Below are 57,671 nucleotides of genomic sequence, written 5' to 3'. Positions count from 1 at the left end.
CACCCACATCCCCGCCGTCGTGACGTCGACGCCACCGGCCCCGGAGGGTTTCACCTGGTGGATCGACCCGAGCGGGTTCCGGGTGGCGATCCCGGCGAACTGGCGGCCCGGCGAGCTCTCGGCCGGGGGACTGTCCTTCACCGGCGGCAGGCGGGGCCGGACCGTCCTGGGCATCACCCCGCTCGACCGGCCGCCCCGCGACGTGGTGGCCTCGCTGGAGGACGCCGAGCGTGACGCCGGCCTGGAGGGTTACCGCCGCCTGCGCCTCCAGGAGCTGCCCGAGCCGCTCAGCGCCGTCTGGGAGTACACGTTCCGCGCCCCGGACGGCACCGTCATGCGGGCGCTGCGCCGGGTGACCAGCAGCGGCGGCCGGTCCTATGTGATCGAGTGGCGGACACCCCGCTCGTCGTGGGCGTCCGAACTGGACCGCTTCACCGTGGTCCTGGCCTCCTTCGGCCCCCGCTCCGGCGCCTGACCCCGGCGGGGAGCCGGCCGGGGTGAGGGTGACCGGCCGCTCACGCCCGGCGGGCGCGTCCACGTGCCTGGAGTCGCAGCGCCTCGCGGGTATGCAGGATCGGGGCGGGTAGCCCGTACCGGAAAAGAATCGACGTCAGCGCGAGTCGCGGACGGCCGTGGGGACCACCTCGGCGATCTTGTGGAGGAGGTCGTTCGCGGTGAAGGGCTTCTCGATGAAGGCGATGTCGCCGTCGAGCACGTGGGTGGTGCCGAGCAGGCCGTTGCTGTAGCCGGACATGTAGAGGACCGGCAGTTCGGGGTGCGTGTCGTGGATGATCTCGGCGAGCCGGCGGCCGGACATCTCGGGCATGATCACGTCGGTCAGGAGGGCGTCGCAGTCGTGCTGGCGGAAGAGGGTGAGGGCCTGCCGGCCGTCGGTGGCGGTGAGGACGTGGTAGCCGGCGCCGGCCAGGATCCGGGTGACCACCCGGGCCAGGGCGGGCTCGTCCTCGACCACCAGGACGGTCTGGCCGGATCCGGGCGGCGGATCGTCCTGGCGCGACGACGCGGGGGTGGCCGTGCCGGGGACCGTGACCATCGGCAGGTAGATGCGGAAGGTCGTGCCGACGCCGGGTTCGGAGTAGACGTTGAGGCTGCCGCCGGCCTCCGAGACGATGCCGTAGACGGTGGACAGGCCGAGTCCGGTGCCCTTGCCGCGCGGCTTGGTGGTGTAGAAGGGCTCGAAGATGTGCGCCGCCACGTCCGCGGTCATGCCCTCGCCGGTGTCGCTGACCAGCAGGCGGGCGTAGGTTCCGGCGGGCAGCGACGGCTGCATGTCGAGCTCGTCGCCGTCGATGGCGGCGGCGTTGGCCTCCAGTACCAGGGTCCCGCCGTCCGGCATCGCGTCCCGGGCGTTGATGGCCAGGTTGAGCAGCACCTGCTGGATCTGGCCGGGGTCGGCGTGCACCACGACCGGCTCGGCGGACGGCACGGTGATCAGGTTGATGTGCTCGCCGATGGTCCGCGCGAGCATGGCCTGGACCTCGGCGAGGGCCGCGTTGAGGTTGACGTCCCGCGGCTGGATGGTGTCGCCGCGGGTGAAGGTGAGCAGCTGGCGGGTCAGGTTGATGGCCCGGTCGGCGGCGCTGCGCACGTGCTTGAGGTCGGTCTCCAGCGTCTCGTTGCCGGCCGCCTCCTCGGTCGCGAAGTCGGTGTAGTTCACGATGATCGCCAGGATGTTGTTGAAGTCGTGCGCCACCCCGCCGGCCAGTTTGCCCAGGCTCTCCATGCGCTGCGCCTGGTGGGTGCGCTCCTCGACGACCCGGCGGCGCTCGGCGGCCTCCTTGACGGCGGTGATGTCCCGGGCCACCACCGAGATGCCGGTGGGCCGGCCGGCACGGTCCCGGATCGCCGCCACGCTCAGCGACGCCTCGATCGGTGTGCCGTCCTTGGCGAAGCGCCGCGTCTCGTAGGTGACGCCCCGCTCCCGCTGGTCGATGATCCGGTGCCGGATGTCCCGCTGCTCGACCGCGCCCTCCTCGTCGGCGAGAAGGGCCACGGACCGCCCGATGATCTCCGCGGCGGTGTAGCCGAAGAGCCGTTCGGCGCCGCCGTTCCACGCGGTGACGACGCCTTCCAGGGTCAGCCCGATGATCGCGTCGTCGGTGTGCTCGACGACCGCCTCCAGGGTGGCCCGGTGCGTGTCCGCCTCGTCGAGCAGCCGCTGCTGGTGCGGGCCGGTGTAGATCGCGCCGCGCAGTGGCGCCTGTCTCCGGCGGACCGTCCAGTAGTACACGCCGACCGCCGCGGTGGCCACGTTCCACCAGGCCAGCACCCAGAGCCAGCCGATCGCCACGGAGTGGTCACCTTGGCCCAGGTTGGCGAGCGCCAGGTACGCGTGCAGCCCGTGCCCGATCGCCGAGGTGAGGAAGATGAGCGCGGTGGCGACCGCGAGCCGGTTGGCCCGCAGTTGACCCGCCCGGGCCAGGGGCACCGCGATGGCCACCGCGATCGCCGCATAGGTGATCATGGTGCCCAGGTTTCCCAGCAGGAAGAGCTGTTCCGGCACGGTCGTCCTATCGGACACTGAACCGTCATGCTGAGGGACCGGCGGCTGCTGTGGGGGGGGATAGTGCGGGTAGGGATCACCGGGGTGGGCGCGCATCTGCCGGAGCGTGAGGTCGGCACCGCCGAGCTCCAGGACGGCATCGGGCGGCTGCCCCGCGGCCTGCTCGCCCGGCTCACCGGCATCGAGCGGCGGCGCATCGCGAGCGACGGCGAGTACGCCTCCACCCTCGGCCTGCACGCCGCCCGTGCCGCGCTGGAGGCCGCCGAGCTGGACCCGCTCGACATCGACCTGCTGCTGTTCGCCTCGGCCAGCCGGGACATGGTGGAGCCGGCCACCGCGCACATCCTCCAGGACACCCTCGGCAGCCGGGCGCACGCCCTGGACGTGACGAACGCCTGCAACAGCTTCGTCAACGGCATCGACCTGGCCCGGTCGATGATCCTGGCCGGGCGGGCCCGGCGGGCGCTGGTGGTGACCGGGGAGACGCCGAGCCGGGTGATGCGGCCGCGGGTGGCGGACATGGCGGAGGCGCGACGGTCGTTCGCCGGGTTCACGTTCGGTGACGCCGGGGCGGCCGTGGTGGTGGAGCCGGTGGATCGTGGCGGCATCCTGGACATCGACACCGAGACGTTCTCCGAGCACTGGACGGTCGGCGGCATCCCGGGCGGCGGGTCGCGGCACCCTCGGGGGGACGAGTACTCGTACTTCACCGGCGACGGGCACAAGCTACGCGGTGTGTTCGAGAAGATCGGGGCCAGCATCCTGGACCGGGTGCGGGCGCGGACCGGGTTCGAGTTCACCGACTACACGAAGATCCTGGTGCATCAGGTGACGCTGCCGTACCTTGAGCGGTTCGTCGAGGTGACCGGGGTGCCCCGGGATCGGCTGGAGGTCACCGTCACCTCGTTGGGGAACATGGCCAGCGCCACGCTCGGCGTCCAGTTAGACAGGATATTTCCGTATTTGTCGCCCGGTGACCGGGTGCTGTTCATGGGTCTCGGCGGCGGCGTCAGCATCATGACCATGGTCTGGGAACGCTCGTGACGCGCCTCTGGGTCGTGGTGCCCGCCTACAACGAGACGGCCCGGATCAGCGCCACCCTGTACGCCCTCGCCGCCCAGACCGACACGGACTTCACCCTGCTCGTGGTGGACAACGGCTCCACCGACACGACGGTCGAGGCGGTCCGGGCGTTCGCGCCGTGCGCCCCGTTCCCGGTGCACGTGATCGTCGAGCCGGAGAAGGGGGTCGGCTGCGCGGTCGACACCGGGTTCCGGCACGCCATCGGGGGCGGGGCGGTCCTGATCGCGCGTACCGACGCGGACTGCCTGCCCCGGCCCGGGTGGGTGGCGGCGGCCCGGGCCGCGCTGGACGGCGGCGCCGGGATGGCGTGCGGCCGGATCACCGCCCGGCGTGACGAGCACGGTCCGGCCGGGCGGGCGGTGTTCGCGCTGTTCGTGGCGCTGGCGGCGGCGTTCGGGCGGATCCGGCCGGCACACCGGGGGGACGGGAGCCTGGCGCCGTACCGGATGCACGCCGGGAACAACATGGCGATCACGGCGGCGCTCTACGAGGCGTGCGGGGGGATGCCGCGGCGGCCGTCGCCGACCGACCGGCTCTTCCTCAACCGGGTCCGCCGGACCACCTCATCGATCGTGCACAGCCGGTCGATGGTGGTGGAGAACTCGACCCGGCGGCTGCGCGCGTACGGAGTGCTGCGGACCGCCCGCTGGTACCTCGACCGGGGCAGCGGCCCGCTCTCCCCCGACCCCCGATGAGACCCGACCCCCGACGAGGACCGTGTTGAGGTGCCCTCTTGCTCGATGAGCTGAGCGCGGGCCTGCGGGCCGGCGACGACCGGCCCGCGCTCGCCGGCCGGCTGACCCGTGGCGATCTGGCCGTGCTGCGGGACCGGTACGCGACCGCCCTGCACGCGCGGGGCCTCACCGCGGGTGACACGCTCGGGATCGCGATCCGTCCCGGGCCGCGGGCGCTGGCCATGGTGCTGGCGGCCTACCGTCTCGGGGCCCGGGTGGCTCTGCTGGATCCGACGGCGGGGCCGGATGTGCTCCGGGCACGGTTGGCGCTCGCCCCGCCCGCGTTGATCATCGCGGATGCCGCGGCGCAAGCGGTAGCGGGCTGGGCGGCTCCGTTGGCGCGCCGGATCGGCTTGGCCCTGCCGGATTTTTCTGAGATGTCCGAAACCGTCACCGTGGGGCCCCGCGTACCCGGCAACGCTCCCTCGCTCGTTCTGAGAACGGGTCCCGTGCCGAGGCCCTACGACGGCGACGGCGACGCGGTCATCATCTTCACCTCGGGTACGACCAGCAGCCCCCGCGCCGTGGTGCACACCCGCTCCGGCCTCGACACCGGACTGCGCGCCGTACACGACCTGGTCCGGCCGCGCCCCGGGATCCCGGTGCTCGGCGGCACCTTCTTCGTCATGGTCCCGTCGCTCGCCGCCGGGGCGCCGGTCGCCGCGCCGGCCCGCCGTCCACGTACCCTCACGAAGCAGGTCACCGGCCTGAAACCGCAGGCCACCTACCTGACGCCACCACAGATCCGGGCCGCCCTCGACGCCGGCGTGCCGTTCACCGGCCGGGTCTACAGCGGCTCCGCCCCGGTCTCGGCGAACCTGCTCGCCCGGGTCCGCGCGGCCGGCGCCGACGAGGCGTGGGGTGTCTACGCGCTCACCGAGGTCTTCCCGGCGGCCGCCGTCCCGTCCGGCGAGAAGGCCGCCTACGACGGCGACGGCGACCTGGTCGGTGACCTGCTGCCCGGGGTGCGGGCCCGCCTCGACGACACCGGGCAGCTGCTGCTCGCCGGGGCCGGCGTCTGCGACCGTTACCTCGGCGCGGAGCCGCACGAGTGGGTCGCCACCGGGGATGTGGCGGCGGTGACGAGCCGCCGCGTCGTCCTGGCCGGGCGCTGCAAGGACATGATCCTGCGGCGGGCCGAGAACATCTATCCCGGCCTCTACGAGCCGGCCCTGCACGTGCCCGGTGTCGCCCTCGCGGTCCTGGTCGGCGTGCCCGCCGGCGACGGCGACGAACACGTGGTCGCGGTGGTCGAGACGGCGCCGGGCGCCAGCCGTCCCGCGGTCGAGGCCGCGCTGCGCGAGCCGCTCCGCCGGATGGGCGCGGCCCGCCCGGACCGCGTGCTCTTCGCGCCGGTCCCGCTCGCCGGCCGCTCCCGCAAACCCGACCGGGGCGCGGCCGCGTCGCTCGCCGCCGGCATTCCGCATCAGAGAAGACCTCCGGGGGTACGGGGATGAGCACCCGATTCCCGCCCGGCCTCGCCGTGGTCGTGCCCGCCTTCGACGAGGCCGCCACGATCGGTGTCGTGCTGGAGGCGCTCGCCGCCCAGACCGACCGGGACTTCCGGCTGATCGTGGTCGACAACGCGTCCACCGACGGCACCGCCGGGGTGGTCCACCGGTTCGCGGTGGGCGCGCCGTTCCCGGTGGAGGTGGTCACCGAACCGTCCCCCGGCGCCGGAACCGCGGCCGACACCGGTTTCCGGCACGCCATCGCCACCGGCGCGACACTGCTGGCCCGGACCGACGCCGACTGTCGCCCGGCCCCGGACTGGGTGGCGACCGCCCGCGCCCACCTGGCCGCCGGCGCCGAACTCGTCTGCGGGCGCAGCGTCCCCCGCCGCGACGAGAACCCCACCTGGGCGGAACGCCACGTCTTCCCGGCGGCGGTCCGGCTCGCCGCCCTCTACGGCCGCCACCGGAAGGCGCACCGGGATCCCGCGTACCGCACCCCGTACGTCCTGATCCACGGACACAACCTGGCCGTGACCGCCGACCTCTACCAGCGCTGCGGCGGCACCGCCCGGGAACGCCTGGAGGACGGGTCCGAGGACGTCACCATGCTCAACCGCGCCCGCCGCGAGACCAGCCGCATCGTCCGGGCCGAGGACCTGGTCGTCGAGGCCAGCCTGCGCCGGCTGCGCGCGTGGGGTGCCCGCCGCACCCTCCTCTGGTACTGGGACCGCCGCTGGCGCCCACCCACCTCGACGGAGGTCCACGTCCGGTGACCGATGCCGACCTCCCCTCCCCGCCGCCGCGGCCGGCCCCGGATCCGCCGGACACCCCCGACCTCCCACCGCCACCCGGTCACGGTCCGGCCGCGACCCCGCGGCGGGCCTCGGCGGCCGGTCAGCGGCGGGCGCGGCGCCGGGACCGGCAGGTCTACCTGCGCGCCCACCCGGTGCTGTTCACGCTGCTCGCGGCCACCCGGCGCCGGGCCGCGCTCCGGCTCGGCGGGACGGTGATCGCGCACTCCGCCACCGCCTACCTGGACGGTCTCACCCGCGTCCCGCTGGACCGGACCGCGGAGGGCACCACGGGCGGAGCGGCCGGGCGGCTGGCCGGCGGCGGCCTGCTGTTCGACCAGGAGGGCGACGACCACCGCGGTTCCCGCCGCTCCCTCGCCGAGTCGCTCGGCGCGGACGGGGTGGCCCGGCTGCGCCCGATCTGGCTCGCGGTCCTCGAACGCCGCCTGGCCCCACTCGCCGACGGCCGGCCGATCGACCTGGTGGACGTGGCCGCCGAGCTCTCCGGAACCACGGCGGCCGCCCTGCTCGGCGTCGACGTGGACGGCCGCGACCTCGCCGCGGCGGCCCGCGCGGCCGCCGCGGCCGCCGCCCGCGAACATCTGCCCGGCCTCACCCTCCCGCACCACCGCCGGGCCGCCCACCGCGCCGCGGCCCGCCTGAACGCCCTGCTGACCCCGGCTCCCGCTGGCCACATGCCGTCTTCCCACAGCCCGCCCGGCTCTTTACCCTCCGGCGACCCGAACGCCAGCGGCCCACCCGACTCCTCTCCCGCCGGCGACCCGAACGCCAGCGGCCCACCCAACTCCTCTCCCGCCGGCGATCCGAGTGCGAGCGGGCCGGCCGGGGACGGGCTGGCGGCGATGCTGGCGGTGGCCGCGATCAACACGACCGTCGCCGGGGTGCCGCGCGCGGTGGCCTGGTGCGCCGACGCCGATCTCTGGGCGTACGCCGAGTCCGCCCCCGAGGCCCTGACCGCCGAGCTGCTGCGGGTGACCGCGGCGACCCCGCTGCTGCCCCGGGTCGCGGCGGGCGGCGGTGTCGTCGGCGGGTGCCCGGTCGGTGCCGGTGACCGGCTGATCCTGGTGGCGCGGCACGCGGCCGGCGCACACCACCGCGACCCCGATCCCACCGACCCGGCGCCGGCCCGGATCGCCCAGCTGGTCTTCGGCGCCGGTCCGCACGCCTGCCCCGGTGCGCGCCTGGCCCGGCTCCAGCTGACCGACACCCTCACGGCGCTGGCCCGCTACCGCCCCGAGGTACGGGCGGCCCGCGCCGACCGCCGCAGCGCCCTGCCCGGCTGGTCCAGCCTGATCGTGGCGGCCCGATCCGCGAGGACCATCCGCTGGCCGGGATGACCGCCTACGGCCGGACCAAGGCGGCCGGGGAACGCCTGGCCCTGGCGGCGGGCGCGGTCGTCCTGCGGCCCCGGGCCGTCTACGGTCACGGCGACCCGCACCTGCTGCCGCGGCTGCGACGGGTGGTGCGCGGCGGGCAGGCGCTGCTCCCGGGCCCGGACGTCCCACTCAGCCTGACCGCGGTGGAGAACCTGGCCGACGCCTGCCTGGCCGCCACCGGCTGGCCCTCGGCGGCCTACAACATCGCGGACGCCGAGCCCTATCAGCGTGACCGGGTCGTCGAGGCGGTCTGCGGGGTCCGCGTCCGCCATCTGCCGATCCCCGTGGCGACCGCCGCCGCGACCATGGCGACCGCCCTGGCCCGCGTCACCCGGCGGCCGCCGGTGCTGACCCGCTACGCCGTGGAACAGCTGACCAGCGCGGTGATCCTGGACATCGGCCGGGCCCGAGCCCAGGGCTGGGCCCCGCGCCGCACACTGGCGGACTTCCTCAGCGAGGTGCACTGACCACGGCGCGTCAGTTGCGGCGGCCACGGCGCGTCAGTTGCGGCGGCCACGGCGCTTCAGTTGCGGCGGCCACGGCGGCCGAAGAGCAGGGCCAGCAGTCCACCGAGGACGAGGGCCGCGCCGCCGAAGCCGTACGCCGTCACGTCGGTGCCGGTCAGGGCGAGCTGGCCGTCGGGCGTACCCGCGGAAGGCGAAGGCGAGGCGACGGGCGAGGGCGGCGACGCCGGAATCCGGCCGGCCGGCTGCACCGCGGCGGGCGTGGGGGAGGTACGGCCGCGCGGGTGCGCGCCGTAGGGCTTGCCGTCATGCACCGCGGCCGGCGCGCAGGCCGCCGCGGACAGGTGCCCGAGCGTCACGTCCAGCACGTGCACCTGGCCGAGTTTGACCTGGACCCGGACGCTGGCCGCCTCGGCGCGTACCTGCCGTCCGTTGATCTGCTGCTTCAGGTCGCCGAGGGAGACCCGGACCTGGAGCGCCGCCGGGCTGCGCTCCTCGATCCCGCCGAGCAGATCGAGCGAGACCGCCGTGCCGGCGTCCTTGAGCACGTGCGCCGATTCGCCGGCCGCGGTCACCGAGAGCATCGCCGGCTTGTAGGTGACCTTGGAGTTGGCCCGGTCACCGCCCGCGATCACCTCGAGCCGGGGCTGGTTGATCACCTTGATCGAGATCTCCTGCGGAGTGCCGGCGAAGAGGCTCAGGTCGCTGAGCGCGGCGCCGGCCGCGGAGCGTACGCCGATCCGGCCCCTCCCCACCGGTACGAGATCCGTGGCGGTCTGGGTGGATCCGCTCGGCCCGACCCGCAGCAGCCCGGTCCGGCGCCGGTCGGCCTGCAGGGCCGGGACCGGTCCGGTGCCGTCCAGCAGCGAGAGCCCGCCGAGCATGACGGCCGACCTGGTCAGCGGCCCGGTCCGGCCGCACCGGTACCCCCGCTCCCAGGTCGCGTGGGCGGTGGCCTTGCCGAGTTTCACCGTGGCCAGCCCGGCCGCCTGGAACTGCGCCAGTTCGGCGGTGACCGGACCGTTCTGCCGCGACGGGGCCATGTGCTGCGCCCCGGTGCCGCCACCCGGGATGCCCAGCAGCTTGGCGTCGGCGTGCCGGCCTCCGGCGACCGTCTTGAACGGCCGGCCCGCGCTGTTCACGGTGCCGTCGGACACGGCGAGCCGGACGTCGGCGAGGGCGGGCAGGCCCTCCACCAGCGGGCCCGGGTCGAGCATCGTGATCTTGGCGAGCCCGGCCTCGGCCCGGGCGGTGAAGTCACCGATATGGCAGCCTTCGGCGGCGGGCGTCGCGGGGGTCGCGGCCGCCGGCGCCACGGGAAGGGCGAGCGCGGCCGCCACTCCGGCCGCGGCCGCGGTGAGGTGGGCGGGACGGGACGAGGAACGGGCGATCGGCATGAGATCTCTTCCGGCTGGGGGAGTTGTCGGATCTCTCATCGCCTGGGCGGGTTTGCGGGCTACGGGGCTTTAGCGCAGAAAGCACCATTCGCACGTACCGTCTTGTCCGAAATTTCGGGATACATGGTTGTTAACCCGTGTATCTCAACGATCGGTACGGTCCTCCGGATAGGTCGCTCCTCCGGTGGATTCCTCGGTGAACGGGCGCGCCCCACCCTCCGGCGGCCCGGCGACGGACTGCCCACCGGCCGCCAACTCGGGAAACCTGTGATCGAACGCGGGCCGCTCGGACCGGATCCGCGGCATCCGGTCGAAGTTGCGCAGCGGCGGCGGGCTCGACGTCGCCCACTCGAGCGAGTTCCCATGCCCCCACGGATCGTCGGCGGTCACCACCTCGCCCGCCCGGTACGACTTCCACACGTTGTAGATGAACGGCAGCGTGGCGGCCCCGAGCACGAACGAGCCCACCGTCGAGACCATGTTCAGCGTGGTGAAGCCGTCGCCGGGCAGATAGTCCGAATACCGCCGGGGCATGCCCTCGTTGCCGACCCAGTGCTGCACCAGGAAAGTGGTGTGGAAGCCGACGAAGGTGAGCCAGAAGTGCACCTTCCCCAGCTTCTCGTCGAGCATCCGGCCGAACATCTTCGGGAACCAGAAATAGATGCCGGAGAAGACCGCGAACACGATCGTCCCGAACAGCACGTAGTGGAAGTGCGCCACCACGAAATAGCTGTCGGTCACGTGGAAGTCGACCGGCGGCGACGCCAGCAGCACCCCGGTCAGGCCGCCGAGCAGGAACGTCACCATGAATCCCACGGCGAACAGCATCGGCGCCTCGAAGGTGAGCTGCCCGCGCCACATCGTCCCGATCCAGACGAAGAACTTCATCCCGGTCGGAATCGCGATCAGATAGCTGAGCAGGCTGAAGAACGGCAGCAGCACCTGACCGGTGGCGAACATGTGGTGCGCCCACACGCTCATCGACAGCATGGTGATCAGGATCGTGGCGGCGACCAGTGTCTTGTACCCGAACACCGGCTTGCGACTGAACACCGGAATGACCTCGGTGATGATCCCGAAGAACGGCAGCGCGATGATGTAGACCTCGGGATGGCCGAAGAACCAGAACAGGTGCTGCCACAGCAGCGGCCCGCCGGTCTCCACGTTGAAGACCTGGGCGCCCAGGATCCGGTCGGCGGCGAGCGCGAAGAGGGCCGCCGCCAGGAACGGGAAGACCAGCACCACCAGGACGCTCGTGAGCAGGATGTTCCACGTCATGATCGGCATCCGGAACATGGTCATCCCGGGCGCCCGCAGGCACAGGATCGTGGTGATCATGTTGACCGCGCCGAGGATGGTGCCGACACCGGAGATCGCCAGCCCGACCACCCACATGTTCCCGCCCACGCCCGGCGAGTGCGCCGCCGTGCTCAACGGGGTGTAGGCGGTCCACCCGAAGTCCGCGGCCCCGCCCGGCACCAGGAACCCGGCGAACGCGATCATCCCGCCGAAGAAATACAGCCAGTACGCGAACGAGTTGAGCCGCGGGAACGCCACATCCGGCGCCCCGATCTGGATCGGCACCACGAAGTTGGCGAAGGCGAACACGATCGGCGTCGCGAAGAACAGCAGCATGATCGTGCCGTGCATGGTGAACAGCTGGTTGTACTGTTCCGGCGACACGATCTGCATGCCCGGCCGGCCGAGCTCGGCACGCATCAGCAACGCCATCAGCCCGCCCAGCACGAACCACACCATGGCCGTCGCCATGTACATGATGCCGATCTGCTTGGCATCGGTGGTGCGGATCGTCCGGGCCAGCCAGGAACCCTTGACCTCACGTCGCACCGGCCACGGCCGCGCCTGCACGGTACGAGGGGAAACTGCGGTCATATGGATTGCCCTCCCTGGACCGTTCGTACTCCCCGGCGAGCTGGTTGCCAAGCCGCGCCACATCCATCAATACGGATCAACCCCTGGGCCGTGCATCATCCGCACAACCCGGCGGTCGCCGTCGCCCATGCGGCGTACCCATCGACCCCCAGTCCACACCCTTCCGCCGACTCCAGAAGCCGTTTCAACCCCGTCTCCACCCCTCCCAGCCAGCTGGGCTATCCCCCCGCTGACCCCGAGCGCTGCCTCAACAACCTTCAAACAGCGCTCGCAGCCGGCCGGGATGTTGAGGGTGGGTGTCACTCTGACGGCGAGGATGTGGATGCGCGGTTTCGGGGGCCGTCATGCAAATCATCGAGATCAGCGACTTCGCGGTACGGTCCGCAGTGGTCCGGCTGCGCCGAAACGGTTCGCCGATGTGTTTCGTCGTCTACCCGATGATCCACATGGCGGACCCGGCGTTCTTCGCGGCGGTGTCCCGCCGGCTGCGTACCGCGGACGTGATCGTCACCGAGGGCGTCGGCGGCGACAGCGGCTTCTCGCTGCTGGGCCGGGCACTGACGCTCAGTTACTCGGTGCTGCGGTTCAACCGGCGGGCCGGCCTGGTGCGGCAGAGGATCGACTACCAGTCGTCGAACGCCGCCATCGTGAACCCGGACGCGACGGCGACCGAGTTCGGTACCGCATGGCGGCGGGCCCCTCTCCAACAGCGGATGCTCATCTGGCTGCTGCTGCCGGCGGTCATGGCCGTGCGGTTGTTCGGCGGCACCCGAACCATCTGGTCACGGGCCCTGGAAGTGAACGACCTGCCCACCACATCCGACGAGCAGTGGGCCGAACAGTACCCACGCTTGCACGACGCCCTCCTCGGCGACCGCGACAAGATGCTGCTGGAGGCGCTCTACCGGCTGCACGAGGAACGCCACGCCGAACAGATCGAGGTGGCCGTCGTCTACGGCGCAGGCCACGTCCCGGCCATCGTCCACGGCCTGATCAGATACGGCTACCGCCCCCGCTCAGCGGACTGGCTCACCGTGAAGTCCCTCTCCTGACCCACCCCCAGATCTTGGACGCCCACCCACCGCCCCCGAGTGACAAACGTCCAAGAACCGCCGGGGCAAGCAGCAGACAAAGGCCCCACCCCCACGCTCCGCCGAATCTTGGACGCTCAACCACCACCATCAGGGGACAAACGTCCAAGATCGGCGGGCCAAGCAGCAAACGAAGGCCGCCACCCCCACACTCCCCCGGATCTTGGACGGCCGACCACCGCATCCGGCGGTGAAACGTCCACGATCCGCGAACCGCGGGTTAGAGGAGACTGAGGCGCCCCACCCGGACGCTCGCCCCGCAGTTTGAATGACCCGGCCACGCGACCGGGACCGCAAACACCCAAGAACTGCCGGTCAAGGGGTGGGTGGAAGAGTCCAGTCGGGTGGGTCGGCGGGATGCACATGCGGATCGTCGACGGCGAAGGTGCGGACCGGGCCCGGGGGCGTGTGCGGGCCTTCGAAGCGGACGGTGACCCGGCCCAGGCCGCTTCCCCACACCCAGCCCGCCCCGTGTACGTCGTGCCGCACATCCTGGCCGGGCCGCCAGACGGGTGCCGGGGCCGCCACTTCCCCCGGGGTGATGGTGTGGTCATCGGTGGCGGGGCCCGCATCGGTGGGGACCTCGGCCACACCAGAGAAGTGGGCGGGTGGAGAGCCGACGGAGGCTGGATCCGTCCCCGCCGCCGGACCGTCGGGCGCGGATGCCATCGAATCAGCGAGGCCGGTAGAGGAGGAATCAGAAAGCTCGCCGGGACGGGTCGCGGGTGAGCCGGCAACGAACTCACCAGACGGATCGGCGAGCGAGAGAGGAACGGGTCCGGCCACAGGCTGATCAACAGAGCTGGCAGCCGTGTGAGCGACAGACCCGAAAGCAGGATGCGCACCAGTCCCGGCAGCCACTTGAGCAGCGGAACCAGCGACAGGCTCATCGCCGTGCTGACCAGTGGAACCGGCTGCAGAGTGAGCAGAGCTGTCGGCACCAGGCTGAGCAGTGGACCCGGCGGCAGGCTCAACCGCGAAACCAGCAGGGTGAGCAGCCGAGCCGGGCGGGAGATCAGCAACGGAACCGGCGGCGGAATGCGCGGGCGAACCGGCAACGGGCCCGGCGGCGGAAGCGGCGGCGGCGTGAGCGGCGGGGCCGGGTGGGAGACGGGTAACGGGGCCGGCGGGTGGGGGGACGGGTGGGGTGGGGAGCATGGCGGCCGCGGAGAAGAGGTCGTCCTGGGCGAAGTCGGCCAGGGTGGAGACGCCTACGCCGAGGAGGCGGACGCCGCCTGAGGTGTTGACCTCGGCCAGGAGGCGGCGGGCCAGCTGGGCCAGCAGGCGACCGTCGTCGGTGGGCTGGTCTCGGGTGAAGGCTCGGGTCACCGTGGTGAAATCCGGGGAGCGGACCTTGATGTTGACGGTCCGGCCGGTCAGGCCGCTGCTGCGGAGGCGGCCGGCGACGCGGGCGGAGAGCAGGTCGAGTTCGCGGTTGAGCTGGGCCGGATCGGTGAGGTCGACGTCGAAGGTCTCCTCGGCGGAGACCGACTTGGCCTCGCGCTCGCTGATCACCGGGCGGCTGTCGTCGCCCCGGGCCAGGCGGTAGAGGCCCGTCCCGTGGGCGGTGCCGAACCAGTCGACCAGGTCGTCCAGCGCGACGGTGGCCAGGTCGCCGACGGTGCGGACGCCGGAGCGGTGCAGGCGCTGCTCGGTGGCCGGGCCGACGCCGCCGAGGCGGTTGACCGGCAGCGGGTGCAGGAAGGCCAGCTCGTCGCCGGGGACGACGACGGTCAGCCCGTCCGGCTTGTGCAGGTCGGAGCCGATCTTGGCGAGGAGCTTGCTGGAGGCGGCGCCGATCGAACCGGTGACGCCGCCGGTGGCCTCGGCGATCTCCGCTTTCAGCCGGAGGGCGAGCGTGGTCACCGCGGACGGGCTGAGGTCGTGGCCGGCGGCGGCCAAGTCGACATACGCCTCGTCGATGGACACCTGCTCGACCAGCGGGGACACGCCCTGGAGCAGACTCATGACGACGGTGCTGGTCTTCTTGTAGGCCGCGAACCGTGGCGACAGATACGCCGTGCCGGGTGGGCAGAGCCGCCGGGCCTGGGCCATCGGCATGGCGGAGCGGGCGCCGAAGGCCCGGGCCTCATACGACGCGGTGGACACCACGCCGCGCCCGGCCACGCCGCCGACGATCACCGGCCGCCCGCGCAGCGAGACCTTGTCGCGCTGCTCGACCGCGGCGAACATCGCGTCGAGGTCGACGTGCAGGATGCTCGGCTCCGCCCTCACGAACGCAGACTATGCGCCGGGTACGACATTCCCGCCGGGCCCCGGCGAAAAAGCCAGGCCCCGGGGAAGGTGGCGGAGAGTAGACGCCACCACGTGGGAGCGATCCCATAACTCGCGGGACCGAGCTTTACAGGTTCCGAAAAGCTGTGCCACGATACGGCTCGATTACGAATAGACGGACATTGTTGCAGCTAATGGGCACGAACCCGATCGACGACAGGCACGTGCTTCGATGTTTGCAGGTCTTCGGAGGGCCACTTCGACGAAGGAAGCGGGACGGTGACGGAGAGTCATACTGCGTTGGCACAGGACATCGCGGCCCTGGTCCGTGATGCCCAGCGGGGCCGTGCCGCCGCCCGTGACCAGCTGATCACCGGTCACCTCTCGCTGATCTACAACATCATCGGCCGGGCGCTGAACGGGCATCCGGACGTCGACGATCTGGTGCAGGACACCATGCTCCAGGCCATCAACGGGCTCGGCTCCCTCCGCGATCCCGACCGGTTCAGATCATGGCTGGTGGCGATCGCATACCGCCGGGTCCAAATGCATCTGCGCTCCCGCAAGATGACCCTGATGCGCCGCCACCCGGAGCCGGTGGACGTGCCGGACCCGGTCGGCGACTTCGCCGAGCGCACCACCGCCGAGCTGGTGGTGGCCGAGCAGCGGCGGGAACTGGCCGAGGCGACCCGCTGGCTGGAGGACCGTGACCGGGAGCTGCTCGGGCTGTGGTGGCAGGAGGCCCGCGGCGACCTGACCCGGGCCGAGCTGGCCGCCGCCCTGGAGCTGAACCCGAAGCACGCCGCGGTCAAGGTGCAGCGGATGAAGGCGCAGCTCGACCTCTCCCGCGGGGTGGTCCGCGCGCTGCGCGCCAAGCCGATCTGCCCGGAGTTGCAGCAGACGATCCGGTTCTGGGACGGCAACGCCGGCTCGGTGTGGCGCAAGCGCCTGGCCCGGCACGTACGGAACTGCCCGAAGTGCAGGGTTTACCAGAGCGGGATGGTCTCGCCGGAGCGGCTGCTGCTGGGCATCGCGGCGCTGCCCGTGCCGGTCGCGCTGTGGGCCGGGATCCAGGCCGCGGCGACGAGCGGTGCGGCGGTCGCGCCGGCCGCGCTGTCCGGTGTCTCGCTGGTCGCCCACGTGCAGTCGCTGGCCTCGCACAAGAGCCTGGCGGCGGCCGCGGTGGCGGCCACCGTCGCGGTCGGGGGCGGCCTGACCTACGCCGTGGTCTACGAGCCGGAGAAGCCCGCGGCCCTCGGTCCGGCGCTGACGATCACCCCGGCCCCGGGGACGGCCGGGGCGTCGCGGCCCGCCGCCCCGGCGAACTCGACAGCGCCGTCGGCCAGGGCCGGCGCCACCGTGCGGCCGGTCGCTGGGCTGGGCGTGCCGAAGGCGGACATCTACGTGGCGCCGGGCGGCTCGGACGACGGCGACGGCAGCCTGGCCCGCCCGTACGCCTCGATCGCGAAGGCCGTGGCGGCGGTGAAGCCGGGTCAGACGATCGCGTTGCGGGGCGGCACCCATCGCCCGACGAGTCCGATAACGATCAGCACGAGCGGCACCGCGGAGAAGCGGGTGACGATCAGCGGGTACGGCGGCGAGCGGGCCGTCATCGACGCCTCGGCGATCCCGGCCGACAAGTGGGCGATCACTCAGCAGTCGTCGTACTGGACGATGCGGGACCTGGAGATCACCGGCGCGCCGGACGCCGCCTACACCTGCCTGTCCTGTACGAACAACGTCTACCTGCGCCTGTCGGTGCACGACAACGCCGGCACCGGGATCATGCTGCGGGACCCCAAGACGGCCGCCAACCAGGTGCTGGACAGCGACTTCTACGCGAACCGGGGCTCCGGGCTGGCGGTGCAGTTCGGCGACGGCGACGGCAACCGGCTGCGCGGCAACCGGTCGTTCCGCAACGGCGGCGACGGGATCAACCTGGGGGCCTTCGACAGCCGGGTCTCGGTGCAGTACAACTGGTCGTACGCCAACGGGGCGAACGGTTTCGCGGTGGGTGGCGGCACCCCGGCGGTGAGCGCGGCGCACCAGGTCCGGCACAACGCCGCCTGGGGCAACGACGGCCACGGCTTCGTCGACGAGGGCAACACCGGGGCGATCGAGCTGGGCAACAACACGGCGTTCCGGAACACCGGGCTGGGTTTCGCGATGACCACCGCCCCGGCCGTGCTGCGCAACAACGCGGCGATCGGCAACGACCGGGGTGAGCAGGGGCTGTCGGGCACCGCCAAGCCGACCGGCAACAGCTGGCAGGTGTCCGGTTTCTCCGAGGCGACGTTCCGCTCGGTGGATCCGGCGGTCGCCGAGGGCGCCCGGACGGCGGCCGCCAAGCTGCCCGGCACCGACTATCTGAGCACCGGCAACGGCGTCGGGGCCTCGATGAGCGGCTCGTAAGAGGTGGCCGGCGGCGGCCGTGAGTCGATCACCGGCGAGGCCCGCTACCGGGGCGCGGCGGAGCGGGCGATGGGCTGGTTCATCGGGTCATACCCGCTGCTCGGTGGGTGGCGGCCGGGTTCACGCTGGTGGCCGACGGCGTGCTGGCGCAGAGCCAGGGCATCGCGATCGCGGCGGTCTCGGCCGAGGCGGGCGAGATCTACGTGAACCCGCGGCGGTCGCTGAGCGAGGAGGAGTGGCGCTTCGTGCTGGCGCACGAGCTGCTGCACGTCGCGTTGCGGCACGCCGACCGGGTGGGCGGCCGGGACCCGTACCTGTGGAACGTGGCCTGTGACTTCGTGATCAACGGCTGGCTCGTCGAGATGGGGGTCGGGGTGATGCCGGACGGGACGCTGCGCGGGCAGGGGGCCGGGGACATGCTGGGCGAGCCGCTGCCGTGGGCCGGCCGCCGGGCCGGTGGCGTGGACCTGGACGAGTACTGCCGCCGCGCGCTGCTGACCGGGTTCGCGTACCACAGTGCGACGTGCTGCGGATCCGGCGGCCGCACGCGTACCTCATGCCGCGCGGCGCCCGCCTGCCGTTCACCGCGAGGTCTTCAGCCTGTGCTGAGGCCACCGCTGAGGGCCGCGCTGAAGGCCGCGCTGAAGCCGGAGGGGATCCGGTAGTCCGGATAGGGCTCCTGCGAGGGTGCCCGGTCCGGGCCGCCGGCCGCGGTGGCCCGCAGCAGCAGCGAGGTGCCGTCGGCGCAGACGATCCGCACGCCGCGCGGCGCCTTCCCGCGTTCCCCACCGGGGCCGAGGTCGGCCAGCGCGACGAGCTGCCAGGAGCGGAAGGCGGCCGGGCGGGCGGCGTCGAGCAGCATCACGGCGAGCACCGCCACCCGGTCCGGCCGGCGGCCCGCGGGTGGCGGCAGCACGTCCGGCACCGGCAGATCGGTCTCCTGCGGCCAGATCGCACCCCAGAGGTACGCGAGCGCGCCGTCGCCGTACCGGATGCGGACGCCGGCCGGGGACGGGCCGCCGGGTGCGGTGCCCGCGCCGAAGCGTTCCACCGCCTCGATCTCCGGGTGGGCGGCGGCCCGGAACAGCGCCTCGATCACGTCGAGGACCTGGGCGAGCTGCAACGGTCTGCTCCGATCGTCAGGGCTTCGACCGGAGTCAACCGTCTTCCGGGGCGGCCCCGCCGCCCGTGTTGTGCGACGCGGGGTAGGTTTCGGTCATGGCTCGCGTACGCGCTGCACTGTATCTGGACTTCGACAACGTGTTCAGCGCCCTCATCAGGCAGGACCCGGATGTCGCCATCCAGTTCGCCGAGGAGCCGGGCGCCTGGCTGTCCCGGTTGACCACGTCGTTGACCGTGGACGGTCCACGCCGCTGGCTCATCCTGCGGTGCTACATGAATCCGGGCGGCTGGGTGCCGCATCCCGATCCGGCCGCCGGAATGCAGCGGCTCTACTACTCGCGCTTCCGGCCGTACTTCGTGAACGCCGGCTTCGAGGTGATCGACTGCCCGCGGCTGACCCACACGAAGAACGCGGCCGACATCCGGATGGTGGTCGACGCGGTGGACGCGCTCGGCGATCCGGTGCAGCACGACGAGTTCGTGATCGCGTCCGGCGACTCGGACATGACACCGCTGCTGGTGCGGCTGCGGCGGGCCGACCGGCGGACCACGATCGTCTCCCCGGCCGACGCCGCGCTCGCCTTCACCTCGGTGGCCGACCGGCTGATCACCAGCCAGGAGCTGCTGGAGCTGGTGCAGGGCGAGCCGGTGGAGAGCGAGGAGCAGCCGGTGGTGGTGACGGCGCCCGGCGAGCCCGAGCAGCCGGCCTCCTTCGACCAGTTCCGGGATCTGGTCACCTGGCGGTTCACGGCGGCGCCGGGCCCGCTCAACCTGGCCTCGCTCGCCCACGACCTGCGCCGCCAGCTCGGCACCGGGGTGGACGAGTCGAACTGGTTCGGGTTCGGCGGGTTCGTCCGGGCGCTGGAGAGCCTGCGGCTGCCGCACGCCAAGTTCTCCAACCACTTCGTGTGGGACGACAGCCGGCACGGGCCGCCGGAGACCGCGGGCGGGGCGGGTTCCGCGCCGGAGCCGGTGGTCCGGCTGAGCGCCCCGCTCGGCCTGCCGCGACTGCCGCGGGACATGTGGCCGCCGGTCTACCAGGCGCTGGCCGACTACGCGGCCGGCCACCATTTCAACCTGACCGAGGCGACCCGCTGGGCCCGGGACGCGCTGGCCGAGCAGGGCGTCGACGTGAGCCGGTCGGCGATCGCGTTCGTCACCCGGGGGACCGCGTTCGGCGGCGCCCCGCTCTACCGGACGCCGCCGCCGAACGCCGAGGAGGTCGCGACGGCGTTCGCGGACAACGTGCTGAACCGGGCCGAGGCGGCCGCTATCGCGCTGACCGAGGAGGAGTGCGCCGAGGTCCGCTCCTGGCTCGGAGCGCCCGACCCTAAGGCCTGAACAGGCGGGCCGCCGCCGCGTCCCACGCGGTGACCAGGTCGATCGTCTCCGGCTCGCGCAGCCACTGGATCTGGAGGCCGTCCATCAGGGCGACCACCTGGATGGCCAGCTCGCGCGGGGCGGGCACGTCGCCCTCGGCCAGGGCGGCGAACTGATCCAGTGTGCGCCGTTGCCGGGCCTTGAAGTAGCCGTGCGCCGGGTGGCCGGGGGCCAGCGACTCGGCCTCCAGCACCGCGAAGAGCCGGACGATCTCGGGCTGTTCGGCGTTGCGGCGGACCAGCGCCGAGCAGACCTCGGGCAGTGTGACGCGGCGCGGTTCCTCGGCCCAGAGCTGGTGCACGGGCAGGCCGAGCTTCCCGGCGAGGGAGCGGGCGTCCTCCTCGTCGCGGTATTCCAGGACGGCCACGAGCAGGCTGTCCTTGGACCCGACGTGGTGCAGCATGCCGGGCACGGTGAGGCCGCAGCCGTCGGCCACGTCCTGCATGGACAGCCCCCAGAAGCCGCGCTCGGCTATCAGCCTCGTGGTCATCTCGAGGATCTGCCGGCGCCGCTCGGCGGCCGGTAACCGGGCGCGGTCGCGCCGGAACTCTGGGGAGGTCTGCACTGCTCTTTCCTATCAGCAACCTCTTGCCGGACCGCCTCTGACCTGGCTATGTTACGGGTCAGTTAATACCTAGTAGGTACTCAGTAAGGCGGGCTGCGATGGACCTCAGCACCTCGGAACAGGCGGCGATCACCAGCGGCGGCGACTTCTGGCACACCTCGCCGGTCGAGTCGGCGGGCATCCCCGCGGTGACCGTCACCGATGGCCCGCACGGGGTGCGCATGCAGGCGACCGGTGGTGACCTGCTGGCCGGGGTGCCCGCCACCTGCTTCCCGCCGGCCGTGGCCAGCGCCTCCACCTGGGATCCGGAGCTGCTGCGCCGGATGGGCGAGGCGCTCGGCGACGAGTGCCGGGCGCAGGACGTGGCGGTGCTGCTCGGGCCGGGCGTCAACCTCAAGCGCACCCCGCTGGGCGGCCGCAACTTCGAGTACTTCTCCGAGGACCCGATCCTGACCGGGGTGCTGGCCACCGAGTGGGTGCGCGGCCTCCAGAGCCGGGGCGTCGGCGCGTCGCTGAAGCACTTCGCGGTGAACAGCCAGGAGACCGAGCGGATGCGGATCAGCGCCGACGTCGACGACCGCACGCTGCGGGAGATGTACCTGCGGGCCTTCCAGCGGGTGGTCACCCGGGCCCAGCCGTGGACCGTGATGTGCGCCTACAACCGGATCAACGGGGTGTACGCGAGCGAGCACCACTGGCTGCTCACCGAGGTGCTGCGCGGCGAGTGGGGCTTCGAGGGCCTGGTCGTGTCGGACTGGGGCGCCGTGGTGGACCGGGTGCGGGCGGTCGCGGCCGGGCTCGACCTGACCATGCCCGGGCCGGACGCGGACGGCGACGCCGCCCTGGTCGCGGCCGTCGAGTCCGGCGACCTCGACCCGGACCTTCTGCGGCAGAGCGCGGAGCGCGTACGGGAAATGGTCCTGAAGGCCGGGAGGCGACCGGCCGGCGGCTATGACGCCGAAGCGCACCACGCGCTGGCCCGGGAGATCGCCGGACGGGCGATCGTCCTGCTGAAGAACGACGGCGGTCTGCTGCCGCTCGGCTCTTCGTCAACCCTCGCGGTGATCGGCGAGTTCGCGCGCAGCCCGCGCTACCAGGGCGGCGGCAGCTCGCAGATCACGCCGACCCGGCTCGACGACGCGCTCACCGAGATCACCGCGGCGGCCGGTGGCGAGGTGCGGTTCGCGGCCGGCTACACCGTGCAGGGCGACGCGGACGAGGGCCTGCTGGCCGAGGCCGTGGCGGTCGCGAAGGCCGCCGACGTGGCGATCGTCTTCGTCGGCAGCGTCCACGAGACCGAGGGCGCCGACCGCACCTCGATCGACCTGCCGGACACGCAGGTGACGCTGATCGAGCGGGTGGCGGCGGCCAACCCGCGGACCGTCGTGGTGCTCTCCAACGGCGCGGTCCTCGCCACCCGGCCGTGGGACGGGAAGGTGCCCGCCCTGGTCGAGGGCTGGCTGCTCGGTCAGGCCGGCGGCAGCGCCATCGCCGACGTGCTGTTCGGGCGGGTCAACCCGTCCGGCCGGCTCGCCGAGACGATCCCGGTGAAGCTCGCCGACCACCCGTCCTACCTGGACTTCCCGGGCGAGCACGGCCACGTCCGGTACGGCGAGGGCCTGCACGTCGGGTACCGGGGCTTCGACGCGCGCGGGCAGGAGGTGGCCTACCCGTTCGGGTTCGGGCTGTCGTACACCACCTTCGGCTACGGCGCGGCGCGCGCCACCGCGACGGCGACCGGCGTCGAGGTCCGCGTCCCGGTGACCAACACCGGCGTGCGCGACGGGCGCGAGGTGGTGCAGGTGTACGTGAGCCTGCCCGGTTCCCGGGTGCGGCGGGCGCCGCGGGAGCTGAAGGCGTTCGCCAGCGTGCCGGTCGCGGCCGGGGACACCGCCGACGTCGTCCTGACCGTCGACCGCGACGACCTGGCCTACTGGGACATCCGGCTGGGCCGGTGGATCGTCGAGGGCGGCGAGTACCTGATCGAGGTGGGCGCCTCGTCCCGGGACGTGCGGGCGTCGGTGACCGTGCACGTGGCCGGCGACCCGGACCGGATGCCGCTGACCACCGAGTCCAGTGTCGGCGAGTGGTTCGCCGACCCGCGCGGGGCCGAGGTGCTGGGCGCGGCGTTCGCGGAGGCGGCGGGCGACGGCCCGATGTCGGCGATGACCGCCAACCCGGAGATGCTGATGATGCTGGCCAGCCTGCCGCTGGCGCGGCTGGCGGCGTTCCCGGGCAGCCCGCTGAGCGCCGGCGATCTGGAGAAGCTGGTGGCCGCGGCCAACTACTGACGTTCAGCCCGCGCGAGCAGCTCCTGGATCCGGGAGACCAGCTCGCGCGGGCTGAACGGCTTGGTCACGTAGTCGTCGGCCCCGGCGCCGAACCCGCCCTCCACGTCCTGCTCCTGGACCCGGGCGGTGATCATGATGATCACCGTGCCGGCGGTCGCCGGATCCGCCCGCAGCATCCGGCAGACGTCGATGCCGGAGAGCCCCGGCATCGACACGTCGAGCACGGCCAGCTCGGGATGCCGGGCCTGTGCCGTCTCCACGGCCGCCTGCCCGTCGCCGACCGAGAGCACCTCCAGCCCGGCCTGCTCCAGCTTGAAGGCCACCAGGTCACGGATGTCGGCGTCGTCCTCGGCCACCAGGACGGTCGTCACGCGGCTCCCCCGATCATCGATTTGCGCTCGCACGCTATACCGATAAAAGCTGGTATGTAGGTAGTTCTCGGAAGTTCGGTCTGCAACCTTCCCGCAACCCGGGTGCGACCGGCAATGCATCCCGTGGCCGGTGTGCTGTACCGAAGACAACCACCGCGCAACTCGAACGACTGGGAGGAACGATGAACGCCGTAATCGACGACGTACGGAGTGAAGCGCTCTTCGCCTCATACGTGCAGCGCTCCCAGGAGCCGACTCCGGAAGTGATCCGGACAGCCGTTTCCACCATGGTCGACCAACTCGGCGAGTCCGGCTGCGCCGAGATCGTCGCCCAGGAGTACGGCGAGCACCCGGACTGTGCCATCGGACGGATGGCCTGGGCCCGGGACGCCGTCCGGCTCGCTTTCGCCGGCTGAGTGCCGGACCCGTCGGCCGTACGCCGTACGCCTGACGGGTCTGGCGCGACCGGCCACCCGGCCGTAAGCTTCCCGGCATGCGCGCGAAATCGACCATGTGGTGGCCCGCCTGACCGGCGGCCCCTTTCCCGCGCTTGACCACCGCGGCCGCCTCTCCGAGGCGGCCGTTTCTCGTGGGCCGGTCCTCGGCCGGCGGTCCTCGACCGAAAGAGGACCCGATGCCCTTCGCCCTGCTCCACCGTGACGGCGCCGACCACGTCGAGGTGCTGACCGGGGACGTCGTCACCGTCCCCACGCTCGCCGACATCCCGCTGCATCCCGGCACACCGGTGCTCGCGGTGATCCCCTACCGGCAGATCGGCGAACGCGGTTTCGACTGCGTCGACGACGGCGCCCCGCTGGAGTGCCTGCTGGTCCGCTCGGCCGGCAGAGAACCCCTGGACGCGTTCCCGCCCGGGCCGCTGACCCTGCGCGACGGCGGCTTCGACCTGTCCGACGACGAGTACGGCCGGATCGTCGAGGAGGTGCTGCGCGACGAGATCGGGCACGGCGAGGGCGCCAACTTCGTCATCCACCGGGTCTACGAGGCCACGGTCGAGGGCGATCCGCTCGCCGCGGCGCGGGCCGCGTTCGGCCGGCTGCTCACCGGGGAGCAGGGCACCTACTGGACGTTCCTGGTCGACACCGGGGAGCGGATCCTGGTCGGCGCCACCCCGGAACGGCACGTCAGCGTCACCGACGGGGTCACCATGATGAACCCGATCAGCGGCACCTACCGCAACGACGGCGGCTACCCGGGCCTGCTCGACTTCCTGCGCGACCCGAAGGAGATCGAGGAGCTCTACATGGTCCTCGACGAGGAGCTCAAGATGATGGCCACGGTCGCCGAACACGGCGGCCAGGTGGCCGGCCCCTACCTCAAGGAGATGGCCCGCCTCACCCACACCGAGTACCTGCTGGCCGGGCACGGTTCGCTGGACGTCCGGGACGTGCTGCGGGAGACCATGTTCGCGCCGACCGTCACCGGCAGCCCGATCGAGAACGCCTGCCGGGTCATCGCCCGGCACGAGCGCCGCGGCCGCCGCTACTACGCCGGCGTGCTCGCCCTGCTCGACCACGACGAGCAGGGCCGGCAGACGCTGGACGCGCCGATCCTCATCCGCACCGCGGAGATCTCCCCCGACGGCTCGCTGCGCGTCCCGGTCGGGGCCACGCTGGTCCGCCATTCGACAGCGGCGGGCGAGGTGGCGGAGACCCACACCAAGGCGGCCGGCCTGCTCTCCGCGCTGGGCGCGGTCCCTTCACAACCCCTTCCGGTACGGGGTACGGCGCAGACAGCGGAGGTACGCGAACTGCTGGCCGCCCGCAACGACGAGCTGGCCCGGTTCTGGCTCGACTCCCGGGCGCCGGGCGCGCTGACCGTGCCGTCGCTGGCCGGCCGGCACGCGGTGATCGTCGACGCCGAGGACACGTTCACCGCCATGCTCGCCCACCAGCTCAAGGCCCTCGGCCTGCGGGTCACCCTGCTGCCGTGGACGTCGGTGACCACGCTGCCGGAGGGCGACCTGCTGGTGTTCGGTCCCGGGCCCGGCGACCCCTCGAACCTGGCCGACCCCAAGATGGCGGCCCTGCACCGGCTCGCCGGGGAGGCGCTCGAGGCGCGGCGGCCGCTGTTCGCGGTCTGTCTCGGGCAGCAGATCCTGGCCTCGCTGCTGGGACTGTCGCTGGCCCGGCGGGACTCGCCCTACCAGGGTCTGGCCCGGGAGGTCGACCTGTTCGGGACGGTCCGGCGGGTCGGCTTCTACTCCAGCTTCTCGGCGGTGTCGGACGAGCCGGTGGCGGCGTCGCCGTACGGGCCGGTCGAGCTGGCCGTCGACCCGTCGGACCGTACGGTGCACGCGCTGCGCGGCCCCGGCTTCGCGGGCGTCCAGTTCCACCCCGAGTCGGTCCTCAGCCGCGACGGCGTCGACGTGCTCCGCGAGCTTCTGCCACCGCTTCTGTCCGACGTGGTTAGCCCGGCCCTTCCCGGGTAGCGAAACAGTGTCGGTGGTCCAAGGAGATCGAGAGCCTCACCTTGGGCCACCGACCCCGTGCCCCGGCCCCCGCCCCTCACCGCCAATCCCCCTCACCCAGCGCACACAACCCCGCCCCCGTGCGCCACTGCCACCACCATCACCACGACCCACGCACACGACACCGCGACCGTGCGCGGCCACCGCCTCTCACCCGCCGGCCGGGCGGGTGAGAGGGGCCGTGGTGACAGACGGCTCGGCGGATGAGGAGCCGCAGCCAAGGACAGCACGGCGGGCGAGGGACACCGGCACGCCCGAGCGGTCCGGGGACGTGCAGGCCACGTCGAGGTGGGCGTTGCGACTGGTGGAGGCTTTGTGTGGAGGGCGACGCCGTGCGCGAGCGGGACGGACGGGGTACGAGGAGAACCAGGCGATCTGGGGCGCCATCACCACCCTCCTCGAATCGGCTACCTCTTCGAGGTGAAAGGCGGGCGGAGGTGATCCCCGCGGGTTTACCGGCGCCGGATGGACGGGTATCCGGCTGGCGTCGCCGACCTCCGGAGGGGAACCTTGGCCGAGCCGCACGTCACTCTCGACCCCCGCACGCTGAACCCGGTGGAGGAGAAACTGCGCGGTCCCCTGGAGGACCAGCTCAGTTCCGCTCTCCAGGCCGCGACCGTCAAGGTCCGCGAGCGGTACGCCGGGGAGAGCGTCGAACAGGTCACCAGCATGCTCCTGGAGCAGGCGAGGGCCGGCCTGCACCCGGACATCGCCGCCGGCTTCCACCCCGACCACGAGCAGTTACGCCACGTGGCCGAGGTGATCGTCACCCAGTCCCGGTGACCGTGCCGCTGGTCAGGACGTCATGATCTCCGCGGCCGGCGGGGCCTTGACATCGACCGGGACGCCGTAGTCGTAGAACCGCGTGGCGGACTTCGCCGCCGTCTGCGCCGCGGCACCCGTCGGGGTGAAGCGGTAGTCCGCGAGCCGGCCGTCGTCGTCGAAGCTCGCCTCGAACGGCATCGTCGCATCGGCCGGCCGGGAAGCGGTTCCCGGGTCCCCGCCCATCGCCTGGGCTACCTTCACCCTCCTTTCCGGCGGCGGTGCTCTCGAGGACGTATTCGAAGGCGTTGTTCCGGGGATCGATCAGGCCGGTCATGGTTCCCTTCCCGCCCAGGCCCGAACTCATCCGGAAGGTGGTCTTCTCCAGCTCGCTCGCGGCCGCGAGCACCGCCGCCAGCAGCACGCCGGCACCGGCCCGTCGCATCATGCGCTCGTCCATCGAATCCTCCCCCAGTGCGGCCCGGCCGGGCCGAGGAGAGGTCACTTTGATCGACGACCAGCAATCTAGGACCTCAGGTTGAAGATCAGGTCGACGACCAGGGCCGTCCAGCCGGTCTGGTGCCAGGCGCCCAGGCCGGCCCCGTTGTCGCCGTTGAAGTACTCCGGGAAGGCGATCAGGTCCTTCCAGTCCGGGTGCGTCTGGAACAGCTCGGTGGCGCCGTAGATCGGCCGGCGGCCCTCGGCGTCCGGCACGAACAGCCCGATCAGGCGGCGGGACAGGTCGTCGGCGATCTCGGTGAGCCCGGCCTTGCACTGCGAGCCGGTCGGGTACTCCGCCTTCAGGTCCTCGCCGTAGAACTCGGCGAACTCCCGCAGTGCCTGGACCAGGAGGTAGTTGACCGGCATCCACACCGGACCGCGCCAGTTGGAGTTGCCGCCGAACAGGCCGCTGGTGCTCTCGGCCGGCTCGTAGCCGACGGTGAAGTCGGAGCCGCCCAGCGACACCGTGAACGGCTTCTCCAGGTGGGCGCGGGACAGGGTGCGCAGCCCGTACGGGGAAAGGAACTCCGCGGGATCGAGCAGGCGCGCGAGAATGCGCAGCAGCTGGTCCTGACCCACCATGCTGAGCAGGCGCTGCCGGCGCCGGTCGGCGCCGCCGAGGCGCCGGGCGCTGATCACGTCACCGAACTCTCCCTGGTGATGCAGCATCCACCGGACCCGTGAGTTGATCTCCGGGAGCCGGTCGAGGGTCTCCGAGGTGAGCCGGGTGGTGGCGGCCAGCGGCAGCAGGCCGACGATCGAGCGGGCCTTGAGCGGCACCCGGTGGCCGTCCGGCAGGCGCAGCACGTCGTAGAAGAAGCTGTCCTCCTCGTCCCACAGCCCCTGCCGGTACGCCGCCTCCGCGATGTACGTGAAGTGCTCGAAGAACTTGGTGGCCATGTCCTCGTAGGCCGGGTCGTGCAGGGCCAGGATGATCGACATGTCGAGCAGGTTGAGCGCGTACATGGCCATCCAGCCGGTGCCGTCGGACTGCTCCAGCACCCCGGCGACCGGCAGCGCGGCCGACCGGTCGAACGGCCCGACGTTGTCCAGGCCGAGGAAGCCGCCCTCGAAGACGTTGTTGCCGCCGACGTCCTTGCGGTTGACCCACCAGGTGAAGTTGAGCAGCAGCTTGTGCATCACGCGGGACAGGAAGCCGAAGTCCCGCCCACCGTCGATCTTGAAGACCTGCAACGCGGCCCAGGCGTGCACCGGCGGGTTCACGTCCGAGAACGACCACTCGTACGCCGGGATCTGCCCGTTCGGGTGCATGTACCACTCGCGGAGCAGCAGCAGGAGCTGCGACTTGGCGAAACCCGGGTCGACTCGGGCGATGCTGACACAGTGGAACGCCAGGTCCCAGGCGGCGTACCAGGGGTACTCCCACGGGTCCGGCATGCTGATGACGTCGAAGCTGTTCATGTGCCACCAGCCGTTGTTGCGCCCGTGGCGCCGGCCCGGTGGCGGTGGGGCGTTGCCCGGGTCGCCGTGCAGCCACTGCTTGACGTCGAAGTGGTAGAACTGCTTGCCCCACATCAGGCCGGCGACGGCCTGCCGGGCCACGTCCTTCTCGTCGCGGGTGGCCGCCTCCGGCAGCACCTCGGCGAAGAACTCGTCGGCCTCGGTCATCCGGTCGCGCATCACCGCGGTCCAGCCGTCGCCGAGGTCGGCCGGCGGCAGCGCCCGGTCGCTCTGGGTGAGCCGGAGCCGGATGGTACGGCTCTCCCCCGCCCCCAGCGTCACCCGGTAGTGCAGTGCCCCCTTGGTGCCGGTCCCGGCCGGGTTCACCGTCGGCATGTCGAGCGTCAGGTGGTCGTTGATGCCGTCCTTGGGGAACGGGCTGCGCCCCGGCAGCCCCCACAGCCGCTGCGCGTTCGTCTCGTTGTCGCACATCAGCGGGCGGGGTGTGCCCTGCCCGTCGAGGGTGATGTGGCCGAGTGAGCGGTGCCGCCCGGACAGCCGCCCCGGCGTACCGATGATCTCCGGGACCGGACGGTTGGGCAGCCCCCACGACCACGTGTTGCGGAACCACAGGGTGGGCAGCACGTGCAGGGTGGCCGGTTCCGGGCCACGGTTGGCGACGGTGACCGCGATGCAGACGTCGTGGGTGCCGGCCTTGGCGTAGTCGACGGTGACCGCCCAGAACCGGTCCTCGTCGAAGATCCCGGTGTCGACCAGCTCGTACTCACTCTCGTCGCGCGACCGCTGCCCGTTCACCCGGACCAGCTCGTCGTACGGGAACTCGGCCTGCGGGTAGTGGTAGCGCCAGCGCATCCACGAGTGGGTGGGTGTGGAGTCCTGGTACCACCAGTAGTCCTTGGCGTCCTCGCCGTGGTTGCCGCCGTCCCCGCCGAGGCCGAACATCCGCTCCTTCAGGATCGGGTCGCGGCCGTTCCACAGGGCGAGCGCGAAGGCGAACGTCTGCCGGTCGTCGCAGAGCCCGGCCATGCCGTCCTCGTTCCACCGGTACGCCCGGGAGCGCGCGTGGTCGTGCGGGAAGTAGTCCCACGCCGTACCGTGCTCGCTGTAGTCCTCGCGAACCGTGCCCCAGGCGCGTTCGGCGAGGTACGGCCCCCACGCGCGCCACGGCTGCTCACCGGAATCGGCCTGTGCGAGGCGTACCCGCTCCGACACGTCCGTCCCCACCCCCATCATCCGAAGTCATTCTTCGGAGTCGATCACACTGAGACTGTCACGCTCATATGTCAAACGTGTAAGGCCCGGGACGCCGGCACCAGAGGTCCCCCGGATCCGCACCCGACGAGCAACTCCGGCACCGGATTCTTCCTAAACGTGCGACGAGAACTCTGGGCTGGACTCACCTGGACCGGTGTGATGGTGCTCTGTGTCGCCCTGCGCGTGACGCTCGGGGCGACGGACACCTCCTACCTGGTGACCATCGCGCCGTACATGCTGGTCAGCGCCGGCACGCCGATCGCCGTGCTGGTCGGCACGCTCCGGCACCGGCCACCGCACCGGGCCGGCTGGTTCCTGCTGGCCGCGGCCCAGGCGGTGTACGCCGTCGCGGACGGGATGACGGTCCGCGACGACTGGCTCGGCAGCTTCCTCGAGCCCACCCCGGCCGACCTCGTGTACTTCGCCTCCTACCTGCTGCTCTCCGCCGCCGTGCTGGTGTTCATCCGGCGCCGCACCCCCGGCTGGGACATCCCGAGCGGCATCGACGCCCTGGTCGTGTCGATCAGCGCCGGCCTGCTCACCTGGATCTACGTGCTCCAGCCGCTGACCTCCGACTCGGCGCTGCCGCTCAACGCGAAACTGACGCAGTCGGCGTACCCGGTCCTCGATCTGATGGTGTTGATCCTGGCGGTCCGCCTGGTGATGGGCACCGGCACCCGCGGGCCCGTGCTCTGGCTCCTCCTCAGCAGCCTCACCCTGATGTTCTCCGTCGACACGGCGTACGCGGTGGAGGGCATCGCCGACGGCGGCGCGGTCGACGAGGCGTACCTCGACGCCATGTGGATGATCTCGCTCGGGCTGCTCGGCACGGCCGCCCTGCATCCCGGCATCCGACGATTCGACCAGCGCAGCGACACCGCCCTGCCGGACGCGTCGCCGGCCCGGCTCGGCGTCCTCGCCGTCGCCGTGCTGATGGCGCCGGGCGTCCAGTTCATTCAGTGGCTGCGCGGCGAGCCGGTCAGTGTGCCGCTGATCAGCGCGGCCTGCGCGGTCATGTTCCTGCTCGTGCTCGCCCGGATGTACGGCCTGGTCACGGCGCAGCGGCGGGCCGCCGTCACGGACAGCCTGACCGGCCTGCACACCCGCCGGCACTTCACCCAGGCGCTGGCCGTCGAGTGCCGCCGGGCCACCCGCGCCGGCCACGGCGTCGGCCTGCTGATCATCGACGTCGACCACTTCAAGAAGGTCAACGACGGGTACGGGCATCCGGCCGGCGACCAGGTCCTGCGCGAGGTGGCCCGGCGCCTGGCCGCCGGCAGCCGGGCCGGCGGCGTGATCGCCCGCTACGGCGGTGAGGAGTTCGTGGTGCTGGCCCCGCACACCGGGCCCGGCGAGCTCTACGCCCTCGCCGAGCGTCTCCGCGAGGAGATGGCCGGCCTCCCCGTCGACATCGGCGGCGACCTGCTGTCGGTGACCGTCTCGATCGGTGCCGCCGTCGCCGTCGGCCCCGACCCGGAGGCGCTGCTGCACGACGCCGACGAGGCCCTGTACGCCGCCAAGGCGGCCGGCCGAAACCGCGCCATCCTGTCGCCCGCCGGTTAAGGTCGGCGACGTGCCAGCTTCCGATTACGTCACCGGCCTGCGCGCCAAGACCGGCCCCGGCCTGATCATGTTCCCGTCGGTGACCGCCGTGGTCTTCGACGACCGCGGCCAGATCCTCCTGCACCAGCGCAGCGACAACGCGAGCTGGACACTGATCGCCGGGATGATGGACCCCGGCGAGCAGCCGGCCGACACGGTGATCCGGGAGGTGGAGGAGGAGACGTCGGTCCGGGTGAGGATCGACCGGCTGGCCGGGGTGGCGCTGCACGAGGTCACCTACCCCAACGGCGACCACTGCCAGATGGTCAACACCTGGTTCCGCTGCCGTGCGGTCTCCGGCGTCGCCCGGGTCAACGACACCGAGTCCCTGGCCGTCGGCTGGTTCCCGCTGGACGCGCTCCCGGATCTCAACCCCTACGCGCTGCACCGCATCCGTACGTCCCTGGCCGAGGACGGCCCCGCCTGGTTCGCCCCACCCGGCGACACCATGATCCCCGGCTGGTGACCCGGCCGGGTCAGGGGGCCAGCCAGCCGGGGCGGATCAGGCCGGCCTCGTAGGCGTAGACCACCAGCTGGGCGCGATCCCGCGCGCCGAGCTTGATCATCGTGCGGCTGACGTGGGTCTTCGCGGTCGCCGGGCTGATCACCAGGCGGGCCGCGATCTCGTCGTTGGAGAGCCCCTCCGCGACCAGCACCATCACCTCCCGCTCCCGGTCGGTGAGCTGGTCCAGCTCACGCGGCGGCTCCGGCGGGCGCCCCCGGGCCGCGGCCGCGGTGAACGAGCCGATCACCCGCCGGGTCACGCTCGGCGACAGCAGCGCGTCACCGGCCGCGACCGCCCGCACCCCGCGCAGCAGATCCACCGGCTCGGTGTCCTTCACCAGGAACCCGGACGCCCCGGTCCGCAACGCCTCGAAGACGTATTCGTCCAGCTCGAAGGTGGTCAGGATGACGACCTTCGTGCCGGCGAGGGCCGGGTCCGACGCGATCCTGCGGGTGGCCTCCAGGCCGTCCACCCCGGGCATGCGGATATCCATCAGTACGACGTCCGGCCGCGCGGCCCGCACCACCTCGACCGCCCGCAGCCCGTCCGCCGCCTCCCCGACCACGTCGATGTCCGGCTCCGCGTCGAGCAGCGCCCGGAACCCGGCCCGCACCAGCGCCTGATCATCCGCGAGCACCACCGAGATCACCGCTCCACCCCCGGCCCGTTCTCGGACAGCGCCGGCTCGGGTGGGACGCCGCCGGGGCCGGTGGGGAGGACCGCGGTGACCAGGAAGCCGCCGCCGGAGGACGGCCTCGCGGTGAGGGTCCCGCCGAGGCTGTGGGCGCGGGCCTGCATCCCGGCGATGCCGCCGGCGGCCGGGTCCTCGGTTTGCGGTGCGGCAGCGGCCGCCCGGCCGGTGTTGGTGATCGACAGCATCAGCGACCCGAGGGTGTAGCGGATCTCGACCAGGACGGTCGGCTCCGGGCCGGCGTGGCGGCGCACGTTGGTGAGGGCCTCCTGGACGATCCGGTACGCCGCGCGGTCCACCTCGGCGGGCAGCTCACGCTCCTCGCCGTCGACACGGGTCCGCACCGGAAAGCCGGCGCCGGCGGTCAGGTCGGCGAGGCGGCTCAGGCCGAGGGCCGGTTGCCGGGGCGCCTCCTCACCCTCGGTACGCAGGACGCCGAGCACCGACCGCACCTCACGCAACGCCTCCGCGCTGGCCGTCTTGATCGCCGAGAGGGCCTCCCGCGCCTGTTCCGGCCGGTTGTCCATCAGATGCAGACCCACTCCCGCCTGGACGTTGATCAGTGACAGGTGGTGCCCGAGGACGTCGTGCAGCTCCCGGGCGATCCGCAGGCGCTCCTCCGAGGCCTGCCGCCGCTCCTGCTCCTCCTCGGCGCGGGCCCGCTCGCGCCGGGCCCGGGCGATGGTCGCCATCTGGTCGCGGTGCACCTGGGACACCACGCCGGCGAGCACCGCGCCGCCGAGCCCGGCCGCGGCGAGCGTCACCTCCCGCAGCCCGGGGCTCACCCCGGCCGGCAGGTCCAGCGGGCCGGCGAGGACCACGGTGACCAGAACATATCCGGCCCAGGCGGTGGCCGCGGCGATCGCGGCGGCGGTCCGGCGCCCCTGTTTGGCCAGGGTGAAGAGGGCGATGGCGGGGGCGACCGCATACATCCAGTACGGCTCGGCGTGGCTCGCGAAGGCGATCGACGCGGCCGCGGACACGGCGAAGGCCACGAGCGGGGCGCGCCGCCGCCAGAGCAGCGCCACCGGCCCGGCGAGCAGGAGGAAGTAGTAGAGCGGCCCGGTGGCGAGGTGGACGCCACCCCGGTCGGCCAGCTCGCCGGTGCCCGCCAGGTGGAAGACGGCCGCCGCCACCGCGGCCCCGGGCGGCCAGCCGGCATGCCTGCCCCGCCGCCGCCACGGCGGCCCGGCCGGGTCCACCGCACGCGGCCCGCAGTCGTCGGCCTGCCTCATGCACCCGAACCTACGGCACCGTGCGGGCCCGCACATCGCCGCGCGGTAGCTCCCCGCGGTACGACCCGGGGCGCATCCGCCGAGGGCCGGGTACGACTCCGGGCGTACGAGAAAGATCGACGACGGCGCGGACTGCGCCGCACGGATGCCTCGCCGGGCCGACGCGCGCGCCCTCCTCCGGCGCCCACTCTGGTGTGCAGGGAAACGCGATCGAGGGAGACGACATCATGGAAACCACTCCGGCCCGCCTGCGCACCTCCGACACCGAGCGGGAGCAGGTCGCCGAGATCCTGCGTGCCGCGATGGCCGAGGGCCGCCTCGACATGGTGGAGGGAGAGGAGCGGCTGGCTTCGGCGTACGCCGCGAAGTACCGCGACGAGCTGACGTCGCTGACCGCCGATCTGCCCGGCGGTGGCCGGCATGCCCTGGCCCGGACCCCGCAGGCGCGCGCCGCGACACGCCGGTCGCTGCGCCGGCACGCCAGCTTCATCATGATCCTCGCGGGTGTCCTCACCGGACTGTGGATCATCTCGGGCTCGGGCTTCTTCTGGCCGGCGATCCCGCTGACGTTCCTGGTGGTGGGGCTGGTCAAGCACGCCGCCCACGGCCGTTGGCGGCCGGAGTACACGTTCGGGCACCACCACCGTCACTGATCGCCGGAAGTGTCGGGTGGCCGACCCCACTCCGACATGGACGCGACGGTCGTTGATCTTCTCCGTTCACTCTGCCAGAGTGGGCCAGTTTGTTCGGGGAGGGACAAGACAAGATGATGGGTCCGTCGCACGCGCTCTCGGGCGCGGCCGCCTGGCTGGCCGGCAGTTGGGCGCTCGACCAGTTCGCCAACGTGAGCCAGACGCCACTCGAAGTGGCGGTGGGCACGGCGATCTGCGCCGGTGGCGCCCTGCTGCCCGATCTGGATCTCTCCGGCAAGGTGACCCGTAACCAGGGTGGCGCCACGGTGGCCCGCACGTTCGGTGTGGCGTCGCTGTTCGTGGCCGAGGTGGTGGAGAAGTTCTCGCTGGGCGTCTACACGGCGACGAAACTGAGCCGGGACCCGCGCCGCGACAACGGCCACCGCACCTTCACCCACACGCTGCCGTTCTGTGCCCTGATCGGCTGGGGCACGACGGCGCTGGCCGACCGCTACGGCTACTGGGCGGTGATCGGGATCGTCTTCTTCATGGGCGGTCTGGCGCTGCGCGGCCTGTTCGACGACTGGGCGGAGCGGGCCGGCTGGGTGATCGTGACGCTGTGTTCCGCTCTGATCGCCTGGTTCACGGCGGCGAACCTGCCCAGCGACCGCGGCTATCCGCTGCTGGGACTGGCGGTCGGGGTGGGCTGTTTCGTGCACATCCTGGGCGACATGATCACCAAGAACGGCGTGCCGATCATGTGGCCGATTCCGGTCAAGCGCCGCATGTGGATGATGGTCGGCATCCCGAACAGCATGGCGGTGAAGGTCGGCGGCAAGGTCGAGGTGGTCATCCTGCGCACCGCGTTCACCGTGATCGCGCTGCTGTCCATCGCCGGCCTGTTCGTCCCGAGCCTGCTGGAGCGCTTCAACCTGGACGTCTGGGCCAGTCGCTGATGCACGGCCGGGCCGCGGATCACTCCGCGGCCCGGCCGGAGCCGCTCAGTCGATCGAGTACGCGAGGTTCGGCCGCAGCCAGCGCTCCACCTCGGCGACCGGGACGCCGCGGCGCCGCGCGTAGTCCTCGATCTGGTCCTTCCCGAGCCGGCCGACCGTGAAGTAGCGGGACTCCGGGTGCGCGAAGATCAGGCCGCTGACCGCGGCGGCCGGGGTCATCGCGTACGACTCGGTGAGGTTGACGCCGATCGCCGACGTACCGAGCAGCTCGAACAGGTCACGCTTCTCGCTGTGGTCCGGGCAGGCCGGGTAGCCGAGGGCCGGGCGGATGCCACGGAACCGTTCGGCGTGCAGGTCCGCAAGCGCCGGCTGGGCGTCCGGCTCGAACCAGTCGCGGCGGGCCTTGAGGTGCAGGTACTCGGCGAACGCCTCGGCCAGCCGGTCGGCCAGGGCCTTGACCATGATGGCCCGGTAGTCGTCGTGCTCGGCCTCGTACCGGGCGGCCAGGTCCTCGGCGCCGTGGATGGCCACCGCGAACCCGCCGAGGTGGTCCCCCTCGGGGGCGATGTAGTCGGCGAGGCAGCGGTTGGCGCGGCCGGCCGGCTTCTCGGTCTGCTGCCGCAGCATCGGGAACGAGGCGCCGCCGGCCAGCCTGATGTCGTCGCCGTCGGCGTGCGCCGGCCAGAAACCGTACCGGCCGCGGGCCTGGAACGAGCCCTCCGCGATGATCTGGTCGAGCAGCGTGTTGGCGTCGTCGAACAGCTCGCGGGCCACCGGCTGGTCGAGGATCGCCGGGTACTTGCCCTTGAGCTCCCAGGCCAGGAACAGGAACTGCCAGTCGATCAGCCGGCGCAGCTCGGCGATGGTCGGCGCCACCTCGCGGACGCCGGTGAACGCCGGCACCGGCAGGTCGCCGAAGTCGACCGTCTCGCGGTTGGCGCGGGCCTGCCCGATGGTGAGCAGCGGCTGCGAGTGGCGCTGCTCGTGCTGGATCCGCAGGCGCTCCTGCTCGGCCCGGTTGGCCTCGTCCAGCTTGCCGGCGCGGACCGGGTCGAGCAGGTCGGCGACCACGCCGACCACGCGGGAGGCGTCCAGCACGTGCACGGTGGGCGCGTCGTACGCCGGGGCGATCCGCACCGCGGTGTGCTGCTTGGACGTGGTGGCCCCGCCGATCAGCAGCGGGAGCTTCATGCCCCGGCGCTGCATCTCGGCGCCGACCGCGACCATCTCGTCCAGCGACGGGGTGATCAGGCCGGAGAGGCCGATGGCGTCGGCGCCCTCGGCGATCGCGGTGTCCAGGATCTTGGCGGCCGGGACCATCACGCCGAGGTCGATCACGTCGTAGTTGTTGCAGCCCAGGACCACGCCGACGATGTTCTTGCCGATGTCGTGGACGTCGCCCTTGACCGTGGCGAGGACGACCTTGCCCTGCCCGCGGTGGTTGCCGCTCTCGGCCTTCTCCTGCTCCATGAACGGCAGCAGGTAGGCGACCGACCGCTTCATCACGCGGGCGCTCTTGACCACCTGTGGCAGGAACATCCTGCCGGAGCCGAAGAGGTCGCCGACGACGCCCATGCCGTCCATGAGCGGGCCCTCGATGACGTCGAGCGGGCGGGGCAGCTTGTGCCGGGCCTCCTCGGTGTCCGCCTCGATGAAGTCGACGATGCCGTGCACCAGGGCGTGGCTGAGCCGCTCCTCGACCGGGGCGTCGCGCCAGGACAGGTCGACCTCGCGCTTGGCGCCCGAGCCGGTGACCGTGGAGGCGAAGGTGACCAGGCGGTCGGTGGCGTCCTCGCGGCGGTCGAAGAGCACGTCCTCGACCAGCTCCAGCAGGTCGGCCGGAATGTCCTGGTAGACGGCGAGCTGGCCGGCGTTGACGATGCCCATGTCCAGGCCCGCCGTGACGGCGTGGAACAGGAACGCCGAGTGCATGGCCTCGCGGACCACGTCGTTGCCACGGAAGGCGAACGACAGGTTCGAGACACCCCCACTGGTACGGGCGCCGGGGCACCGCTGCTTGATCAGCGGGAGCGCCTCGATGAACGCCTTCGCGTACCCGTTGTGCTCGGCGATGCCGGTGGCGACCGCCAGCACGTTGGGGTCGAAGATGATGTCGTGGGGGTCGAAGCCGTCCCCGACCAGCAGGTCGTAGGCGCGGCCGCAGATCTCCACCTTGCGATCGCGGGTGTCGGCCTGGCCCTGCTCGTCGAAGGCCATCACCACCACACCGGCGCCGAAGTCGCGGATCCGGCGGGCCTGCTCGAGGAACGGGCCCTCGCCCTCCTTGAGGCTGATCGAGTTGACCACGCCCTTGCCCTGCACGCACTTGAGGCCGGCCTCGAGCACCGAGAACTTCGAGCTGTCGATCATGATCGGGATCCGGGCCACCTCGGGCTCGGTGGCGATCAGGTTGAGGAAGGTGACCATGGCCCGCTCGCTGTCCAGCAGGTCGGCGTCCATGTTCACGTCGAGCAGGTTGGCGCCGCCGCGCACCTGCTCCAGGGCCACGTCCACGGCGGCCTGGTAGTCGTCGGCCTCGATGAGGCGGCGGAACTTGGCCGAGCCGGTGACGTTGGTCCGCTCGCCGATCATGACGAAGCCGGTGTCCGGCCCGATCGCGAACGGCTCCAGGCCGCTGAACCGGGTGGTCGGCGCGGGCGGGTCGATGACGCGCGGAGCCGCGCCGCGGACTCCCTCGGAGATGGCGGCGATGTGCGCCGGGGTGGTGCCGCAGCAGCCGCCGACGAGGTTGATCAGTCCGGAGTCCGCGAACTCGGCGAGCAGCCGCCCGGTCTCGGCCGGCTGCTGGTCGTAGCCGCCGAACGCGTTGGGCAGGCCGGCGTTGGGATGCGAGGCCACGTAGGTCCCGGCGATCCGGGCCAGCTCGGCCACGTGCGGCCGCATCTCGGCGGCGCCGAGCGAGCAGTTGACGCCGACCACCAGCGGCTTCGCGCCCTCGATCGAGCGCCAGAACGCCTCCACGGTCTGCCCGGAGAGGGTACGGCCGGAGATGTCCAGGAACAGCGAGAGCCACAGCGGCAGGTCGGGCGCCACCTCGCGGGCCGCCGCGATCGCGGCCTTCGCGTTCAGCGTGTCGAAGACCGTCTCGATCAGCAGCAGGTCGACACCGCCCTCGACCAGGGCCGCGATCTGCTCCACGTACGCCGCCTTGACCTTGTCGAAGGTGACCGCGCGGAACGCCGGGTCGTCGACCTTGGGCGAGATGGAGAGGGTGACGTTGAGCGGGCCGACCGAACCGGCCACGAAACGGGGGCGGCCGTCCTGGGCGGTGGCCTCCTCGACCGCCTGGCGGGCCAGCCGGGCACCCTGCACATTCATCTCCCGCACCAGGTGCTCCAGCCCGTAGTCGGCCTGGGCGATGCTGGTCGCGGTGAACGTGTTGGTGGTGGTGATGTCGGCGCCGGCCGCCAGGTACTGCCGGTGGACGTCGAGGATGACGTCCGGCCGGGTGAGGATCAGCAGGTCCGGGTCGCCGGTGACGTCCTGCGGGTGGTCGGCCGGGATCAGGTCGTCACGGCGGTAGTCGGCCGGGGTCAGCTTCGCGCCCTGGAGCATCGTGCCCCACGCGCCGTCGAGCACCAGAATTCGCTCAGTGAGCAACTCACGCAGCTGGGTGACGGTCTGAGTCAACGAGAACACCTCCGAGATCCCTGAGAAGTCGGAGGCGCCCTTGTTTCGGGTGGATCACCGGTCGAGCGTGACGGGTGTGCCCGCTGCAGCGCCTCTCGGCCGGACCATCAACGATACCGACTCCTTCACTTGGCGTCGGCGTAGGCACCAACCACTGAGACGTCCAACGGGAAACGCACCGTGGTGGCGCCGAAGAGCAGACGGCCGGCCGATGCCGCGCTCGCGTGCACCGCTTCCACCACGCGTTCGGCCTGCTCGGCGGGGCAGTGCACGACCACCTCGTCGTGCACGAACAGGACCAGCTCGGCATCGGTTCCGGACAACTCGGTCCGCAGGGTGGCGAGCAGGACCAGGGCCCACTCGGCGGCAGTGGCCTGGATCACGAAATTGCGGGTGAACCGGCCTCTCGCCCGGCCGGGTGGTGGGGCCACCTCGTCCGGGGGATCGAGCCCGTCCGCACGCCACGACCCGGCCGCCGGCGGGCAGGTCCGCCCGAGCCAGGAACGGACCAGGCCACCGGCCTCCCCGGTCCGCGCGGCGGCCTCCACATATTCGAAAGCGGTCGGGTAGTGGCGTCGCAGCACGGCGAGGGCCGGGATGGCGTCGCCGCCGGTCTGCCCGTACATCGCGCCGAGCAGGGCGAGTTTGGCCTTGGCCCGGTCGCCGTCGAACGAGTCGGCAGCCAGTGCCGCGTACAGATCCCCGGCGGCGGCGGCCCGGGCCAGGCGCTCGTCACCGGAGACGGCGGCCAGGACGCGGGGCTCCAGTTGGCCGGCGTCGGCGACCACGAAGGTGTGACCGGGATCGGCCACCACGGCCCGGCGCACCACCTTCGGGACCTGGAGGGCGCCGCCGCCCCGGGTCGCCCAGCGGCCGGAGACGACGCCTCCCGGCACGTACTCCGGGCGGAAACGGCCGTCGCGCACCCAGGCGTCGCACCAGGCCCAGCCGTGCGCGGTCCAGATCCGGTAGAGCTCCTTGAACTCCAGCAGCGGCGGAACCGCCGGATGGTCGACCTGGCGCAGCACCCAGCGCCGGGTGTTGGGGATCTCGATGCCGGCCCGGTGGAACGCGCGCACCACCTCGGCCGGCAGGTCGGGGTGCAGGCCGTGGGTGCCGAACGCGGCGTTGATCCGGGCGGTCAGCTCGGCCAGCCGGCGGGGCGGGCCCATCGGCTGCGGCGGGCCGAGCAGCTCACGCAGCAGCTCGTCGTGGATGTCGGCGCGCCACGGCAGACCGGTGTGGCCCATCTCGGCGGCGATCAGGGCGCCGGCGGACTCGGCGGCCACCAGCAGCCGGAAACGGCCGGGATGTCCGGTTTCCCCCACGAGGCGCGCCTGTTCCCCGTACACCTCCAGAAGGTCGGAGATCTCCACGCGCTCGGCCGGAACCGCGTCGAAGAGGGCGACCTGCGCGAAACCGGGCGGTTCGGCATCCGGCCGTGGCCGGTCCGGAGGGACCGGGAGGCCGCGCAGACGGGCGACGGCCGCGGCGAGCCCGCGTGGCTCACCCCACCGGCCGGCGTGGCCGAGCAGCAGCGCCTCGGTCAGCTCGAGATCGTGGCAGCGGGCCACCCGGACCCCGGCGCGCAGCAGCGCCGGATAGACGTCGGCGGTGCGGGTCCAGACCCAGCGTGGCTGCTCGGCGGCCTCCAGCGCGGCGATCGCCGCGGCCAGGTCGGGGACGTGCCACCGCTCCCCGGAAGCATGCCGACCCAGACGGCCACCAGGACCGTCCGGGTCGGGAACTACCGCTACCAGCACCGGGTCATTGTCACCCCGGGGTATGACACTTCTACTTCACAGCCCCGGCGGTCAGACCAGCCTGGATCTGACGCTGGAAGATCGCATAGACCACGATCATCGGCAGGATGCTCAGGGTGAGCGCGGCGAACAGCGTCGACCACTCGGCGTGGTAACCGGCCTGCGTGGAGATGTTCGCGATGCCCTGGGTGAGCACCCACTTCTGGTCGGCGCCCTGCCCCTGCATGATCACCAGCGGCAGCAGGTACTGGTTCCACTGCCCCACGATGTTGAAGATCGTGATGCTGACCAGGCCGGACTTCGCCATCGGCATCATGATCTGGAAGAACTTGCGGGTGTGCGAGGCGCCGTCGACCGTCGCGGCCTCGTCGATCTCGTGCGGCAGCGTCCGGAAGAACGCGGCCAGGAAGAAGACGGTGAACGGCAGCGAGTAGGCGATGTAGACCAGGATCAGGCCGAGGTACGAGTTCAGCAGCCCGAAGTTCTTCAGGATGTGGAAGAGCGGGGCGAGCGCCATGAACGTCGGAAAGGCCAGGCCGGAGACGAACACGTAGTAGAGGACCCGGTTGCCGGGGAAGGTGTACCGGGCCAGCACGTAGGCGGCCATCGACCCGAACAGCATGGTGCCGGCGGTGCTCACCGCCACCACGAAGACGCTGTTCAGGAAGTAGCGGCCGATGTGCGCCTGGTCCCACGCGGAGATGTAGGTCTCCAGCGAGAACGAGTCCGGCAGCGCGAACGGCTCACCGAGGAAGATCTCGGTGTTGGACTTGAACGAGGCCAGCAGCACCCAGATCAGCGGTCCGGCGGTGACCAGCGCCCAGAAGACGAGGGCCACGTGGGCCAGGCCGTTGAAGGCGCGGACCTGGCGGTGGGTCTCCACCTTCTTCTGCGACTTCTTCTCGGAGACGGCCGCGGTCAAAGTGGTCATGTGCGGGCCTCTCAGACGGCGTCACGTCGCGTGACCCGCAGGGTCAGCGCGGCGAAGGTCAGGGTCAGGAAGAACAGCACCACGCCGAGCGCGGAGGCGTACCCGACCTGGGAGTACTCGAAGGTGTTGCGGTAGATCATCATGGCCAGCACCGAGGTCGCGCCGTCCGGGCCACCGCGGTCCACGGTCATGATGTTGATCAGGGCGAACGCGTCGAACGCGGCGATGCCGAGGTAGACCCACGCGGTCTGGATGGTGCCCCACAGCAGCGGCAGGGTGATCCGGAAGAAGAGGGTGACCCGGGTGGCGCCGTCCAGCGCCGCGGCCTCGTAGATCTCGTGCTCGATCGAGCCCATGCCGGCCGAGAAGAGCACCACGTAGAAGCCGACCGCCTGCCAGACCAGCACCACCAGGATGCAGGTCAGCGCCCAGCGTTCGTCGGCCAGGAACAGCCACGGCGCCCAGGAGTCCGGGAGCAGACCGTTGATCATGCCGCTCTTGTCCGAGGCGAACACCCGGCCGAAGATCACCGCGACGATGGCGAGGGCCATCAGCTGCGGGAAGAAGAAGATCACCCGGTAGACCTTGGAGCCCCAGACCCCGCGGGTCATGCCACCCTTCGATCCGCCGCCCACGTTCAGCAGGAACGCGAAGAGCAGACCGAGCGCGATCGTCACGATCGGCAGCAGCAGGAGCAGGTAACCGTTGTGCCGCAACGACTTCCAGAAGAGGTCGTCGTTCCACAGTTTGACGAAGTTGTCGAAACCGACGTACTTGATCGGTCCGAACCCGGACCAGCTGGCCACGGACAGCTGGAAGGTCTGGATGTACGCCGCCACCACGAAGGTGGCGTAGAGCGCCACCGGCACGGCAAGGAAGCCGATGATGAAGGGGTACTTACCGTGCCGCATGGCGCTCTACCTCACTACTACTTCAGCTACGGGTCTGCTTCTGGACGGAGGAGTCCTTGGCGAGCGCCTGTGAGGCGGCCTCCATCCGGTCACAGAACTTCTGCGCGTCGCCGCCCTTGAACATCAGGTCGTTGACGGCGCTCAGCGACTCGTCGCCGAGCTTCTTGTACCAGGTGTCGAACAGGTAACCCATGAAGACGTCCTTGCCGGCCTTGTTCAGTGCCTCGTTGGCACTGGTCAGGCCGGGGGACAGCTCGACACCGTCGGCGGCGCCGAGCACCACGGTCAGCGACTTGGTGAGCTTGGTGAACTCGGTCGCCGCCTCCTTGGAGAGCATGACCCGCAGGTACTCCATACCACCACGCGGGTTCTTGCCCTTCGACGACGCGAAGTAGATCTCGCCGGCCGCGGCGTTGAGCGCGGCCGCCGGGAGCTTGTCCGAAGTGGTGACGGCAGGGTACGGCGCGACCGCGTACTTGAAGGTCGGCGGGGTGTCCTTGGCCTGCTCGTTCTCCAGCCAGGAGCCGCACGGGTAGAAGGCGACCTTGTCCTGGTTCTGCTGGAGCTGGACCTCGGTGTGCTTGAGGCCGAGGAACGACTTGTCCAGGTACTTGTTGCCGATCTCGCCCCAGGCCTTGGCGGCCTCGAGGACGGCCGGGGCGGTCCACGCGCCGGGCTTCAGGTTGTCGATGTCCTTGAGGACCTGCTCGGTGCCGATCTTGCCGGCGCTGGTGAGCAGGGCGCGGACCATGTAGTACGCGGCGTTCGCGCCGGCGTAGCCGAACGGGACGAGGCCCGCGGCCTTGATCTTGTCGCAGAGGGTGATGAACTCGGCCCAGGTGGCCGGCGGGGTCCAGCCGTTCTTCTCGAACAGGGCGGCGTTGTACCACATGCCGAAGACCGTGTACGAGTAGTTCAGCGCGTACGGCTTGCCGTTGTAGCTGCCCCACTCGGCGGTGCCCGGGACCAGCGTCTCCGCCACGGTCTTGCCGGGGATGTCGAAGGACGCGGCGGCGTAGAGCTCGGTGAGGTCCTGCGCCTGGCCGGCCGCCACGATGGCGCCGAAGTCCATCATCTTGGCGCCGGAGTTGTTGATCATGTCGGGCGCGTCGCCGGCGTTGAGGCGCGGCTGGACGGTCGTCGAGATCTCCTGGGTCGCCGAGTAGGCGACCTTCGACTCCGGCCACTTCTTGTTGTAGAGCGGGGTGTCGACGTCGGTGGCGTACTTGGTGCCCAGACCGCCGTCGAAGATCACGATCTCGAGCGGCGCCTTCGGGTCGACGCCCAGCGGGTTGTCCGCGGACTTCGTGCCGGTGGCCTGGTCGGTCGTCTCGTCCTCGCCACCGCCCACACAGGCGCTGAGCATGCCCACCGCCGGGGTCGCCACCAGGCCGACCGCGGCGGCGCGGCGGAGCAGGGTGCGACGGTCCAGTTCGGAGTTCGTTATGTCAGACATCGATGTCCTTTCGGGTTCAGCCCTTGACGGCGCCGGCCGTCAAACCGGTGGCGATGTTGCGCTGGATCAGGAGGAAGAACACCACCACCGGGATGGAGGTGATGATCGCACCGGCCATGAGGGGACCCCATGCGGTGCCACGTTCGGTCTGGTTGTAGAGCAGCCAGGCCATCAGGTTCTGGTTCTTCGGGTCGTTCAGCGTGTTGATGATGATGAACTCGTTCCACGCCTGGATGAACCCGTAGACCGAGGTGGCGACGAGACCGGGACCGGTGAGCGGCAGGATGATCCGCCAGAACACCTGGGCCCGGGTACAACCGTCGATCATCGCGGCCTCGTCCAGCTCCCGCGGGATGCCGGAGATGAAGCCGCGCAGTGTCCACACCGTGTAGGGCAGCAGCAGCACCAGGTAGACCAGCGCCACGCCGACGAGCGAGTTGGTGAGGTTCGCGCTCTGGAGCATCAGGAACAGCGGGATGAGCAGGGCCAGGAACGGCACCAGCTGGACCGCCAGGACGACCAGGATGATCGCCTTGCGGCCGTAGAAGCTGAACCGGGCGATCGCGAGCGCCGCGAGGAAGCCCACGACCAGCGCCGCGGCCACCGCCATCGCCGTGATGATCAGACCGTTGATCATGCTCGGGATGAACAGCTCCTCGCCGAGCGCGGACTTGAAGTTGTCCAGTGTGAAGTCGTGCGGCCAGAACGTGGGCGTGAAGCTGCGGACCTCACTGTCCGGCTTGAACGCCGTGTTGAGCACCCAGTACACCGGGAAGATCATGATCAGACCGAAGACGATGCCGGTGGCGTTCGCGAAGAACGTACCGGTGCGGCTGCGTCCGACGGTGATCACACCATCGTCATGGCGGGCCATCAGTCCACCTCTCCGATCTTGAACATCTGGCGGATGTAGAAGACCATCACGCCGAGCATCAGGAGCACGGTGATCACCGAGATCGCCGAGCCGTAGCTGTAGATGGAGCGCCCGAACGCCTGCGTGTAGGAGTAGGTCGCCAGGGTCTGGTAGACCGGCTCCGGGTGGCCGTCGCGCAGCGCCCAGTTCTGGGTGAAGAGGCCGAAGTTCCAGATCACCGACAGCGTGGTGACGATCATCAGCAGCGGCTTCAAGATCGGCAGGGTGATGTTGCGCAGCGACTGCCAGGGGTTGGCACCGTCCACCGTGGCGGCCTCCAGGAGCTCCTTCGGCACCTGGGTGAGGCCGGCGCTCAGCGAGATCGCCAGGAACGGGATGCCGGCCCAGACCACCAGCGCGGTGATCACCGCCCAGCCCTCCCACGGGTTGACGAACCAGCTGTGGGTGTCGTAGTCGAGACCCAGCTGGGTGAGCACGTAGTTGAGGACGCCGAAGTCCGAGTCGGTCAGCCAGCGGAAGGCCTGCGCGGCGACCAGCTGGGGCAGGGCCCAGACGAACATCATCGCGATCATCATGAACATCCGGACGCCGCGGGTGACCCGGCGCATGAGCAGCGCGATGCCCAGACCGGCCAGCACCGAGAGGGTGACCGAGACGACCGTGAAGCCCGCGGTCCGCGCGACGACGCCCCAGAAGACGCTGTCGGTGAGAGCCTTCGTGTACTGGTCGACGCCGGCCCACGGCGGGGTGGCGCCGGAGAACAGCTCCCGCAGTCGCATGTTCTGAAAGGACAGCACGATCATGCGGTAGAGCGGGTAGCCCAGCATCGCGACCAGGATCAGCAGCGTGGGCAGGGAGAGCAGCCAGGCGACACCGGAGTCGCGCTGGCCACGGGAGCGCACCCGCTTGACGGGCTTGGGCGGCGTGGCCTGCGGCGCCTGTGCCGGGGCGGGCCGGGAGTCGACGGCGTGCATCATGATCCTCCAGTGCGGTGTGCCGCCCGCCCGACGGCGGGCGGCACATGCGTCATCAGGCCTCGTTGAGCGTGGCGGCGATCTGCTCGTCAGCCCACTTGGCGCCGTCGGCCACCGTCTTCTTGCCGGTGAGGATGTCGGTCAGCATGGTCTGGAGGATGTTGCCCTTCTCCACGTCGGCCCACTTCTCGGCGTTCGGCGGGAACCAGCTGTTCTTCGCGGACAGCGCGGCCGGCGCGATCTTCGGGTTGTCCGTGGCGGCCTTGTCCAGCAGCGCGGTCGCGTTCGGCAGCGCGCTGGCCTTGATCAGGCCCTCCATCGACTTGCTGTCGGTGAAGTACTTGACCCACTGAGCGGCGAGCTCCTTGTTGCCGCTCTTCGCGGTCACACCCAGGTTGGAGCCACCGAGGAAGGACGGCACGTCGGGCAGCGGGGCGGCCGCCAGCTTGCCCTTGACCTTGGTCGGGACCAGCTCGGAGTTCGGGTCGTTCGGGTCCTTGCGGACCTCCTCGGCGACACCCTGCTCCCAGGCGTTGCCGTAGAAGATGCCGCCCGAGCCCTGCGAGAAGATGCCGGCCTGCTCGTTCTCGTTCTTGGTGACGTCGGCCTTCGAGTACTTCTTGACCATGTCGACCCAGCGCTGGAGGCCCTCCTGCGACTGCGGGGAGGAGAGCTGGCCGACCCACTTGCCGCCGTCCTGCTTGGCGATCTCGCCACCGGTCGACTTGACCCAGGACATGGCCGCGTACCAGTACTGGCCCGGCATGTAGACGGCGCTGAACTTCTTGTCGGCCGCGTTGCCGGTCTGGAGCTTGTCGGCGGCGGAGAGGAAGTCGGCGTAGGTCTTCGGGGCCTCGGTGATGCCGGCCTTCTCGAAGAGGTCGGTGCGGTAGATCATCACGCGGGCACCGGCGTAGTAGGGCACGCAGTAGGTCTTGCCCTCGGACTCACAGGCGCCGGAGAGGCCGGACAGCCAGGTGCCGGAGTTCTCGAAGTCACCCTTGTTCAGCTCGGCGAAGCCGCCGGAGAAGACGTACTTGGAGAACTCGGTGTTGCCCAGCTCGACGACGTCCGGGACGTCCGAGCCGGCCAGCGTCGCGTCCAGCTTGGTGAGGTGGTTGGCCCACTGCTGGTACTCGACGTTCACCTGCGCGCCGGTGGCCTCGGTGAACCGCTTGGAGGCGTCCTCGACGACACCCTTCCAGCTGGTCTCGGCGTCGACCATGAGCCAGACCTTGATGGTCTTGCCCTTGCCGTCGACCGTGCCGTTGGCCGAGGTCGCACCCTCGTCGCTGCCGGAGTTGCCGCAGGCGGCCGCACCGAACAGCGACGCGGCGAGCGCCGCCGCGACCGCGATCTTGCGCTTCACATTTCCTCCCGAGGGGATTTCATACTTTTAAGGGTTCAGCTGTCTTTCGCGGCCTTGTGCCCGTGCACCGCCTGAGCGGTGCGCTGGAACGCGGCGTGCGATCGTTCGTGGGTTCGTTGCGCGACGGCGACGTACAGCAGGTCGAGAACGACCAGCTGGGGGTGGCGGGCGCTGAGCGCGTCCGGCCGGAAGGTCGTCGCCTGTGTGGCGGTGAGCAGGACGATGTCCGCGAGCTCGGCCAGTGGGGAACGGGGGAAACTGGTCAGCGCGATCGTGGTGGCGCCCCGGCTGTTCGCCTCGGCGAGCAGCTCGATCGTCTCGCCGGTCTCGCCACTGTGCGAGATGCCGAGCGCGACGTCGCCGGGCCTCGACAAGGCGGCGCTGGCCAGACCGTTGTGCACGTCGGTCCAGGCCCACACCGGAATGCCGATGCGGTGCAGACTGAACTGCATCTCCTCGCCGACCAGCGCGCTTCCGCTGGCGCCGAAGATGTTCACCCGTGGCGCGGCGGCGATCGCCACCGCGGCCCGCTCCACCTCGCCCAGGTCGAGCAGCGTGGCGGTGTCGTGCATGGCCCGCGTGTCGGCCGCCATGATCTGGCCGAGGACCCGCTCGAGCGGGTCGTTCGGCTGGATCTCGCGGCCGATGTCCACGGTCCAGCCGGCCGAGCGGGCCCGGCCGGTCTCCGCCGCGATGCCGAGGCGAAGATCCGCGTAACCGTCGAAGCCGACCGCCCGGCAGAACCGGGTGATCGTCGCGGGCGAGGTGCCGCTGCGCTCGGCCAGCTCGACGATGGTGGCCCGGGAGGCCGCGGCGGGGTCGGCGAGCACCTGCTCGGCGACCCGTTGCAGCGCCCCGGTGAAGTCCGGCAGCAACGTCCTGACCCGGGCGAGCACCCCGTCGATGGGCGGATGGTCCACGCCGTTCGAGGGCGTGGTGCGCCCGCCCCCGTGGTCGCTCCCGTTGCTCCTGTTCAGAGCGGCGTGGGCGCGAACCAGCGAGGGGGTCACCGCGGTCCACGCGGCGCCGTCCATCTCCGGCTCAGCCATCGGTCACCCTTTCAGGAAGGACTGTTTACTGTCGCGGTAAAAGTTCTTACTAACGGCCCCCTGCTGTCAAGGCTGTGAAGGAAGTTTTCAAACCGTTACCGGAGCAGCGCGAATGAACTGATGTTTCGGAGGGGGCGGATGACCGCCATCGATCCCCAAATGGCCGAAACGACGTGGCCGCCATCACATGTCCGAATTTCGCCCATTTTTCGTCGACTGAACGACCCATTCGAGCTAGGCCATTTCGACGAGGAGCGATCATCCGATCGTCCGGTCTCCGTGACGCGCTGAAACCTCGCCGTCACACCGGAAACATGATCAAAAAAATTTCCGGTACGCCGTACGCGCTGCGCCGTGGAAGCATGGGGGTAATTGCTCTCATTTCAGGAGAAATAGGCATGCGATGGTTCCCGGTGATCGTCCTGGCGGTCCTGGCTTTCCCCGGCCCCGCCCACGCGAAGGTCACCTTCGACTTCGGCACCAACACCGGTTTCGTGGACGCCGAGGACGTTCGCCGGGCCTTCGACTGGGACGCCGCCACCCTGCGGGCCAAGGCGAAGCGCCTGGAGTTCGAGCACCTGAAGCTGGTTCAGGACAGCTACGCGGTGGTGTGCGGCGAGGCCGGCGCCCGCCCGGTCCGGGCCGTCCACACCGCCCAGGACGCGAAGGAGTTCCTCACCGTCAAGGTGGTCCGACGGACGGGCACGCGGGAGGTCACCGGCTTCCGGATCGTCCGGGCCTACGCCGGCATCTCCGGCACCACGGTCCCCCCGGAGCCGGGCACGCCGTGTCCCGAGCCGACGCCGGACGAGAAGGTCCGCACGTCCCGGCTCGTGTCGACCACGGTCACCACCACGCTCGTCGTGAAGTCCGGACCGGACCGCGTGGAGATCTACCAGATCCGGACCGGGCCGCCCGTCCCGGCGACGGCGGTGTCACCGCCGGCTCCGGCCGCCGCCGCGTCACAGCCGTCTCAGGCCTCCGCCGTGTCGCGGACCGCCTGAGCGAAGACCTCGGAGCGGTGCTCGAAGTTGCGGAAGCGGCCGTAGCTGGGCGCGGCCGGGGACAGCAGCACCACTCCCCCGGCCGGGGTGATCTTGCGAGCCAGGCGGACGGCGTCGGCCAGGTCCTCGGCCGGCTCGGTGCGGACCCGGGGCAGGCGGGCCAGCGCCTCCAGGATGCGGGGGCCGCTGTCCGGCAGGCCGATCACGGTGAGTTCCCGGTCGGCCAGAAAGTCACGTAACGGTGAGTAGTCGAGGCCGCGATCGTTTCCGCCGACGAGCACGGTGAGTGGCCGGTTCTCGTAGGCCTCGATGGCGTGCATGGCGGCGTACGGGCTCGTCGAGAGGGTGTCGTCGACGAACGTCAGCCCGGACGGGTCCTCGATCTCGGCGAGCCGGTGCGGCAGCCCCGGGAAGGACCGGACCGCCGCCTCGACGACCGCCCGCTCCGCCTCCACGTCCACGCCCATGCCGTCCAGCACGGCCAGCGCGACGCACAGGTTGCCCTCGTTGTGCCGGCCCTTCAGCGGCAGCGCGTCCCGCGGGAACAACGGCTCGTCACTGCACCAGACCTGCCCGTCCTCGACCCGGAACCGGGAGTCCGCGGCGGCCGCCGGCACGGGCGGGAACCGGCCCGCGTCGGTGACCCCGCGGATCTCGTCGCGCAGTCGCCGGTCGGTCCCGTTGACCACGATCAGCTCCGGGTCGTGCCGGAGGATGTTCAGCTTGTCCCGGTAGTACTCCCGCTCGCCGCCGTGCGCGTCCAGGTGCTCCGGGAAGAGCGACGTGACCACCGCCACCCGCGGCGAGTGGGTCAGGTCGGCGCACTGGTAGCTGGAGAGCTCCAGCACGTACAGCTCCGCCTCGGGCATGTCGAGCAGCGGCACCCCGATGTTCCCGCCGTACGCGTTGGGCCGCCCGACCGCCGTCAGCAGGTGGCTGATCAGGCTGGACGTCGTACTCTTGCCCTTGCTGCCGGTGACCCCGACGGTCTTCGCGGCGTGCTCGGCCATCCACAGCGCGCTGCCGCCGGTCACCGTGATCCCGCGCTCGCGCAGCTCGACCATGAACGGGTGGGTGGACGGCACCCCGGGTGACCGGACCACCACGTCGGCGCTGGCCAGGGCCGCGAAGGCGTGCTCACCACCGGCCAGCGGCGCCAGCCCGGCCAGTTCGCCGGTCCACTCCACGGACAGATAATTGGCGCTGTCGTCCACCGCGATCAGGCGGGACGGCTGATGGCGGGCGATCGCGGTCACCGCGGCCCGCCCCTCCCGGCCGGTCCCCCAGACCGCCACCGAACGGCCGCGCAGGTCTGCCAGGCGCACGTCGTCTCCCCGCTTCGCGTCGAACCTCGTCGGACCGAACTAATATTGCCCCTCGGTCATAGGCAAGGAGACTCCGGGTGCGGTTCGACGTCATGCAGTTCCCCTCGTACACGTTCGATCCGGTGACGGGCGTGGCGACGTTCGACTACCTGCTGGACGGTCCGGAGCCACTGCGCTTCACCGAGACGATCACGCTGCCGGTGCCGGCCGACCCGGCCGTTCCGGAGGCGCTCACCCGGGTGCTCGACCTGCTGCACGTGGTGGCCGGGGTGAGCTACTTCAAGGTCGGCGCGCCGGCCCGGGTGGTCGCGCCCAAACCCGTGCCGCCCCAGGTCACCGATTTCCTCACGGCCGTCTACACCAAGGGCATGGCGGAGTACGCCTACCGCAACCAGCTTCCGCACGTGTTGGAGCTGGCCGTGGAGGCCCCGGGTGTGATCCCGGCCGCCGAGCCCACCGGGATCACCGGTGGCCGGCCGCTCTCCGCGGTCGGCGGCGGCAAGGACTCGATCGTCACCCTGGAGATCCTGCGCGCCGCCGGGCTCGACCCGGTGCCGTTCTCGGTCAACCCGAACCCGGTGATCGAGCAGGTGAACGCCGCTTCCGGCCTGCCCGCGCTGGCCGCCCGCCGCAGGCTGGACCCGCGGCTCTTCGAGCTCAACAAGGCCGGGGCGCTGAACGGGCACATCCCGGTCACCGCGATCAACTCGCTGATCGCCATCGCCACCGCGGTCTGGCACGGGCTCGGCCCGGTGGTGATGTCGAACGAGCGGTCCGCCTCCGACCCGAACCTGATCTGGAACGGCCACGAGGTGAACCACCAGTGGTCCAAGGGCGTCGAGGCGGAGGGGCTGCTGCGGGCCGCCGTGGCGGCGTCCGCGGGACTGTCCGACCCGTATTTCTCGCTGCTGCGCCCACTGTCCGAACTGCACATCGCCCAGCTGTTCGCCGGTCACACTGCGTACGATGATGTTGTTACTAGCTGTAACAAGGCTTTCAAGTTGCACGACCCGACGGCCCGCTGGTGCGGTGACTGTCCGAAGTGCCGGTTCGTCTTCCTGGCGATGGCCCCGCACATGCCCCGGGAGCGGCTCGCGCACATCTTCGGGCGGGACCTGTTCGCCGACCCGTCCCAGACGGCCGGGTTCCTGGAGCTGCTCGGCGTCGACGCGCACAAGCCGTTCGAATGCGTCGGCGAGGCCGAGGAGTGCCTGGTCGCCCTCGCCATGCTGACCGACAGCGCGCCGGTCCTGGCCGAGCTCCGCGCCGCGGTGCCGGCGACGGCGTGGGCCGAGGTCTCCCACTCGGACGTCTTCACCCCCGGCGGCCCGAACCACGTGCCCGCCGCCTACCGCAAGATCCTCGACGAGGCGCTCGCCGGATGAGCGAGATCTATGTGGGAAACGCCGACCCGGACGCGCTCGCCGACCGGGGCTGGCTGCTGGGGCACTTCAAGCCGGAGGGCGATCCCCGGCACAGCACCGACGTCGAGATCAAGTGGGGCCGGCATCCGCGGGGCGACCGGCGGGCCGAGTGGGTCCGCGGCGAGGAGCGGACCGCGCTGCTGGTGCTGATCAGCGGCTGCTTCCACATGGAGTTCCCGGAGCGCACGGTCGTCCTCGACAAGCAGGGCGACTACGTGGTCTGGCCGCGCGGCGTCGACCACTCCTGGTTCGCCGCCGAGGAGTCGGTGGTGCTCACCGTCCGCTGGCCGTCCGTCCCGGGCTACGCCGTCCGCTGAGGGCCGCGAACGGCGTACCAGAAATGGGATTATTCGGGCGCGTCGTGATGGATGCGCGCGGCATCCACGCCGAGCCGGTGCAGCGCCGCGCTGGTGCTGGTCAGCATGAGCGGCGGCCCGGCCACGTAGACCTCGAAGCGGGACCACTCGCCGAAGGCGGCGACCACGTCGGTGACCAGGCCGGACTCGTAGGGCCCGGGATCGCCCTCGGCCACCACCGGGACCACCGCGGCGCGCGGCGCCTGGGCGGCCAGCTCGGTGAGGGCGTCGATGTCGTAGAGCTCGGTCCGGTCGCGGACGCCCCAGAACAGGACGGCCGGCCGAGGGTCGGCGGTGGCGACCATCTCGGCGAGCATGGCCTTCATCGGGGCCACACCGGTGTCGCCTGCGATCATGAGGATGCCGCGGCCCGGTTCGGCGGGGAGGCCCATGTCGCCCTCGGCGCGGCTCAGGCGGACCAGGTCGCCGTCACGGGTGTGGTGCACGAGGGTGCCGCTGACGCCGGTCTCCGTCTTCGCCCGCACGTGCAGCTCGATCAGCTCGTCCCGGTGCGGGGCGCCGGCCAGAGAGTACGGCCGGCGGACCCCGGGCACGGCGTCGACCTCGACCCGGGTGTACTGGCCGGGGCGGAACGGCATCGGCAGCGACGGCCGCAACGTGATCACCGCGAGGTCCTGGCGGCGCACGTCGTGCTCGATCACCTCGGCGGGCCAGGCGGTCGGCTGGTACGCGACGAGCGTCCCGCCGTGCACCAGCCACTCGTAGATGTGCTGCCACGTCCAGCGCCAGGCCTGGTCGAAGTCCTGCCGCCAGGCGCCCGGGGCCATCCCCGCGCGCATCGCCTCGGCCAGCGCGGCGCCGACCACCCGGAGCCGGGTCCACGGGATGCCGCACTCGGCCAGCACCGCACCGAGCTGAATGCAGCCGGCGACCAGAGCCGGCGGGTCGTCCAGCCGGCGGACCAGCCAACCGAGCGCGCGGACCAGCTGGGCGCGCTGTGTCCCCGGGGTGCCGGGGAGCGCCTCGAGCAGGGCCGGTTGCGCCTGCCGCAGGGCCTGCCAGAGCCGGCCGGCGACCTCGTCGATGCCGCCCGCCGCGGTGAGGCTGGAGCTGAGCAGCCCCTGGGTGTCGCGAAGTGCCTGGCGGTCGGCCGGGTCGACGCCGTCGGGCCGGGGCGTGGGCCGTTTGCCGGGCACCCCGGGTCGGCGGCGGCCCGGACGGCCACCGGTCGTCTCCGGTGGCGGGAACTCGGTGCCGGGCCCGCCGAGCCGGCGGGCCGGGGCGACCGGCGGGATGTTCGGCACCGGACCGGTCGGGCCGGACGGGACGGCCCCGATCGGTGGGATTCCCCGCTCGGGGCCGTAGCGGGCCTGGAAACCGGAGCGGCCGATCGTGTCGCCGGGATCGCCGCGCCAGAGCAGGCCACCGCCGGGGTGGTGCGACGGGGGCATCTCGGCCTCCTCGTCGTCGGCCTTCTTCGGGACGGAGAGCGCGGCGTCGGCATCGGCTCCTCCGGCGGCGACGGCCTCCGGCGCGCTCTGGCGCAGGCGGAGGGCACGCAACAGGGCGAGCAGATGCGGATCCGACACGGATCACCCCCGGCGAACTCGACAAGGGTGACCCTACCCCGCGAATAATGCCGGTGTGCCTGCACTCAGTATCACCAGCCCGGACGATCCACGGATCGGCGACTATCTAGCCCTCACCGACGTCGAGCTGCGGACCCGGTGGGAGCCGCCGAACGGTCTGTTCATCGCCGAGGGGGAGCTGGTCATCCAGCGGGCGCTGCGGGCCGGCTACCGGATGCGCTCGGCCCTGGTCGACGAGAAGCGCGCCGATCAGCTGACCGGGCTGCCGCCGGAGGCGCCGCTCTACACCGCTCCGCCGCCGGTGCTGGAGTCGATCACCGGGTTCCACGTGCACCGGGGCATCCTGGCGTCGTTCCACCGGCGGGAGCTGCCGGTGATGGAGGAGATGCTCGCCGGGGCGCGGAGCCTGGCCGTCCTGGAGGGGCTGAACACGCACACCAACCTGGGTGCGCTGTTCCGGAGCGCGGCGGCGCTCGGCATCGACGCCGTGGTCCTGTCGCCGAACTGCGCGGACCCGCTCTACCGCCGGGCGGTCCGGGTCAGCATGGGTGAGGTGTTCGCCATCCCGTACGCGAAGTCGGACGACTGGCCGGGCACCCTCAAGGCGATCCGGGCGGCCGGGTTCAGCCTGCTGGCGATGACGCCGGGCGAGGGCGCCGTGTCGATCGCCGACCTGACCCCGGCCCAGCGGGAGCGGCCCGCGCTGCTGCTCGGCGCGGAGGGGCCCGGGCTGACGCGTACCGCCCTGGAGGCGGCCGACGCCCGGGTGGTGATCCCGATGCACAACGGGGTGGACTCGCTGAACGTGGCGACCGCGGCGGCGATCGGGTTCTACGAGATCACGCGCTGACTCAGGAGCGGGGTACGAGGCGGCCGCCGGTCCAGGCGAGTCCCATTCCGGCGGCCAGAGCGAGCAGGGCGCCGACGGTGGGTACGGGCTGGTCCACGGACGTTCCCGCACCCATCGCCAGCGCCGCGAGCATCAGCAGCACCCCGTCGGCGGGGTTGACGAGTTTGGAACGGAACACCGCCCAGCCGAGCAGCAGCATCCCGGCGCCGCACACCGCCGCGGCGACGGTGAGCAGGCTGTCGACGTGCCCGGCGGCCATCGGCGCGCTCGCCACCACGGCGTCCTCCGGCAGGGCCGCCACCGGCAACAGCAGGGTGGCGCCGGCCAGCGTGGTCAGCAGCCCGGCCAGGGCGCACCGCCGGGTACGGGACCCGGCGAGCAGCCCGGCCAGCGCGATCAGGGAGATCATGGCGAGCCACCCGGCGAACAGGCCGACGGCGAGGGGGCCGGGTACGCCCTGAACCTCCAGGGTGAGCCAGCCGTAGCACACCGCGGCGGCCGGGAGCGCCCACAGGGCCAGGCGGGCGTACCGGCGGACCGACCAGATCCAGACGGCGTCCCGCACCGGCAGAAGGTGGTGCGTGTCCGCCTCGGTCGCGGTCGGGGCGCCGACCCACGCCGGCGCGACCCGCAGGGGTCGGCCGCTCGCCGTCTGACGCTGGCTGATGCTCATGGCTCCGCCTCGTTAGCTGGGGCAACAAGCCGAGCGGCCGGGGGCACCGGTCGGAAATCCTGCTGCGAAGCATGTCAAAGAGTCATCGCGGAATGCGGCGGATCTCACAAAAGCTGGAAAAGTCAGTGTTTTTCGATGTGCTGCACCCCGTCGTAGTCGGCCCCGCCCAGCGCCGCGCTCGGCGGGATCAGGCCGGGGGCGGGCAGTCCCGGCCGCCCGGAGGCCTCCGCCTCGGCCTCCCGCACCGCCTCGTCGACCCGGCGTGCCTCGGCCGCGGCGGCTTCGGCGGCGGCCGCGGCCTCCCGCTCGACGGCGCTCGCGTCCACGTCCTGCCGGGGCTCGTCGCCCGCCATGTTCGCCAGGCCGCCGAGCGCCCCGCCCAGCCCCTCCAGCGCCTTGGTGAGCTCGGTCGGCAGGATCCACACCTTGTTGGCGGTGCCGTTGGCGATCTGCGGGAGCGATTGAAGGTACTGGTACGCGAGCACCTTCTGCGACGGATTGGCCTGGTGGATCGCGTCGAAGACGGTCCGGATCGCCTTCGCCTGGCCCTCCGCCTGGAGGATCCGGGCCTGCCGGTCACCGTCGGCGCGGAGCACGGCCGCCTGCTTCTCGCCCTCGGCCGTGAGGATCTGCGCCTGCTTGTGACCCTCGGCGTTGAGGATGGCGGCCCGCCGGTCCCGCTCGGCGCGCATCTGCTTCTCCATCGAGTCGCGGATGCTCGGCGGCGGCTCGATCGCCTTGATCTCGACCCGGGTCACCTTGATGCCCCAGCGGCCGGTGGTCTCGTCCAGCACCCCGGACAGGTGCCGGTTGATCTCCTCGCGGCTGGTCAGCGCCCGCTCCAGGTCCAGCGAGCCGATCACGTTGCGCAGGGTGGTGACGGTCAGCTGCTCGATGGCCTGGAGGAAGTGGGAGATCTCGTAGGTCGCCCGGACCGGGTCGACCACCTTGAAGTAGAGCACCGTGTCGATCGAGACGACCAGGTTGTCCGAGGTGATCACCGGTTGCGGCGGGAAGGAGACCACCTGCTCACGCATGTCGACCTTGGTGCGCACCGAGTCGACGAACGGCACCAGCAGGTTGAGACCGGGCGAGAGGGTGCGCTGGTACTTCCCGAGCCGTTCGATGACGTCCATCCGCTGCTGCGGGACGATCCGGACCGACTTGACGAGCGTGGTCACGACGAGCACGACGATGGCTATGACGAGGATCAGGACGATCTGTTCCATCAACCCACTCCTTCTATAGATCGGGCAGGTCGTCGTGCCACACCTGGACGGTCGCGCCCCGCAGCTTGACGACCCGGACATGCACTCCCGGAAGAAAGACCTCCTGGCCGTCGACCGAGCGGGCCTGCCACAGCTCGCCGTCGATCTTGACCATGCCGTGGTCGGCGGAGACCTCCTCCACCACGGTCCCGCGGGAACCCTCGATCGCCTCGATCCCGAACGGGCGCTCCCCGGTCTCCAGGGCAGGGCGGGCGTGCCGCATGATGATCGGGCGCAGCGCACCGACCGAGAGCCCGGACACCGCGGCGAAGACGATCACCTGAATCACCGGGCCCGCTCCGAGCGCGGCAGCACCCGCCGCGGCCAGAGCACCGGCGGCGAAAAATATGACCAGAATCGTCGCGGTGAAGGCCTCGGCGATCGCCAGGACCACGGCGAGGACGACCCAGAGCACGGCTTCCACACACCGATCGTGACACGTCCATGCACCCACGGCGACCGTAGCCGAATCCGGTTCAAACAGTTAGACCCATGAGTTCGCCGCAGGGGAGGGAACCCACCGTGACGCTGCTACCGGAGACCGTCCGCCGGATCGACGGGATCGCCGCCCGGGCACAGTCCACCGGCCGGGTGCCGTCGCTCGCCCTGGCCGTCGTCCGCGACCGCGCCGTCCTGCACTTCGCGGGCGCCGGCGAGCAGCCCCGCCCGGACCCGAAGACCCAGTACCGGCTCGGCTCGATCACCAAGACGATCACCGCGACCCTGGTGATGCAACTGCGCGACGAGGGCTTCTTCGCCCTCGACGACCTGCTCTACCGGCACCTGCCGGGCACCCCGATCGGCGGCGTGACCCTGCGCCAGCTGCTCGGCCACGTCTCCGGACTGCAACGTGAGCCGGACGGCCCGTGGTGGGAGCGCAACCCCGGCGGCGACGTGGACAGGCTGCTGGCCGAGCTCACCTACGAGAAGCTGGCCGGGCCGCCGTACCGCCGCTACCGCTACTCCAACCTGGCCTACGGTCTGCTCGGCG

49 protein-coding genes (2 of these 49 only partly in view) are annotated in these 57,671 nt (G+C 71.4%); 24 read left to right on the top strand and 25 right to left on the bottom strand.

From position 1 onward, the window contains the following. Positions 1 to 475, top strand: partial view of a serine/threonine-protein kinase gene (locus IEZ13_RS06395; protein WP_183217751.1) — the 3' portion only. 968 nt of this gene lie to the left of the window's left edge; the window shows 475 of its 1,443 coding nt (coding positions 969-1,443); its start codon lies beyond the left edge, outside the window; its stop codon occupies positions 473 to 475. 135 nt (positions 476 to 610) lie between these two features. Here IEZ13_RS06395 and IEZ13_RS06390 read toward each other — a convergent pair whose 3' ends face one another. Beyond that, positions 611 to 2,542, bottom strand: coding sequence for a hybrid sensor histidine kinase/response regulator (locus IEZ13_RS06390; RefSeq protein ID WP_229794491.1), 1,932 nt, complete (start codon positions 2,540 to 2,542; stop codon positions 611 to 613). Positions 2,543 to 2,608: 66 nt separating this feature from the next. Here IEZ13_RS06390 and IEZ13_RS06385 point away from each other — a divergent pair, with 66 nt between their 5' ends. Genes IEZ13_RS06385 through IEZ13_RS06360 form a run of 6 tightly spaced genes read left to right on the top strand, consistent with a single transcriptional unit; the run spans position 2,609 to position 8,450 of the window. Beyond that, on the top strand, positions 2,609 to 3,568 hold the full coding sequence (locus IEZ13_RS06385) for a 3-oxoacyl-ACP synthase III family protein (protein ID WP_229794490.1): 960 nt from the start codon (positions 2,609 to 2,611) through the stop codon (positions 3,566 to 3,568). Next, complete coding sequence (locus IEZ13_RS06380) at positions 3,565 to 4,302, top strand: glycosyltransferase family 2 protein (RefSeq protein ID WP_183217747.1); 738 nt, start codon at positions 3,565 to 3,567, stop codon at positions 4,300 to 4,302. The genes IEZ13_RS06385 and IEZ13_RS06380 overlap by 4 nt, the downstream gene beginning before the upstream one ends. A 38-nt stretch (positions 4,303 to 4,340) precedes the next feature. Continuing rightward, on the top strand, positions 4,341 to 5,798 hold the full coding sequence (locus IEZ13_RS06375; protein WP_183217745.1) for an AMP-binding protein: 1,458 nt from the start codon (positions 4,341 to 4,343) through the stop codon (positions 5,796 to 5,798). Further along, positions 5,795 to 6,568 (top strand): glycosyltransferase family 2 protein, encoded by a 774-nt coding sequence (locus tag IEZ13_RS06370; protein ID WP_183217743.1) that lies wholly within the window; start codon positions 5,795 to 5,797, stop codon positions 6,566 to 6,568. The genes IEZ13_RS06375 and IEZ13_RS06370 overlap by 4 nt, the downstream gene beginning before the upstream one ends. After that, positions 6,565 to 7,944, top strand: coding sequence for a cytochrome P450 family protein (locus IEZ13_RS06365; protein WP_229794489.1), 1,380 nt, complete (start codon positions 6,565 to 6,567; stop codon positions 7,942 to 7,944). The genes IEZ13_RS06370 and IEZ13_RS06365 overlap by 4 nt, the downstream gene beginning before the upstream one ends. Beyond that, a complete protein-coding gene (locus IEZ13_RS06360) occupies positions 7,941 to 8,450 on the top strand; it encodes an NAD-dependent epimerase/dehydratase family protein (RefSeq protein WP_183217741.1) in 510 nt (169 codons plus the stop codon). The genes IEZ13_RS06365 and IEZ13_RS06360 overlap by 4 nt, the downstream gene beginning before the upstream one ends. A 56-nt stretch (positions 8,451 to 8,506) precedes the next feature. Here the strand turns inward: IEZ13_RS06360 and IEZ13_RS06355 are convergent, their stop codons facing one another. Continuing rightward, positions 8,507 to 9,844 (bottom strand): hypothetical protein, encoded by a 1,338-nt coding sequence (locus IEZ13_RS06355; RefSeq protein ID WP_183217739.1) that lies wholly within the window; start codon positions 9,842 to 9,844, stop codon positions 8,507 to 8,509. Between the two features lie 144 nt (positions 9,845 to 9,988). Then, positions 9,989 to 11,737 (bottom strand): aa3-type cytochrome oxidase subunit I, encoded by a 1,749-nt coding sequence (gene ctaD, locus IEZ13_RS06350; protein ID WP_183217737.1) that lies wholly within the window; start codon positions 11,735 to 11,737, stop codon positions 9,989 to 9,991. Positions 11,738 to 12,081: 344 nt separating this feature from the next. On the opposite strand from ctaD, the gene IEZ13_RS06345 reads away from it, so the two are divergent. After that, positions 12,082 to 12,789, top strand: a complete 708-nt coding sequence (locus tag IEZ13_RS06345) for a TraB/GumN family protein (RefSeq protein WP_183217735.1) — start codon at positions 12,082 to 12,084, stop codon at positions 12,787 to 12,789. Positions 12,790 to 13,143: 354 nt separating this feature from the next. Here IEZ13_RS06345 and IEZ13_RS46315 read toward each other — a convergent pair whose 3' ends face one another. Further along, a complete protein-coding gene (locus tag IEZ13_RS46315) occupies positions 13,144 to 15,063 on the bottom strand; it encodes a DNA polymerase IV (protein WP_229794488.1) in 1,920 nt (639 codons plus the stop codon). Positions 15,064 to 15,342: 279 nt separating this feature from the next. Here IEZ13_RS46315 and IEZ13_RS06330 point away from each other — a divergent pair, with 279 nt between their 5' ends. Next, positions 15,343 to 17,475 carry a sigma-70 family RNA polymerase sigma factor gene (locus IEZ13_RS06330; protein ID WP_183217733.1) on the top strand — a complete coding sequence of 711 codons (2,133 nt, stop codon included), beginning with the start codon at positions 15,343 to 15,345 and terminating at the stop codon, positions 17,473 to 17,475. A 107-nt stretch (positions 17,476 to 17,582) separates the two neighbouring features. Further along, positions 17,583 to 18,140: a DUF2201 family putative metallopeptidase gene (locus IEZ13_RS06325; RefSeq protein WP_229794487.1), complete on the top strand. Its 558-nt coding sequence runs from the start codon at positions 17,583 to 17,585 to the stop codon at positions 18,138 to 18,140. On the opposite strand, the gene IEZ13_RS06320 is transcribed toward IEZ13_RS06325, so the two are convergent. Beyond that, on the bottom strand, positions 18,071 to 18,598 hold the full coding sequence (locus IEZ13_RS06320; protein WP_183217731.1) for a hypothetical protein: 528 nt from the start codon (positions 18,596 to 18,598) through the stop codon (positions 18,071 to 18,073). The two genes, IEZ13_RS06325 and IEZ13_RS06320, sit on opposite strands and share 70 nt — an antisense overlap. A gap of 95 nt (positions 18,599 to 18,693) precedes the next feature. On the opposite strand from IEZ13_RS06320, the gene IEZ13_RS06315 reads away from it, so the two are divergent. After that, positions 18,694 to 19,938 (top strand): NYN domain-containing protein, encoded by a 1,245-nt coding sequence (locus tag IEZ13_RS06315; protein ID WP_183217729.1) that lies wholly within the window; start codon positions 18,694 to 18,696, stop codon positions 19,936 to 19,938. Here the strand turns inward: IEZ13_RS06315 and IEZ13_RS06310 are convergent. Further along, positions 19,928 to 20,542 (bottom strand): TetR/AcrR family transcriptional regulator, encoded by a 615-nt coding sequence (locus IEZ13_RS06310; RefSeq protein ID WP_203833678.1) that lies wholly within the window; start codon positions 20,540 to 20,542, stop codon positions 19,928 to 19,930. The genes IEZ13_RS06315 and IEZ13_RS06310 overlap by 11 nt on opposite strands. A gap of 98 nt (positions 20,543 to 20,640) precedes the next feature. Here IEZ13_RS06310 and IEZ13_RS06305 point away from each other — a divergent pair, with 98 nt between their 5' ends. Beyond that, a complete protein-coding gene (locus tag IEZ13_RS06305; RefSeq protein ID WP_183217728.1) occupies positions 20,641 to 22,833 on the top strand; it encodes a glycoside hydrolase family 3 C-terminal domain-containing protein in 2,193 nt (730 codons plus the stop codon). On the opposite strand, the gene IEZ13_RS06300 is transcribed toward IEZ13_RS06305, so the two are convergent. Beyond that, positions 22,827 to 23,204 carry a response regulator transcription factor gene (locus tag IEZ13_RS06300; RefSeq protein ID WP_183217726.1) on the bottom strand — a complete coding sequence of 126 codons (378 nt, stop codon included), beginning with the start codon at positions 23,202 to 23,204 and terminating at the stop codon, positions 22,827 to 22,829. The two genes, IEZ13_RS06305 and IEZ13_RS06300, sit on opposite strands and share 7 nt — an antisense overlap. Positions 23,205 to 23,386: 182 nt before the next feature. Between IEZ13_RS06300 and IEZ13_RS06295 the strand changes: the two genes are divergently transcribed. From IEZ13_RS06295 to IEZ13_RS06285, 3 genes are all read left to right on the top strand, one after another. After that, positions 23,387 to 23,620 (top strand): hypothetical protein, encoded by a 234-nt coding sequence (locus IEZ13_RS06295; RefSeq protein ID WP_183217724.1) that lies wholly within the window; start codon positions 23,387 to 23,389, stop codon positions 23,618 to 23,620. Between the two features lie 218 nt (positions 23,621 to 23,838). Further along, on the top strand, positions 23,839 to 25,653 hold the full coding sequence (locus IEZ13_RS06290; protein WP_183217721.1) for an anthranilate synthase family protein: 1,815 nt from the start codon (positions 23,839 to 23,841) through the stop codon (positions 25,651 to 25,653). A gap of 549 nt (positions 25,654 to 26,202) precedes the next feature. Continuing rightward, on the top strand, positions 26,203 to 26,475 hold the full coding sequence (locus IEZ13_RS06285) for a hypothetical protein (RefSeq protein ID WP_183217719.1): 273 nt from the start codon (positions 26,203 to 26,205) through the stop codon (positions 26,473 to 26,475). A 12-nt stretch (positions 26,476 to 26,487) separates the two neighbouring features. Here the strand turns inward: IEZ13_RS06285 and IEZ13_RS06280 are convergent, their stop codons facing one another. After that, on the bottom strand, positions 26,488 to 26,718 hold the full coding sequence (locus IEZ13_RS06280; RefSeq protein ID WP_183217717.1) for a hypothetical protein: 231 nt from the start codon (positions 26,716 to 26,718) through the stop codon (positions 26,488 to 26,490). Positions 26,719 to 26,979: 261 nt separating this feature from the next. Continuing rightward, complete coding sequence (locus IEZ13_RS06275; protein WP_183218371.1) at positions 26,980 to 29,607, bottom strand: MGH1-like glycoside hydrolase domain-containing protein; 2,628 nt, start codon at positions 29,605 to 29,607, stop codon at positions 26,980 to 26,982. 141 nt (positions 29,608 to 29,748) lie between these two features. On the opposite strand from IEZ13_RS06275, the gene IEZ13_RS06270 reads away from it, so the two are divergent. Together IEZ13_RS06270 and IEZ13_RS06265 are read left to right on the top strand one after the other, a co-directional pair. After that, positions 29,749 to 31,194, top strand: coding sequence for a GGDEF domain-containing protein (locus IEZ13_RS06270; RefSeq protein ID WP_229794485.1), 1,446 nt, complete (start codon positions 29,749 to 29,751; stop codon positions 31,192 to 31,194). A gap of 10 nt (positions 31,195 to 31,204) precedes the next feature. After that, positions 31,205 to 31,699 (top strand): NUDIX hydrolase, encoded by a 495-nt coding sequence (locus tag IEZ13_RS06265; RefSeq protein WP_183217715.1) that lies wholly within the window; start codon positions 31,205 to 31,207, stop codon positions 31,697 to 31,699. 10 nt (positions 31,700 to 31,709) lie between these two features. Here IEZ13_RS06265 and IEZ13_RS06260 read toward each other — a convergent pair whose 3' ends face one another. Continuing rightward, on the bottom strand, positions 31,710 to 32,387 hold the full coding sequence (locus IEZ13_RS06260) for a response regulator (protein WP_183217713.1): 678 nt from the start codon (positions 32,385 to 32,387) through the stop codon (positions 31,710 to 31,712). Then, on the bottom strand, positions 32,384 to 33,664 hold the full coding sequence (locus IEZ13_RS06255; RefSeq protein WP_183217711.1) for a sensor histidine kinase: 1,281 nt from the start codon (positions 33,662 to 33,664) through the stop codon (positions 32,384 to 32,386). The genes IEZ13_RS06260 and IEZ13_RS06255 overlap by 4 nt, the downstream gene beginning before the upstream one ends. Before the next feature lie 227 nt (positions 33,665 to 33,891). Between IEZ13_RS06255 and IEZ13_RS06250 the strand changes: the two genes are divergently transcribed. After that, positions 33,892 to 34,317, top strand: coding sequence for a DUF1707 SHOCT-like domain-containing protein (locus tag IEZ13_RS06250; protein ID WP_183217709.1), 426 nt, complete (start codon positions 33,892 to 33,894; stop codon positions 34,315 to 34,317). Positions 34,318 to 34,430: 113 nt separating this feature from the next. Beyond that, entirely contained in the window at positions 34,431 to 35,252 is an 822-nt protein-coding gene (locus tag IEZ13_RS06245) for a metal-dependent hydrolase (protein WP_183217707.1), read from the top strand. Between the two features lie 45 nt (positions 35,253 to 35,297). Here IEZ13_RS06245 and metH read toward each other — a convergent pair whose 3' ends face one another. The 9 genes from metH to IEZ13_RS06200 all read right to left on the bottom strand — a co-directional run bounded on the left by metH (position 35,298) and on the right by IEZ13_RS06200 (position 48,230). Next, positions 35,298 to 38,903 (bottom strand): methionine synthase, encoded by a 3,606-nt coding sequence (gene metH / locus IEZ13_RS06240; protein ID WP_183217705.1) that lies wholly within the window; start codon positions 38,901 to 38,903, stop codon positions 35,298 to 35,300. Positions 38,904 to 39,028: 125 nt separating this feature from the next. Beyond that, on the bottom strand, positions 39,029 to 40,666 hold the full coding sequence (locus IEZ13_RS06235) for a bifunctional 3'-5' exonuclease/DNA polymerase (protein WP_268240082.1): 1,638 nt from the start codon (positions 40,664 to 40,666) through the stop codon (positions 39,029 to 39,031). Positions 40,667 to 40,697: 31 nt separating this feature from the next. Next, positions 40,698 to 41,597 carry a carbohydrate ABC transporter permease gene (locus IEZ13_RS06230; protein WP_183217703.1) on the bottom strand — a complete coding sequence of 300 codons (900 nt, stop codon included), beginning with the start codon at positions 41,595 to 41,597 and terminating at the stop codon, positions 40,698 to 40,700. Positions 41,598 to 41,608: 11 nt separating this feature from the next. Next, positions 41,609 to 42,508: a carbohydrate ABC transporter permease gene (locus IEZ13_RS06225; protein WP_183217701.1), complete on the bottom strand. Its 900-nt coding sequence runs from the start codon at positions 42,506 to 42,508 to the stop codon at positions 41,609 to 41,611. Positions 42,509 to 42,530: 22 nt separating this feature from the next. Further along, positions 42,531 to 43,964, bottom strand: coding sequence for an N-acetylglucosamine/diacetylchitobiose ABC transporter substrate-binding protein (gene ngcE, locus IEZ13_RS06220; protein ID WP_183217699.1), 1,434 nt, complete (start codon positions 43,962 to 43,964; stop codon positions 42,531 to 42,533). Between the two features lie 16 nt (positions 43,965 to 43,980). Further along, positions 43,981 to 44,838, bottom strand: a complete 858-nt coding sequence (locus IEZ13_RS06215; protein WP_183217697.1) for a carbohydrate ABC transporter permease — start codon at positions 44,836 to 44,838, stop codon at positions 43,981 to 43,983. Beyond that, the gene (locus IEZ13_RS06210) at positions 44,838 to 45,815 is read right to left on the bottom strand and encodes a carbohydrate ABC transporter permease (RefSeq protein WP_229794484.1); all 978 of its coding nucleotides are present in this window, start codon (positions 45,813 to 45,815) and stop codon (positions 44,838 to 44,840) included. The genes IEZ13_RS06215 and IEZ13_RS06210 overlap by 1 nt, the downstream gene beginning before the upstream one ends. 52 nt (positions 45,816 to 45,867) lie before the next feature. Continuing rightward, positions 45,868 to 47,181: an extracellular solute-binding protein gene (locus tag IEZ13_RS06205; protein WP_183217695.1), complete on the bottom strand. Its 1,314-nt coding sequence runs from the start codon at positions 47,179 to 47,181 to the stop codon at positions 45,868 to 45,870. Positions 47,182 to 47,216: 35 nt separating this feature from the next. Beyond that, entirely contained in the window at positions 47,217 to 48,230 is a 1,014-nt protein-coding gene (locus tag IEZ13_RS06200) for a MurR/RpiR family transcriptional regulator (RefSeq protein WP_183217693.1), read from the bottom strand. A 398-nt stretch (positions 48,231 to 48,628) separates the two neighbouring features. On the opposite strand from IEZ13_RS06200, the gene IEZ13_RS06195 reads away from it, so the two are divergent. Further along, complete coding sequence (locus tag IEZ13_RS06195) at positions 48,629 to 49,234, top strand: hypothetical protein (RefSeq protein ID WP_183217692.1); 606 nt, start codon at positions 48,629 to 48,631, stop codon at positions 49,232 to 49,234. On the opposite strand, the gene murD is transcribed toward IEZ13_RS06195, so the two are convergent. Next, entirely contained in the window at positions 49,204 to 50,559 is a 1,356-nt protein-coding gene (murD, locus tag IEZ13_RS06190) for a UDP-N-acetylmuramoyl-L-alanine--D-glutamate ligase (protein ID WP_183217689.1), read from the bottom strand. The two genes, IEZ13_RS06195 and murD, sit on opposite strands and share 31 nt — an antisense overlap. A 92-nt stretch (positions 50,560 to 50,651) precedes the next feature. On the opposite strand from murD, the gene IEZ13_RS06185 reads away from it, so the two are divergent. After that, positions 50,652 to 51,944 (top strand): MurL-like N-terminal domain-containing, encoded by a 1,293-nt coding sequence (locus IEZ13_RS06185; protein WP_183218363.1) that lies wholly within the window; start codon positions 50,652 to 50,654, stop codon positions 51,942 to 51,944. Then, positions 51,941 to 52,300, top strand: coding sequence for a cupin domain-containing protein (locus IEZ13_RS06180; RefSeq protein ID WP_183217687.1), 360 nt, complete (start codon positions 51,941 to 51,943; stop codon positions 52,298 to 52,300). The genes IEZ13_RS06185 and IEZ13_RS06180 overlap by 4 nt, the downstream gene beginning before the upstream one ends. 29 nt (positions 52,301 to 52,329) lie before the next feature. Here the strand turns inward: IEZ13_RS06180 and IEZ13_RS06175 are convergent, their stop codons facing one another. Continuing rightward, a complete protein-coding gene (locus tag IEZ13_RS06175) occupies positions 52,330 to 53,889 on the bottom strand; it encodes a flavohemoprotein (RefSeq protein WP_229794483.1) in 1,560 nt (519 codons plus the stop codon). Positions 53,890 to 53,944: 55 nt separating this feature from the next. Here IEZ13_RS06175 and IEZ13_RS06170 point away from each other — a divergent pair, with 55 nt between their 5' ends. After that, positions 53,945 to 54,739: a TrmH family RNA methyltransferase gene (locus IEZ13_RS06170; protein ID WP_183217685.1), complete on the top strand. Its 795-nt coding sequence runs from the start codon at positions 53,945 to 53,947 to the stop codon at positions 54,737 to 54,739. Between the two features lies 1 nt (position 54,740). Here IEZ13_RS06170 and IEZ13_RS06165 read toward each other — a convergent pair whose 3' ends face one another. The 3 genes from IEZ13_RS06165 to IEZ13_RS06155 all read right to left on the bottom strand — a co-directional run bounded on the left by IEZ13_RS06165 (position 54,741) and on the right by IEZ13_RS06155 (position 57,104). After that, positions 54,741 to 55,412, bottom strand: a complete 672-nt coding sequence (locus tag IEZ13_RS06165) for a hypothetical protein (RefSeq protein WP_183217683.1) — start codon at positions 55,410 to 55,412, stop codon at positions 54,741 to 54,743. Positions 55,413 to 55,534: 122 nt separating this feature from the next. Then, positions 55,535 to 56,641 (bottom strand): SPFH domain-containing protein, encoded by a 1,107-nt coding sequence (locus IEZ13_RS06160; RefSeq protein ID WP_183217681.1) that lies wholly within the window; start codon positions 56,639 to 56,641, stop codon positions 55,535 to 55,537. 13 nt (positions 56,642 to 56,654) lie between these two features. Continuing rightward, the gene (locus tag IEZ13_RS06155; protein ID WP_183217679.1) at positions 56,655 to 57,104 is read right to left on the bottom strand and encodes an NfeD family protein; all 450 of its coding nucleotides are present in this window, start codon (positions 57,102 to 57,104) and stop codon (positions 56,655 to 56,657) included. Between the two features lie 98 nt (positions 57,105 to 57,202). Between IEZ13_RS06155 and IEZ13_RS06150 the strand changes: the two genes are divergently transcribed. Further along, on the top strand, positions 57,203 to 57,671 hold the start of the coding sequence (locus IEZ13_RS06150; protein WP_183218359.1) for a serine hydrolase domain-containing protein. It continues 839 nt past the right edge of the window; 469 of the gene's 1,308 nt are visible here — the first part of the coding sequence; the start codon lies at positions 57,203 to 57,205; its stop codon lies off the right edge, out of view.

This window comes from Actinoplanes campanulatus (genome assembly GCF_014647795.1).
Lineage (GTDB): Bacteria > Actinomycetota > Actinomycetes > Mycobacteriales > Micromonosporaceae > Actinoplanes > Actinoplanes campanulatus.
The sequence above is the reverse complement of the archived record's forward strand: the minus strand, read 5'-3'. Positions and strand labels throughout refer to the sequence as shown.

Bases quoted from the DNA above. Each gene is read 5' to 3' on its own strand.
- IEZ13_RS06165 (WP_183217683.1), bottom strand. From the start codon at position 55,412: ATGAGCATCAGCCAGCGTCAGACGGCGAGCGGCCGACCCCTGCGGGTC.
- IEZ13_RS06255 (WP_183217711.1), bottom strand. From the start codon at position 33,664: ATGAGGCAGGCCGACGACTGCGGGCCGCGTGCGGTGGACCCGGCCGGG.
- IEZ13_RS06355 (WP_183217739.1), bottom strand. From the start codon at position 9,844: ATGCCGATCGCCCGTTCCTCGTCCCGTCCCGCCCACCTCACCGCGGCC.
- IEZ13_RS06195 (WP_183217692.1), top strand. From the start codon at position 48,629: ATGCGATGGTTCCCGGTGATCGTCCTGGCGGTCCTGGCTTTCCCCGGC.
- IEZ13_RS06225 (WP_183217701.1), bottom strand. From the start codon at position 42,508: ATGCGGCACGGTAAGTACCCCTTCATCATCGGCTTCCTTGCCGTGCCG.
- IEZ13_RS06180 (WP_183217687.1), top strand. From the start codon at position 51,941: ATGAGCGAGATCTATGTGGGAAACGCCGACCCGGACGCGCTCGCCGAC.
- IEZ13_RS06345 (WP_183217735.1), top strand. From the start codon at position 12,082: ATGCAAATCATCGAGATCAGCGACTTCGCGGTACGGTCCGCAGTGGTC.
- IEZ13_RS06370 (WP_183217743.1), top strand. From the start codon at position 5,795: ATGAGCACCCGATTCCCGCCCGGCCTCGCCGTGGTCGTGCCCGCCTTC.
- IEZ13_RS06250 (WP_183217709.1), top strand. From the start codon at position 33,892: ATGGAAACCACTCCGGCCCGCCTGCGCACCTCCGACACCGAGCGGGAG.
- IEZ13_RS06230 (WP_183217703.1), bottom strand. From the start codon at position 41,597: ATGACCACTTTGACCGCGGCCGTCTCCGAGAAGAAGTCGCAGAAGAAG.
- IEZ13_RS06360 (WP_183217741.1), top strand. From the start codon at position 7,941: ATGACCGCCTACGGCCGGACCAAGGCGGCCGGGGAACGCCTGGCCCTG.
- ctaD (WP_183217737.1), bottom strand. From the start codon at position 11,737: ATGACCGCAGTTTCCCCTCGTACCGTGCAGGCGCGGCCGTGGCCGGTG.
- IEZ13_RS06200 (WP_183217693.1), bottom strand. From the start codon at position 48,230: ATGGCTGAGCCGGAGATGGACGGCGCCGCGTGGACCGCGGTGACCCCC.
- IEZ13_RS06275 (WP_183218371.1), bottom strand. From the start codon at position 29,607: ATGGGGGTGGGGACGGACGTGTCGGAGCGGGTACGCCTCGCACAGGCC.
- ngcE (WP_183217699.1), bottom strand. From the start codon at position 43,964: ATGTCTGACATAACGAACTCCGAACTGGACCGTCGCACCCTGCTCCGC.
- IEZ13_RS06245 (WP_183217707.1), top strand. From the start codon at position 34,431: ATGATGGGTCCGTCGCACGCGCTCTCGGGCGCGGCCGCCTGGCTGGCC.
- IEZ13_RS06210 (WP_229794484.1), bottom strand. From the start codon at position 45,815: ATGATGCACGCCGTCGACTCCCGGCCCGCCCCGGCACAGGCGCCGCAG.
- IEZ13_RS06290 (WP_183217721.1), top strand. From the start codon at position 23,839: ATGCCCTTCGCCCTGCTCCACCGTGACGGCGCCGACCACGTCGAGGTG.
- IEZ13_RS06215 (WP_183217697.1), bottom strand. From the start codon at position 44,838: ATGGCCCGCCATGACGATGGTGTGATCACCGTCGGACGCAGCCGCACC.
- IEZ13_RS06295 (WP_183217724.1), top strand. From the start codon at position 23,387: ATGAACGCCGTAATCGACGACGTACGGAGTGAAGCGCTCTTCGCCTCA.
- IEZ13_RS06160 (WP_183217681.1), bottom strand. From the start codon at position 56,641: ATGGAACAGATCGTCCTGATCCTCGTCATAGCCATCGTCGTGCTCGTC.
- IEZ13_RS06315 (WP_183217729.1), top strand. From the start codon at position 18,694: ATGGCTCGCGTACGCGCTGCACTGTATCTGGACTTCGACAACGTGTTC.
- IEZ13_RS06305 (WP_183217728.1), top strand. From the start codon at position 20,641: ATGGACCTCAGCACCTCGGAACAGGCGGCGATCACCAGCGGCGGCGAC.
- IEZ13_RS06185 (WP_183218363.1), top strand. From the start codon at position 50,652: ATGCAGTTCCCCTCGTACACGTTCGATCCGGTGACGGGCGTGGCGACG.